The sequence below is a fragment of the Paenibacillus sp. J31P13 genome, assembly GCF_056269295.1.
In genome coordinates, this window is the sequence record NZ_JBWDNR010000008.1 from 115343 (window position 1) to 173013 (window position 57671).

Annotated in this window: 41 protein-coding genes; 38 read left to right on the plus strand and 3 right to left on the minus strand. The window is 43.7% G+C overall.

Annotated elements, in window-relative coordinates; genetic code table 11:
- Positions 1-409: 409 nt before the first annotated feature.
- From AC0YOD_RS22785 to AC0YOD_RS22855, 15 genes are all read left to right on the plus strand, one after another.
- Entirely contained in the window at positions 410-1390 is a 981-nt protein-coding gene (locus AC0YOD_RS22785) for an ABC transporter permease (RefSeq protein ID WP_475801623.1), read from the plus strand.
- A gap of 127 nt (positions 1391-1517) precedes the next feature.
- Positions 1518-2324, plus strand: coding sequence for a carbohydrate ABC transporter permease (locus tag AC0YOD_RS22790; RefSeq protein WP_475801624.1), 807 nt, complete (start codon positions 1518-1520; stop codon positions 2322-2324).
- Positions 2325-2411: 87 nt separating this feature from the next.
- Positions 2412-4016 (plus strand): extracellular solute-binding protein, encoded by a 1605-nt coding sequence (locus AC0YOD_RS22795; protein WP_475801625.1) that lies wholly within the window; start codon positions 2412-2414, stop codon positions 4014-4016.
- 47 nt (positions 4017-4063) lie between these two features.
- The gene (locus AC0YOD_RS22800; RefSeq protein WP_475801626.1) at positions 4064-6406 is read left to right on the plus strand and encodes a helix-turn-helix domain-containing protein; all 2343 of its coding nucleotides are present in this window, start codon (positions 4064-4066) and stop codon (positions 6404-6406) included.
- Between the two features lie 39 nt (positions 6407-6445).
- On the plus strand, positions 6446-7513 hold the full coding sequence (locus tag AC0YOD_RS22805; RefSeq protein WP_475801627.1) for a TolB family protein: 1068 nt from the start codon (positions 6446-6448) through the stop codon (positions 7511-7513).
- Between the two features lies 1 nt (position 7514).
- The gene (locus AC0YOD_RS22810; RefSeq protein WP_475801628.1) at positions 7515-8546 is read left to right on the plus strand and encodes a glycoside hydrolase family 88/105 protein; all 1032 of its coding nucleotides are present in this window, start codon (positions 7515-7517) and stop codon (positions 8544-8546) included.
- Between the two features lie 51 nt (positions 8547-8597).
- Positions 8598-10310 carry a hypothetical protein gene (locus AC0YOD_RS22815; protein ID WP_475801629.1) on the plus strand — a complete coding sequence of 571 codons (1713 nt, stop codon included), beginning with the start codon at positions 8598-8600 and terminating at the stop codon, positions 10308-10310.
- A 99-nt stretch (positions 10311-10409) separates the two neighbouring features.
- Positions 10410-11207, plus strand: coding sequence for a polysaccharide deacetylase family protein (locus AC0YOD_RS22820; protein ID WP_475801630.1), 798 nt, complete (start codon positions 10410-10412; stop codon positions 11205-11207).
- Positions 11208-11599: 392 nt separating this feature from the next.
- A complete protein-coding gene (locus AC0YOD_RS22825; RefSeq protein ID WP_475801631.1) occupies positions 11600-15295 on the plus strand; it encodes a collagen binding domain-containing protein in 3696 nt (1231 codons plus the stop codon).
- Between the two features lie 260 nt (positions 15296-15555).
- Positions 15556-17874, plus strand: coding sequence for a helix-turn-helix domain-containing protein (locus AC0YOD_RS22830; protein WP_475801632.1), 2319 nt, complete (start codon positions 15556-15558; stop codon positions 17872-17874).
- 405 nt (positions 17875-18279) lie between these two features.
- Complete coding sequence (locus AC0YOD_RS22835) at positions 18280-19140, plus strand: ABC transporter permease (protein ID WP_475801755.1); 861 nt, start codon at positions 18280-18282, stop codon at positions 19138-19140.
- A gap of 3 nt (positions 19141-19143) precedes the next feature.
- Positions 19144-20040 (plus strand): carbohydrate ABC transporter permease, encoded by an 897-nt coding sequence (locus AC0YOD_RS22840; protein ID WP_475801633.1) that lies wholly within the window; start codon positions 19144-19146, stop codon positions 20038-20040.
- 58 nt (positions 20041-20098) lie between these two features.
- Positions 20099-21718 carry an extracellular solute-binding protein gene (locus tag AC0YOD_RS22845; RefSeq protein WP_475801634.1) on the plus strand — a complete coding sequence of 540 codons (1620 nt, stop codon included), beginning with the start codon at positions 20099-20101 and terminating at the stop codon, positions 21716-21718.
- 110 nt (positions 21719-21828) lie between these two features.
- Positions 21829-26235 (plus strand): hypothetical protein, encoded by a 4407-nt coding sequence (locus AC0YOD_RS22850; protein WP_475801635.1) that lies wholly within the window; start codon positions 21829-21831, stop codon positions 26233-26235.
- 30 nt (positions 26236-26265) lie between these two features.
- Positions 26266-28005, plus strand: coding sequence for a hypothetical protein (locus AC0YOD_RS22855; protein WP_475801636.1), 1740 nt, complete (start codon positions 26266-26268; stop codon positions 28003-28005).
- Positions 28006-28072: 67 nt separating this feature from the next.
- Here the strand turns inward: AC0YOD_RS22855 and AC0YOD_RS22860 are convergent, their stop codons facing one another.
- On the minus strand, positions 28073-29128 hold the full coding sequence (locus tag AC0YOD_RS22860) for a glycoside hydrolase family 88/105 protein (RefSeq protein WP_475801637.1): 1056 nt from the start codon (positions 29126-29128) through the stop codon (positions 28073-28075).
- Positions 29129-29258: 130 nt separating this feature from the next.
- On the opposite strand from AC0YOD_RS22860, the gene AC0YOD_RS22865 reads away from it, so the two are divergent.
- From AC0YOD_RS22865 to AC0YOD_RS22965, 21 genes are all read left to right on the plus strand, one after another.
- Positions 29259-30179: a helix-turn-helix domain-containing protein gene (locus tag AC0YOD_RS22865; RefSeq protein ID WP_475801638.1), complete on the plus strand. Its 921-nt coding sequence runs from the start codon at positions 29259-29261 to the stop codon at positions 30177-30179.
- Positions 30180-30305: 126 nt separating this feature from the next.
- A complete protein-coding gene (locus tag AC0YOD_RS22870; protein ID WP_475801639.1) occupies positions 30306-30902 on the plus strand; it encodes a TetR/AcrR family transcriptional regulator in 597 nt (198 codons plus the stop codon).
- A 121-nt stretch (positions 30903-31023) separates the two neighbouring features.
- On the plus strand, positions 31024-33066 hold the full coding sequence (locus AC0YOD_RS22875; protein ID WP_475801640.1) for a YhgE/Pip family protein: 2043 nt from the start codon (positions 31024-31026) through the stop codon (positions 33064-33066).
- An 855-nt stretch (positions 33067-33921) separates the two neighbouring features.
- Positions 33922-34221 (plus strand): hypothetical protein, encoded by a 300-nt coding sequence (locus AC0YOD_RS22880; protein WP_475801641.1) that lies wholly within the window; start codon positions 33922-33924, stop codon positions 34219-34221.
- 147 nt (positions 34222-34368) lie between these two features.
- Positions 34369-35124 carry a YveK family protein gene (locus tag AC0YOD_RS22885; protein ID WP_475801642.1) on the plus strand — a complete coding sequence of 252 codons (756 nt, stop codon included), beginning with the start codon at positions 34369-34371 and terminating at the stop codon, positions 35122-35124.
- The gene (locus tag AC0YOD_RS22890) at positions 35105-35797 is read left to right on the plus strand and encodes a CpsD/CapB family tyrosine-protein kinase (RefSeq protein WP_475801643.1); all 693 of its coding nucleotides are present in this window, start codon (positions 35105-35107) and stop codon (positions 35795-35797) included. Before AC0YOD_RS22885 ends, AC0YOD_RS22890 begins: the two co-directional genes overlap by 20 nt.
- 209 nt (positions 35798-36006) lie before the next feature.
- Entirely contained in the window at positions 36007-36915 is a 909-nt protein-coding gene (galU, locus tag AC0YOD_RS22895) for a UTP--glucose-1-phosphate uridylyltransferase GalU (RefSeq protein WP_475801644.1), read from the plus strand.
- Positions 36912-37595 carry a sugar transferase gene (locus AC0YOD_RS22900; protein WP_475801645.1) on the plus strand — a complete coding sequence of 228 codons (684 nt, stop codon included), beginning with the start codon at positions 36912-36914 and terminating at the stop codon, positions 37593-37595. The genes galU and AC0YOD_RS22900 overlap by 4 nt, the downstream gene beginning before the upstream one ends.
- A gap of 35 nt (positions 37596-37630) precedes the next feature.
- Entirely contained in the window at positions 37631-38746 is a 1116-nt protein-coding gene (locus AC0YOD_RS22905; protein WP_475801646.1) for a glycosyltransferase family 4 protein, read from the plus strand.
- Positions 38747-38767: 21 nt separating this feature from the next.
- Positions 38768-40153 carry a hypothetical protein gene (locus tag AC0YOD_RS22910; protein WP_475801647.1) on the plus strand — a complete coding sequence of 462 codons (1386 nt, stop codon included), beginning with the start codon at positions 38768-38770 and terminating at the stop codon, positions 40151-40153.
- A complete protein-coding gene (locus AC0YOD_RS22915) occupies positions 40150-41319 on the plus strand; it encodes a glycosyltransferase family 4 protein (RefSeq protein WP_475801648.1) in 1170 nt (389 codons plus the stop codon). Before AC0YOD_RS22910 ends, AC0YOD_RS22915 begins: the two co-directional genes overlap by 4 nt.
- Positions 41320-42441, plus strand: coding sequence for a glycosyltransferase (locus AC0YOD_RS22920; RefSeq protein WP_475801649.1), 1122 nt, complete (start codon positions 41320-41322; stop codon positions 42439-42441). It abuts the gene before it with no gap.
- Positions 42442-42445: 4 nt separating this feature from the next.
- Positions 42446-43018 carry an LbetaH domain-containing protein gene (locus AC0YOD_RS22925; protein ID WP_475801650.1) on the plus strand — a complete coding sequence of 191 codons (573 nt, stop codon included), beginning with the start codon at positions 42446-42448 and terminating at the stop codon, positions 43016-43018.
- 64 nt (positions 43019-43082) lie between these two features.
- Positions 43083-44114 carry a glycosyltransferase family 4 protein gene (locus AC0YOD_RS22930; RefSeq protein WP_475801651.1) on the plus strand — a complete coding sequence of 344 codons (1032 nt, stop codon included), beginning with the start codon at positions 43083-43085 and terminating at the stop codon, positions 44112-44114.
- A gap of 3 nt (positions 44115-44117) precedes the next feature.
- Positions 44118-45017, plus strand: a complete 900-nt coding sequence (locus AC0YOD_RS22935; protein WP_475801652.1) for a glycosyltransferase — start codon at positions 44118-44120, stop codon at positions 45015-45017.
- A gap of 8 nt (positions 45018-45025) precedes the next feature.
- A complete protein-coding gene (locus AC0YOD_RS22940) occupies positions 45026-46378 on the plus strand; it encodes an oligosaccharide flippase family protein (RefSeq protein WP_475801653.1) in 1353 nt (450 codons plus the stop codon).
- Position 46379: 1 nt separating this feature from the next.
- Positions 46380-47327 carry a polysaccharide pyruvyl transferase family protein gene (locus tag AC0YOD_RS22945; protein WP_475801654.1) on the plus strand — a complete coding sequence of 316 codons (948 nt, stop codon included), beginning with the start codon at positions 46380-46382 and terminating at the stop codon, positions 47325-47327.
- Positions 47328-47403: 76 nt separating this feature from the next.
- The gene (locus tag AC0YOD_RS22950) at positions 47404-48774 is read left to right on the plus strand and encodes a sugar phosphate nucleotidyltransferase (protein WP_475801655.1); all 1371 of its coding nucleotides are present in this window, start codon (positions 47404-47406) and stop codon (positions 48772-48774) included.
- 30 nt (positions 48775-48804) lie between these two features.
- Positions 48805-50145 carry a UDP-glucose dehydrogenase family protein gene (locus AC0YOD_RS22955; RefSeq protein WP_475801656.1) on the plus strand — a complete coding sequence of 447 codons (1341 nt, stop codon included), beginning with the start codon at positions 48805-48807 and terminating at the stop codon, positions 50143-50145.
- Positions 50146-50174: 29 nt separating this feature from the next.
- A complete protein-coding gene (locus AC0YOD_RS22960) occupies positions 50175-53420 on the plus strand; it encodes a hypothetical protein (RefSeq protein ID WP_475801657.1) in 3246 nt (1081 codons plus the stop codon).
- Between the two features lie 77 nt (positions 53421-53497).
- Positions 53498-54349 (plus strand): hypothetical protein, encoded by an 852-nt coding sequence (locus tag AC0YOD_RS22965; protein ID WP_475801658.1) that lies wholly within the window; start codon positions 53498-53500, stop codon positions 54347-54349.
- A gap of 2 nt (positions 54350-54351) precedes the next feature.
- On the opposite strand, the gene AC0YOD_RS22970 is transcribed toward AC0YOD_RS22965, so the two are convergent.
- On the minus strand, positions 54352-54711 hold the full coding sequence (locus tag AC0YOD_RS22970) for a helix-turn-helix domain-containing protein (RefSeq protein ID WP_475801659.1): 360 nt from the start codon (positions 54709-54711) through the stop codon (positions 54352-54354).
- A 133-nt stretch (positions 54712-54844) separates the two neighbouring features.
- Entirely contained in the window at positions 54845-56020 is a 1176-nt protein-coding gene (locus AC0YOD_RS22975) for a hypothetical protein (protein WP_475801660.1), read from the minus strand.
- 185 nt (positions 56021-56205) lie between these two features.
- Between AC0YOD_RS22975 and AC0YOD_RS22980 the strand changes: the two genes are divergently transcribed.
- Complete coding sequence (locus AC0YOD_RS22980; protein ID WP_475801661.1) at positions 56206-57132, plus strand: VanW family protein; 927 nt, start codon at positions 56206-56208, stop codon at positions 57130-57132.
- A 218-nt stretch (positions 57133-57350) separates the two neighbouring features.
- Entirely contained in the window at positions 57351-57638 is a 288-nt protein-coding gene (locus AC0YOD_RS22985) for a HesB/YadR/YfhF family protein (protein ID WP_475801662.1), read from the plus strand.
- Positions 57639-57671 lie beyond the last annotated feature (33 nt).

Consider the following 57671-nt stretch of genomic DNA (forward strand, 5'->3'; position numbering starts at 1 on the left):
TATCCCCAAAGGGACAAAGCAGCATTCTCTATGGTTTAATAAAGTTGATATATAGAGTAATATCCATCAATCTACGCTGAAACATCTGGCCTGATTATGCTTAATAATATGGGGACTGAACGTTACAACATCCCAAACTTTTGTAAGCGCTTTCTGTTTCGGGCTACATTTTGTTTCTAAGCTTCGACTTAACAGGCAAAAAACACTAAAGCCCAAGTACTTATGCTGGAATGAACTGATCCCAAATCGAAAAAGGATAGTATCACAAGAATGGAAGGGTGCTATTTCAGAGTGAAGGAATAGTAGCACAAAAAGTGGAGATTTCGGCAAACGTACCGTACATGTTACTTTAGGTTGGTAAGGCGATACTGAAAAACATTATAACAAATGAGAAGAAAGGGGGATTACATTGAAGCAACATTCGCAATCGGCGGCTCATACTCCAATGCCTGAGTTGCCGAAGACAGGAGCAGGCTCGAGATGGTTAACGTCCATGCGAAAGGAATTAACCCGCAATCGATTTCTTTATTTGCTTCTATTGCCTGTAATCATTTATTTATTGCTCTTTAAATACGCACCTATGGCTGGAGAAATAATTGCCTTCAAAAATTATCGATTGTCCGATGGGATTTGGGGGAGCTCGTGGGTAGGATTTCAACAGTTTGAGAAGCTGTTTGCGAGCCGTGAATTTTATATCGTTTTAAAAAATACACTGCTGCTCAATCTGTATCATTTGCTCTTTGCCTTTCCTGCCCCGATCCTGCTGGCGATCCTGCTTAATGAAGTAAGGGTGGAGTGGTACAAACGAACACTGCAAAACTTGCTGTATATTCCTCATTTTATTTCGTGGATTGTCCTTGGCAGCATCATCATTGCACTATTATCGCCATCGACAGGAATTGTGAATTATTTACTTCAGGCGTTTGGGATCGAGCCGATTTATTTTATGGCTGATAAAGTCTGGTGGCCAGTGACCTTTATTGTGTCTGGTATTTGGAAGGAAGCAGGGTTTGGGACGATTCTCTATTTAGCGGCAATGGCCTCGATTGATCCAACACTATATGAAGCCGCTAAAATAGACGGAGCCAATAAAATTAGGCAGATCTGGCATGTTACGCTGCCAGGCATCCGCAGTACAATCGCGATTCTTCTGATCTTGCAAGTAGGTAAAATGATGGATGTCGGTTTCGAACAGGTATATGCACTTCGAAATCCAGCTGTAACCAGTGTGGCCGAAGTAATCAGCACCTTCGTTTATACCCGGGGAATTGTGAACTTGCAGTACAGTTACACTACCGCCTTAGGCTTGTTCCAATCACTCATCGCTCTCATCCTTATTGTTTCGGTGAATCGAATTATTAAAGCGCTGGGAGAACGAGGATTATGGTAAGAAATGAAAGGAATGAAAGGAATGAAAGGAATGAAAGGAATGATGCGCTCTGAAGCTTGGACAACAAACCGTTACTTCGATCCTTTTTCGCTGGCTTAATTACATCATTCTTGCGCTGTTCGCTTACATGGCATTATTTCCGTTTATTAACGTCATTGCTGTATCGTTCAGCAGCAGCAGGGCAATCAATGCAGCCGAAATCTTCATGTGGCCGATAGAATTCAATGTGGAAGCCTATTTAAAGCTGCTGAAAGACGGACAATTAATAGTTGCCATGAAGAACACCGTTATTATTACGGTAATTGGAACGGCTTTGAATATGTTTTTTACGATAATTGCCGCATATCCGCTATCTAAAGCGAGATTGAAGGGCAGAAATGTTATACTGATGGCCATTTTATTTACGATGCTGTTCAGCGGCGGACTGATTCCAAATTTTCTTCTTATCAATAGCATGGGTCTGACCAATACGTATTGGTCACTTTGGCTGCCAGCACTTATAAGCGCTTACAATATGTTTGTTATGAAATCGTTTTTGGAAGGGCTGCCGGATGAACTGGAAGAATCCGCTGCGATTGACGGTGCTGGTGATTTCACAATTTTATGGCGAATTATATTGCCGCTCTCTAAACCGGTCATTGCCGCATTGACCTTGTTCTATGCAGTGGGCTGGTGGAACTCCTATATGAATGTCCTGATCTATATTCGCAGCACAGACAAAGTGTCCTTGATGGTGAAATTGTATCAGATGATCGATTTGGTAAGTCCCGAATTGCTGCGCGGAAGCGGGGAAGGTGTCTCGCAAGTTTCAATTACGCCGGAAGGTATTCGGGCTGCGGCTGTCGTGTTTGCGATTGTGCCGATTTTATGTGTGTATCCATTCTTGCAAAAGCATTTTATTAAAGGCGTGCTGCTTGGTTCTATAAAAGGTTAGCTGTCCGAACCGTGCAATGAGCTGAATATCAAGAGCGCCTTAAATGTGCGTTTTGATATAAAAAAACAATCCCATAGGAGGTCAAGTATGAAACAAAATAGAATACAAAAAGGAAAAATGTTGTTTATGCTGGTTATGATCATGGCTCTCTTGGCAACGGCGTGTTCCAACAGCGGGGGAAATACGAAGACAACAAACCAAAGCACTGCCAAGCCTACCGGCGAATCATCAACCGGAGAAAAGGACCCCTATGAGGGATTAGCCAAGAAAGTCAGCATATCCACGTTTGATAGAGGCCAAGTATCCAGTGATGAGGGCACTTATGAGGAAAACCGCTGGGTGAAATGGATTCGCGAGCAGTCGGGTATTGATGTAACGGTCGTTCCTGTACCGCGCAACCAAGCGCAGGATACGCTTAACGTATTGATTGCATCCAAACAAGCGCCGGATCTGCTATGGGAGTATGATCGGACATATATTGGCAAGCTGGTCACCCAGGGGGTTATTCAACCGATCGGGGATTATATTGAGAAATACAGCACGACTTATAAAAAATATTTAGAAGAGAATCCAGACTTGCTTCCTTATATAACTTTTGATGGCGAAGTCTATGCGGCTGTGACGAAACGTGCGATTACAGGCATCGTGAATCATGGCATGTGGATTAGACAGGATTGGCTGGATGAACTAAAGCTTGAAAGGCCTACGACAGTGGAGGAGCTTGTTGTCGTGGCTAAAGCGATGAAGGAGCGTTATCCAGACAGTACGCCGATTGTTGGTCATACGACATTCGATATTTACTCTGCACTTTATGCGGCAATGAACAATCAATGGTATGTGGAAGACGGAAAGATGGTATATGGTGCGACTCTTGATCGTTTCGGCGAAACGATTGCATTGGAGAAGCAGCTGTATGATTTGGGGCTTGTCGATCGCGAATACTTAACGGACAGCAATAATCAGCGTGCAACCCAGTTGTGGACAACAGGTAAAGCCGGCATCTATATGGGGCAATGGGGAACCGGCACTATGGATATTTTAATGAAGGACCTACTGATCAATGTGCCGGATGCCAAACCTGAGCCTCTGGAAGCGGTTGCTACTTCGCATGGCAAATTTGGCACGTACCAGGAGGCCTCGCCGCTCTTTTATATCGCTTTTAATAAGGATATGAAAAATCCAAAGGCCGCAATGGAATACTTGGATTGGATTTTGGAGAAGGGCTGGTTCACACTAGTGAATGGTGAGGAAGGCGTACATTATGAAATGGTAGACGGCGTTGCAAAGCGTCTTGATCCAGATAAATTTACGAAAGAAGTCATTTACGCAGGAGAATACGCTGTATTGCGTGATGAGAGTGGCTTCAAAGCGGAGAACCTGCTTGTTCAAGCTGCCAGTGATGAGGTTTCACAGCGCATTGTCAAGTTGGATATGAAATCTTTGGATATTGTACTGAAAAATGAGTTCCGACGCGATATTCCTTATCAGCCAAGTTTTGATGAAATCAATGAAATTCGTTCAACGCTTGATACCTTTATTCGGGAAACACGTGCTAATGCTGTAACGCAAGGAGCGAAATATACAGGACAGTGGGCACTGGACGAAATTCGCAAAGAATGGAAACGTCTGGGCGGTGAAAAAGCAGAAGAAATTGCCCAGCAGTGGTATGAAGATAATAAAGCCAACTTTTAGATTCTAAAGCGTTTGCCCTCGAAGACTAAAACGAAGGAGGAACAGATATGAAGCTCGGACAAAATCGGCGGTTATTTAAGGCGGTTGCAATACTATCGATGCTGCTGTTCTTCCTCGTTTTTTCATCCGCCTTTTTAACCTATTCCGTATTCAACCGCCAATTGGAGCGGCAGTTGACCAGTACGAACATGGAGCTCCTAGGACAGCTTGATCACAAGCTTGAACTGTCACTCAAGCATATTGATAAATCAGCTATTCAACTGCTAAAAGCTTATGATGTTGGACGGTTTTTCAATGATGAGCTCAGCCAGCAGGAAAGTCACAATAATGCTTTTCGAGTATCTACTCTGATTACGAATGCGATTAATAGTATTGATTATATTTTTTCGATTGATCTTTATTCATACGGCATGCAGCGGCTGGTTTCAGGAAATGTATTAACTGAACAGGATTATAAGCTGGATTTCTCATGGATTCCAGAATTTCAGCAGTATGATGGATACTTCAATTGGATGTCGACTCGCAAGGTACAGCTTAATCACTCACAGTATCCCATATATCGGAATGTGGTAACGCTGGTTCGTTCCTACCCGCTTATTCATTCTCCAGGTACACGCGAAGGTGCGATTGCAGTAAATATTAAAGAGGATTTGCTTTATGGCTTGATTCGAAATACGGCAGCGGTAGATAAAGGACAGACTTTCATTATAGATAGTGAAGGAGTCGTGGTGCTGCATTCGGACCAGAACAAGCTGGGCAAGGATATTAGTGAATTTCCGTATATTCATCATATTTTGAATGGAATGGAAGCGAGCGGACATTTCTCAGAGCAGGTTGATCAGACGGAATCCTCTGTTTTTTACGTGAAATCGGATTATACCGGCTGGAATATTGTACGGGTTGTGCCTGAGGCACAGTTTCTAAAGCCGCTTTATGCTATTCGAAATGGCTTGCTTATCCTTGCAATTGTGTTGTTTATGGTAGCGACAGCATCGGCGGCAATGGTAGGCCGTTGGATCTTCAAGCCAGTCAACCGTTTTATTCAGGCCATGACTCGTCATTTAACTGCTCATCCGAAGGAAGCGACAGCACGGAAGTATACAGATGAATTCCAATATTTTGAATCGACGGTACAACATATTTTACAAGATCGAGAAGAGCTGCATAAGCAGGTGATAGAAAGCAAGCCGCTCATCAAATGGCAGCTGCTGACTGAATTGCTATCTGAGAAACGCAAAAACTTTGCAGTGCTGCAGCCTTATATGGATATGCTCGGCATTAGTTTGTATCGAGACCATTTTGTCGTTATGAGCATTGAATTTGACAACAAGCATGAAATTTCCTCACCGCGGGATTTGCAGTTGTATGCGTATGCGCTCTGCAATGTTGCGGAGGAATTGATGAATGCAGAGAGCCGTGGGATCGCGGTGGAACTGAGTAGCGGCAAGTGCGCGGTCATTATGAGTTTTGGCGATAGCGATGACCCGGAGCGCCATATGATGCGGGCAGTGGCAGTCGCTGATTTAATGAAGGATTTCGTACAGGAGTACTTTAACCGTACGATTACAATTGGTATTGGAGATGTTTTCGAAACGGTTAACGATATTCATCGTTCCTACAAGCAATCACTAGAGGCACTGCGCTATAAGCTCGTGATGGGAAGTAATTCGATCATTACTAAAGAAGATGTATTCAGCGATCAATCACCGCAATTTTACCGATTATTCGCAATGACAGAAGGTATTGTTGCTTCGGTTAAGGTTGCTGATGCGGATAAGATGAAGCTGCAAGTGCACAGATGGTTTGAATCCTTCACCGAGCATGTTGTGCCGCCGGAAATGATTATGCAGCTGATTGTGCAATGCCTAATGAAGGCGGCAACCGCAGCTGTAGAAATTGGCGTTGACCCGGAAAGGATTTTGCCGGAGCAGTACATGGTTGAGATGCTGAATCAGTATGAGCAGCTGCACCATCTAGAGGCATTTACGATACAATCACTGGCGAGCTTCATCGAGCAAATTAAGGAAAAACGTAATAACAGAGATCGAAATGATGTCATTGATAAAGTGATGCTGTACATTCAAATGTATTATATGCGCAGCGATTTATCGCTCAATTTGCTCGCGAGCGAGTTTCATTTGAGCGTATCTCATCTCAGCAAGCTGTTCAAAGAACAGAAGGAATGCAATTTTATTGATTATTTGATGGAGACGCGCATGAACAAAGCCAAACAGCTGCTCAAGGATTCTGAAGAGTTGATTCGTGATATTGCGGAGAGCGTGGGCTATACAAATGTGAATAGCTTTGTGAGGATATTCAAGAAAATTACTGGGCTTACGCCTACGGAATTTAGAGAGCGGGTACGGAGGGAATTGGACGAGGAAGTCTAAAAGTCATTTCAATAATAGTGAAGAGAGGAAGATCGCAGCATGTTATTACGCCAGTTGAAGGACTCATTAACGAATATCAATATTCTGGCTGTTGGAAATCCCGGTGCGGATACCGGCCAGAACTATTTTACAGCACAAACCTGGATGGCGGACAGCCGTCATATTATTGTTTGTACGGATATCGATGAGGAGAGAAAAGGACGCTATGTTCGTTTTGATACGGAGACAGGTGAGAATGATACGCTGCTGGAAGAATTGAGCTGGGCCTGCGGAATCATATCGGCCAATGACCTTTTCTATTATTACATTGATTCAACCATTTACGAATATAACCTGCATACGAATGCTTGTCGTACCGTTTGCAGTTTGGAGGTCGGAACTGAGGTTTGTGGTCCGCTCTCTATCACTAATGATGGGAAAAAGCTGGGTATTTATTGGAAGCGTAGCGAGGAATGGATAATTGGGACGGTTGAAGTTGACAGTGGATTTGTTAAAGAGGTGGCAGCACCGGGCTTTCAAGAGCCATATCCGATAGCGAACCATTCGATGATTAATCCTGAATATGAACAGCTTGTTTTTTTTGCCCATGAAGGCAAAACGGAGCACATCGGGGATCGCATCTATGTCGCGGACTCATCAACGCAAGAGATACGCAATGTGTTCCGTCAGCAGCGGCTGGATACAGGGGAGCATGTGGAGTACGTAGGGCATGAGATGTGGGCGGCAGATGGAGAGTATCTATATTTCGTCAAGTATCCGCAAAGCCCTCTTAAACCTACAGGCGTGTATCGGGTTGGTAAATGGGGAGAGGAGTGGGAGTTTATTAATGGCGACTACCCGTATTGGCATGTATCACTCAGTCCTGACGGTCGCTGGGCAGTTGCAGATACGATTGAAGAGGAAGAAGTAAGCAAAATCGTCTTAGTCCATTTGGAATCCCGAACAACCCAATTGTTATGCGAGCTGCCTTTATGGAGAGATCATCCCGGACATCCTCATCCGATGTTCAGTCCCGATAGCAGTCGGGTGTCGTTTACTTTTGCAGATGAGCATCAGCATTTATGGATTGGTGTAATCGACATTGATCAAATTTTGAAGGAGGATTGATATGCCACAACAGATTGCAAATACAATGTTCAGAATCTACCGTTATATGATAGACAATCATCAGAGTAAATGGGGCATGGATATCAATCATTGGGACTGGGTTCCTGGTGTAGGTGTTATTTCCATTTTGGATTACGGAGAGAAGACAGGGCAAGAAGAGGTCATTCATTACGTACAATCATGGGTTGAGCAGAATAAGCATAAGTCCGATAATCAAAAAGTGATTAATGCAATGGCGCCTTTTGCTATATTTCCATCCTTGTATCGTCGCACGGGGCAGGAATGGCTATTGGTCAAATCACAGGAAATTGCACACTGGATGCTAAACGAAGCACCGCGCACTCGCGAGCGGGCTTTTGAGCACACCGTTACTGAAGCAATTGAATTTCATGAACAGGTTTGGGCGGATACCGTATATATGGCAGTTCTTTTTCTTGCTCGTCTGGCAAAGTTGACCGGTAACAAGCGGATGGCTGAAGAGGCGCTGGAGCAAGTGATCCTTCATTTGCAACTGCTTCAAGATACAAATACAGGATTGTTATATCACGGCTGGAACTGTGAGGCAGGCAATCATTTATCAGCGGTTCATTGGGCACGAGCCAATGCTTGGATCGTAATGAGCGTTCCTGAAATAATGACAGAGATTAGTGGACTAATAGCAATTCCTAGTGAACTGCTTGAGCGCTATCGCAGCCTTGCTGCGGCTCTTCGTTCTTGTCAGGCTTCAGATGGGCTTTGGCATACCGTACTTGATCGCGTTGATACGTACAAAGAAACGTCAGCAAGTGCTGGAATCGCATGTGGTTTCATAAGAGGGGTTAATGCTGGCATACTCGATGCATCATACTTGGAGTCGGCTGAGCGAACCCTTCCGAGTGTGTTGTCCTTGATTAATTTGTTTGGCGAAGTGGCGGGGGTATCTGGCGGAACGCCTATAATGCTATCAGTTGATGCTTATAACCACATTCCGATTTATCCTACACTATACGGGCAAGGATTGACTCTGCAACTGTTGACAGAAATTCAGATGTGAACGGAATTGAAAAAACTGCTGAACGTAAATTGAATAGATACGAGGGATGATATGAACATAGGGGACTCTTCAAATAATCCATTTAATAACAGACAAAAGCTTATTAAACTGATCGATTCCCGAGACTCTCAGTACAATCCAGAAAATCACATGCTGAGATCGCCGTTTAGCAGTCCTGGGTATCATACAACCATCAAACAAGCTGATTTTATTCATTCAACACGGAGTTCTCTCTTATATGCGCTTGGTCTGCTAGATACGGAGGAAGAACGCTATGAGCAGCGCGCTTTCGATATTATTGAGCAGGTTATTTCGCTGCAAGATACGGATCGCAGCAGCAGTACGTTCGGTATCTGGTCCTGGTTCTATGAGGAGCCATTGGAGCAGATGTCGCCTCCCGATTGGAACTGGGCTGATTTTTGCGGAAAACTGCTAACGCTGATCATTTCAAGGCACTCCGCCCGATTGCCAGAGATGCTGAGACAGTCGGTGCAACAAGCAATCTACAATGCCTGTGACGCGATTATTATAAGGAATATAGGACCGCATTACACCAATATTGCAATTATGGGCTCGTTCGTTACACTCATTGCAGGTGAACTATTCGAACGGCAGGATTATGTGAAATACGGATATGAACGGTTGGAAAAGCTGCACAACTATACATTACCTCGTCAGGCTTTCCAAGAATATAATAGTCCTACTTACACTTATGTTGCAATATTGGAACTGTCCGCTCTTGTAACGGAAACGAGAAATGCTAATGCGAAGCAGCTCGGAAACGACTTGCTGAATATTGCTTGGAAAAGCGTAGCAGATCATTTCCATATGGCTACAAGGCAGTGGTCGGGTCCGCACAGTCGGTGTTACAAGACTTTGCTTACACCGCAGAGTAAAGCTTTTCTACAATTAGCAACAGGAGGAAAGCTAGTCTTCTATCAGGAGGATGAATTACCCTATGATGAAGATTGGTATAAGTGTGGTATTGCCTGTCCAGAGCAATATTTGGATCGTTTCCTTGACCGGGATCAGCGTACGATTAGGGAATGTTTCGGGATCAGCGGCAACGGTACGGAGAAGTGGGCAACCACATATCTGACGCCGACTTACTCGCTCGGCAGCTTCAACAAAGAGATCATGTGGAACCAGACACGAACTTTACTGGCGTATGTGGATAATGGAGGTCAGGCTACCTATTTGCATCTTCGTGCGTTGCATGATGGATATGATTACTGTTCGGCCATCTTTCACGGAGAGCAGCGGTCAAACCATGTATTATTTGGCGTTAATTTTGCAGTCAATGGCGGTGATACTCATCCGAATTTGGATATGATTGATGGGTCCATCCAGGCTTCTGACTTTCGATTGCGTCTAGAGATTGGCGGAGCGTTGAATAACGTCAGTACATTTGTGGAGAAGGAATCTGTTCAACTTAGAATCGGGGCGACGCTCGTGTCGCTGCGTACCTGGTTTGCTGCATTTGTTGATCAGAGTGAAGGGGCTGAATCTAGAGATTGGAGCTGGGAAGTGAATAAGGTAAATGATGTGCTGGGCATTGACCTTATCCTTCATGCGGGTGAAAGGAAGACCATTCATTTTCAAAACTTAAATAAGGCTGCATTTCTCTTTTCACTTTGCATAGGAGAAGGACTTGAGAGCTTCGTACCGCTGATCGAACAAACAGAGGAGCTGGTATTAGTGAGCGGAAGCTGGAATAACGAGGAAATGTGTCTTTCTTTACCGCTAAGACCAGGTATATTATAAGTATTCGGTATCTATGAGCCCGTCGAATTACCGATGGGCTTTTCTGGTTCCTGTAGACAACCCAGCTGAGGACAACAAAAATAGAGAGGAAGAAATATCATGAGAATCCAGTATACGTTATTTCCTGAAGGACGAACAAAGGCGATGACCTTCAGCTACGATGATGGGTGTACTCAAGACCGTCTACTCGTAGGGAAAATGAATCAGTATGGCTTTAAGGGAACCTTTCATCTGAATTCTGGCTTTCTTGATCGAAAAGGATATATTACAGCAAAAGAGGTTCGATCCCTTTATCAGGATCATGAAGTGTCTGTGCATACGGTCAATCACCCTTTTCTAGAACTATCTCCTACTGACCAAGTGACATATGAAATCTTGGAAGACAGGCGGGTATTGGAAGCTCTGGTCCATTATCCTATACATGGAATGAGCTATCCATATGGGACTTATGATGATAGAGTCGTAGCCATGCTGCCGATGCTTGGTATTGAATATGCAAGAACCGTGAACAGTCATGGTAAGTTCGATATGCCATCAGACCCTCTTCGTTGGAATCCAACCTGCCATCATAAACAATTATTAGAGTTCGCTAAAGACTTCCTAGCTTATGAGGATAGACATGACAGGATGTCTTTACTCTACGTTTGGGGCCATAGCTATGAGTTTGACAACGATGATAACTGGTCTATTATTGATCAGGCAGGAGACCTTTTAAAAGAAAACGATACAATCTGGCATGCTACGAATGCAGAAATTATAGCCTATAGGAAAGCTTTGGAGGAGCTGAGATTTTCTTTTGATAGACGTATTGTTCATAATCCGTCTGCAATGGATGTTTGGATAAGCGTTGAAGGTAAACCTGTTAGGATCTATGCTGGTCAATTACTTCACTTATAAATTGAAGGAATGTGGAGATAGAATTTGAGTGAGTTTTATATGAAACAAGCCAAGGGTCTGAACAGACCGCTTGGCTTTATTTGTTTTTATCATATTTTGTCGCATACTATCAAGAAAATGAGGAAAGTGCGACTCTTTACGACAATTTCTCTTATTATCCACAAAACTTTCCAAAATTTAGACGATTTTCTATTGACGTCATAAACTATTATTGTTAAATTTTGATATAGTGTGGCAACTAGGATTATTGAAAGATAAATATTTGCTTGCGAGAGAGAATAGCATTCATTTAAACCAAATCCGTTACTGCACTACATAGCGAAATAGAAATATTTCCTATAGTGATCTAGAATATGAGGTTTTTTAAGAGATTAAGGAGGCGTTGAAAAACGATGTTGAAAAGAAAAACGAGTGCTTTACTGATTGCGCTTTTGGTATTCATGCAAGTGATTCCAGGAGGCGGCTTTTTCAATCAAGTAAATGCTACGGGCATTACACAAAATATCATTGATAGTGTAACGATGTCCGTTTACGACAGTGCAGGACAGACGGTGACGAATAGCGTCTATGAGCAAGGCTCCAAAGTACAAGTAGATTACACATGGTCGCTGCCTAATGGTCACGGCTATGAAAAAGGTGATACATACACGTTTAAATTGCCGAAGGAGTTTCAGCTTTTCAATAATATAAGCGGAAACCTCGTTACGGATAATGGAGATGTAGGTACTTTCAGTGTTGATAGTTCAACACATGAAGTTATCATGGTCTTCAATGAAGATATAGAAAATGATGAAGTAAGAGGGATTCTTACTTTTAAAACGCAATTTGATAAGTCAGTCATTACTGGAAGTACAACTCAAATTATAAAAATACCAATTAGCTCAGGTGAACAGGTATTTACGCTCAACTTTAAACCTAATGTTAGTTCGACGATTGGGAAGTCTGGCGTACCGCAAGGCTATAATGCTAAGAGCATCGATTGGACTGTAGATGTGAATAAGGCTCTGGATTCAGTTCAGAATGCAGTAGTCATTGATCCGATTCCTGCTGGTCTTGATGTTCCTGTAACTGTTTCTGTCTATCAGCTAAATGTAAACCTGGATGGAACCGTGAATAAAGGTTCATTGGTTGATCCAACCAAGTATACGGTTAATACGACTGGCAATATTCTTAATGTCAGCTTCGTAGACAATCCGATTGAAACGGCCTATCGTATTCAATACTCGACACCGATTTTAGATGGAGATAAGTCACCGTTTAAAAACACAGCTACGTTTAAAGGAAGCAATAAAACGCCAGTTGATGCAAGTTCAACAGTTGCAGTGACGTATGGTACTGCTTTAAATAAGATTACGACGGATTATAAATCTGCTGCGCAAACGATAGACTGGGAAATCCAGTACAACTTTAATGAAAAAACAATTAATCAAGCAGATGCTATTTTGACTGATTTATTCGATGATAGCCAGCTATTGGTACAAGGTCTGACTAATGGTATTCATGTTTACCCGGTGACATTCGATAGCTCTGGCGCTCAAACGGTAGGTACGGAATTGCCAAGCACGGAGTATTCCGTGGTGGCTGCATCCGCTGCGAATAAAACAGGCTTCAAGCTTCAATTTAATAATACGGTTACATCTGCCTACAAAATCAAGTATCAAACGAAGGCAATTGATCGTGTTCTGAGCAATACAACGATAGAGAACAAAGTAACTACAGGCAGCGGAACCAGCGTTAAGTCTGATACAGAAACTAAAAATATTAATCAAGTCGTTATTACAAAAGGCAGAGGTGCAGTAGACTATAAGGCTAAAACAGTCTCATGGACCATTAAATTAAATGAAGACAGCTATGTAATGAACGACGTTGTTGTTACAGATTTGTTCCCTAATAAAGGACTTGAATTTATCCCAACTTCATTGGTAGTAAAACAAGGCAGCACAACATTGAGCAGTCCTGTGGATTTCACGCTGGATAGTGCTACTGCCGCAACTTCAGGATTTAAACTAACATTTGTAAAAGCCTTAACCGGCCCAGTTACAATCAGTTATACGACTAAGTACAATAATGATTGGATCAGCCCTGTTGGCAGCACAACGAATTTCATCAATAATGCGACAGTAGACTGGAAAGACGATTCTGTTCCTTCTGTTCCTCATACCAAAACAGAAACAGCTACGTTTGTACCTAGAGACGAAGCGAAAAATAACGGTTTTAAGTATGGCGAGTATAACGCTGTTTCTAAGGAACTGACTTGGACGGTTGGCGTTAATTACAACAGTAAAGCTATTGCAGCCGCAAAGGTTGAGGATGAGCTGGCAGCACCTCAAAAGCTGGTTCCCAATTCACTTGTTGTATACACGATGACGATTCCGGTAAACGGTGACCGTCCGCTGCCAACGGCAGGCACGGTAGTACCTTCCACTCAATACAGCTACACAATTGGCACTGATAATAAGCTGGTTGTGACGTTCCAGCAGCCTATTTCAACACCGTATTACATTGTGTTTAAAACAACGCTTGAAGATAAATTGATTAATTCTACTTCTATCAGCAACACTGCAAAATTGTTTGATGGAGCAACAGCAGTATCCAAAGATCTCACAGCCTCAGTCAATATTCCTAATGGCGGTGAGTATGTTAACAAGAACGGTACGCAAAATGGAGATAAAATTGATTGGATAATAAATATCAATCGTGGTCAATCGACGGTAGCGGATGCTAAAATCATCGATACGCCAACACCTAATCAGTTATTGATACCGAACTCATTCCATTTATGGGCGACAACTGTTTCAACGAATGGCAGCCTAGCCAAAGCTGCTGAACTCACTAAAGGGACTGATTTCGATCTTGAAATCAAGACAGATAATAATGGTGAGCAAACGTTCGAGTTAAGCTTTAAGAATGAAATTACGAGTGCCTACATCCTAGAATATCAATCATTAATTGTTGCGAATGACAAAGATAAAGTCTCTAATAAAGTTGCATTTAGCGGCAATAATGTTGCTTCAGTAAGCAAAGATACGACTAAAGAGATTGTGGTAGGCGTATCATCCGGTTCAGGAACAGGAAGCGGTGTAAGAGGCTCTTTAACGATTAAAAAAATCGATTCCGCTGACAGTAATGTAACGCTTAGCGGAGCAACATTTGAACTGTACCGAGTATCAGGATCAAGCAAAACATTGATCAACACGTTAACAACAGATGTTAATGGTGCGATTGAATTCAAGAAGCTATTGGCTGGAAGCTACGTTGTAAAAGAGATAGCAGCCCCAGCTGGATACGTATTAGATTCCAGAGAACGTTCTGCTACAATCAACTCAACTACTGGATTTCATCTAGATGTTAAGAACGTTAAGGTAGTCGTTCCTACTCCGACACCAACGACGCCGGTGGCAACACCGTCGCCAACACCAACGACGCCAGTGGCAACACCGTCGCCAACACCAACAACGCCGGTAGCAACACCATCGCCAACACCAACAACACCGGTAGCAACACCGTCGCCAACACCGACAACGCCGGCAGCAACACCGTCGCCAACACCGACAACGCCGGCAGCAACGCCATCACCAATGCCGACGGCACCAGTGGCAACACCGTCGCCGACGACACCGGTGGCAACACCAGCACCAACGGCATCGCCTGCACCGGTGGCAACACCTGCACCGACGCCAATCGCAACACCTGCTCCAACACCGAAGGTTGATGAGAAGACGACGCTCCAGGACAAGCCAACAACAGGTAATGTAGAGGTGCCAACTGGCGGGACTCCATCCATTACGGATAAGCCAAACCATGGTAAGGTAACGATAAATCCTGATGGCAAGTGGACGTATACACCGAAACCAGGTTATGTCGGCAAAGATACATTCACCGTTGTTGTGAAAGACAAGGATGGCAATGAAACAGAGATCTTTATTGAAATTGACGTTGAGGAAATTCCGCTTGGAACGACTCAAGGTACACCAGTAACAACACTTCCAAAAACAGGCGAAGCGAGCTACCTGTATATTTATGTAGCTGGTTTCGGACTCATTCTTCTAGGCATTAGCCTTCGGAAGCGAATGATAAGAAGGAAATAATAAGCTTTTCTAATTTTAAAAAGGTTAGTCTATTGATTAGAGTTATCTATTCAAGAGGACTAACCTTTTTTTGTGCGAAGATGGACAGTCTCTATACTTTTGGTGTATTATTTGGAAAAAATAGCTAGTGTGAAAAGAGTGTGAATAGCGACGATGAGAGATCATATGCTTTCTGTTCTGATCTGCAACTAGAAGCATAGCATCCTAATAGGAAGCTTATAAGGACTTAATTCAAGATCTCAATTCGGAGGTATAAGCTTATGAAGTCAAGAATATCGACTAAAGTCATGTTTATTTATGGAGCCGTTTTCTTAGTTATTATTACGCTGACCTTTGGCTTATCTTATACAGGAACGATAGGCAAGCTGGAGAATGATCTGAATAATACGAATCTTGCTTTATTGAAGCAAGTTGATCAAAAAATTGAGGTAGCTTTTCGTCAAACGGAGAAGGATCTGCTTACCCTAATGGACGAGCTGGAATTTGTTTATTTTATGCATGACAGTTATTTGGATGATGCACAGCGATACAGTAACTTTTATGTACTAAACAACAAATTGAAAAATTTTATTAACACGAATCCCCAGTTCTCATCTATTTTTGTGTACTCCTCTGTAAGCGGTGCCATTTTGACGGATAAAACTTATATGAAGGATGCATCCTTAGATGATAATTGGTTGAATGAATATTTGGATATGTCCGGTTACTTCAAGTGGCTAACGACTCATCAAGTCTGGGACGGGAATGTGAATAAGGATGTCATTACTTTAGTTCGATCTTTTCCGACGATCAGCAAGCCAGGATATCGCAAGGGAATGGTTGCTGTCAACATCAATGAAAAAGCGTTGTACGATATGATAAAGGCCGTATATGAGGATAGCAAAGCCGGTCATATGTTTATTATTGATAGTGAAGGAAATGTAGTAACTCATGATGACAAGACTCAAATTTATCGTAATTTAAAGGAACTTCCACATATCAAGAGCGCGCTCTCTAAGAAGGGGAGCGGATCTTTTTCTAGTGAGCTTAATGGTGTCCGTCAATCGATATTTTACCGGGATTCTGCCTATACGGGTTGGAAGCTGATCAGTATCCTGCCTGAATCACAAATTTATGAGCCGCTCAAGGTTACACGCAATTTACTGATTACTTTTGCTGCCGGTATGATTCTGCTCGCTTTGATTGTACTTTTTTATGTGAACCGTTGGACCTTCAAGCCGCTTGACCGCTTAGTTGGGAAAATGTCTTCAGGTACCTACAAGCTAGGCCAGGAACAGGAACGTACAGATGCGGGGCTTAGCTATCTGGAGAAGGTATTTGATCAATTAGTTCTAGATCGCGATCATCTTCAGCAGCATGTGAGGGATTCCAAGCCTGTACTGAAGTGGAGAATCATGATGGATATGCTTATCGGCTATCGAACGGAATATCAGGCTGTACGTCATCATCTTGAATTTGTTGGTGTTCATTTATTTCCAGAGCGGTATCTGGTATGTACGGCGGAGATTAGCAAAGAGGGTATAGATTTAAGAGATAAGGACGAGACCCTTTATACCTATGCTTTCTGTAATGTAGCGGAGGAACTGATTAATCTAGAAAACGCTGGAATGGCAATTGATTTAGGAGAGGGACGTGCCGCAGTTATCTTCAGCTTTGCAGAAGGGGATGCGGAGCAGAACCACTTGCGTGCGCTTGCGATTCTGGAGTTAATACTCGATGTAATGAAGAAGCAATTTGATTTGATCGTAACTATAGGAGTTGGTCGTGGGTATAGGGAGATGAAGGATATTCCCAAATCCTATGACGAGTCACAGAAGGCGCTTCATTATAAAATGGTATTCGGTCAGCATTCGGTAATCTCTATCGAAGACCTTCAGCCGCTGGACAGTAAAGAGTATTACCGATTAATTCGTATGGCGGATCGGATGACGGACGCGCTGAAGGCGACGGATACAGTGAAGATAAAAGAGTATGTAAAGGAAACGTTCCGCGAGGCGGTTGAACGAAATCTCCCCCCAGATCTAATCCGTCAGCTGTCCTTTGATCTCATCATGAAATCCGTTCAGTCTGTTGGCTCCATAGGGATTGATTTAAAGGATTCGATGAGTCAGCTCGACAGTATTTATGAGCTTATTAACCGAAGTGGAAACGTAAAGGAAATGGAGAGGATTGTATTCGCCTTTCTAGAGGGGATAGCGGATAAAATCAATGATAAGAGAAACCAAAGGGGCAGTAATGTCACCATTGAAAGAATGTTGATTTTTATAGGAGAGAACTTTCATGAGAATGATCTCTCTTTGGATAGGCTTGCACAAGAATTTCATTTGAGTCCGACCTATATCAGCAAGCAGTTTAAGGAATACACCGAAAGTAATTTTATAGACTATTTGATCGGAATTAGAATCCAAGCTTCTCAAAAATGGCTGATGAACAAAGAGATGAAAGTGAATGAGATTGCTGAGGCAGTTGGATATGTAAATACTCGCAGCTTCCTTCGAACATTTAAGAAGTATACAGGGATGACTCCGCTGGAATACCGGGAATGGGCTGCAAGCTCACAGAATGAGAATATTAATTAATGGTACCACCTATTTAGACGAAGAGACATGTAAAGGAATCCTCTCTAGAGGCTGCTCCTGCGCATGTCTCTTTTATTTGGAAGCAAAGCCGCAAAACGGCGTCACTACAAGGTTTTTTAGTTGTAACAACAAGAAAATGCACCCTGTATAAGAATAGTGACTATGCCAATTGCAAGAATAGTCATGGTGTTCAGAACGTGTCTATATCCAATTAAGCGTGCTCAAGTTACGATCGAATTGCCCAAACAAACTTGGGCTTTCAACAACGAAAGGGTGAAGCAAATGAAGGATAGACGACCCGAATTTGAAACGGTGCATGCCCGATCAAATTCATTAAGGACGAGAACGAACCATCGGGGTCCGACGTTCCGAACTCGATTTAGACGGGATCGGCATTTGTATCTGATGCTTGTTCCTGTAATTGGATTTTATCTCTTATTCAAATACGCTCCGATGGTTGGCGAGATCATAGCGTTTAAGGACTATAGGCTAGGAGATGGGATTTTCGGCAGCGAGTGGGTCGGAATCAAGCATTTTCAAAGTCTGTTCGCAAGTATCGATTTCTGGAGAGTTCTTCGAAATACATTAGTGTTGAATGTATACAGCCTTGTCTTCGGATTCCCTGTACCCATTATGCTGGCACTGCTGCTTAATGAGGTTCGCAAGGAATGGTACAAAAGAACCGTACAAAATTTACTCTATTTGCCGCACTTTATTTCTTGGGTAGTACTAGGCGGAATCTTCATCGCTCTCCTTTCACCAAGCACGGGTATCGTTAATGGGATACTGGAGCATGTATTCGGTGTCGAACCGATTTACTTTATGGCTAGTTCAAAATGGTGGCCTGTTGCCTATACATTATCAGGGATATGGCGAGAAGCAGGATGGGGAACGATACTCTATTTAGCGGCAATGGCTTCAATCGATCCTCAGCTATATGAAGCTGCAAAAATCGATGGTGCCAACAAGCTGCGCCAAATATGGCATATTACTCTTCCAGGCATTCGCAGCACTATTGCTATTCTGCTTGTCCTGCGTATGGGAAATATGATGGATGTCGGGTTAGAACAAACATTAATTTTGCAAAATCAGTCCGTACTGGATGTGGCCGACGTTATCAGCACCTACGTGTACAGGGTTGGTTTGCAAAATATGAATTACAGCTATACGACGGCATTAGGCTTGTTCCAATCAGTCGTCGGGCTGATTCTGGTGGTTGGTGTAAATAGGATTACTCGCGCTTTCGGGGAAAGGGGACTATGGTAACCGATGATAAAGACTAAAGGTAGTATGTCTATCTGGTCTCGCTTAGGGACGACTGCTAATTATTTGATACTTGGCTTCCTTTCTCTCCTTGCTTTGTACCCTTTCTGGTATGTTATTATGTCCTCCTTTAGCAGCAGCAGGGCGATAACGGCAGGGGAGGTATCCTTATGGCCGGTCGAATTCAATATAGAGGCGTATCTTCGACTATTTGATGATGGTCAGCTCATTGTAGCCATGTGGAATACGATTGAGGTAACCCTAGTAGGTACATTTCTGAACATTGTATTAACGACATTAGCAGCCTATCCTCTTTCTAGAAAAAGATTGATGGGGCGAAATCCGATGCTGATTTTTATCATATTTACGATGCTGCTCACCGCAGGAGTCATTCCCAATTTCATACTCATTAAATCATTAGGGTTGATGAATTCCTATTGGTCATTGTGGCTTCCGGCATTGATCAGTACCTACAATATGTTCGTTATGAAAACCTTCATGGAAGGCTTGCCCGAGGAAATCGAGGAGTCGGCGGCTATTGATGGTGCCGGGGATTGGAGAATTTTGATCCAAATTATTTTGCCGTTATGCAAGCCAATTATGGCTGCGCTTTCCTTGTTTTACGCAGTAGGCTGGTGGAACTCCTATTTCAACGTACTGTTATACATTACGAAGAGTACTCATCAAACGTTGACGCTTAAGCTCTATCAAATGATCCTCCAAGTTAATCAAAGCCTACTTAATAATGGGGGCGGAAGTGAAGGTGTTGAGCAAGTCATGCTCACACCGGAAGGGATTAAAGCAGCAGCAATCGTCATTGCGGTTACTCCTATTTTAGTCGTCTATCCCTTCCTTCAGAAACATTTTGTCAAAGGAGTACTAATCGGATCTGTAAAAGGATGATATCATCGGACTATATGTCCTTGATATAGTGTAACTATTCAATAGGGGGATGATGGAATTGAATATTTCGAAGTATGTTTGGAAGAGGGCGTCTCTAGCAGTAAGCATTTCACTTGTGATACTTTTGCTGGCAGCATGCAGCGGTAAGGCTGCGACGACGGATCCTACCGCAGCACCTGAAAAAAGCGCAGAGGCCTCGGAAACACCAGCGGCTACAGCGGGACCTAAGAAAGCAATTAGTATTTCAGCCTTTGACCGAGGCAGTGTGCCAACGGAAGAAGGAAGCTACGAGGATAACCGCTGGACAAAATGGATTAATGAAAATTCTCCAGCTACTGTGAATTGGATTCCAGTTGATCGCGGTCAAGCACAACAAAAGATAAGCACGTTGATCGCATCTGGAAGCGCACCTGATCTTATTTGGGAATACGACCGAAACTATATTGCTCAATTGGCCAATCAGGGTGCTATTCAGCCTATTGGAGACTACATTGAAAAATACAGTACAACGCTAAAGAAATATATAGAGGAAAATCCTGATTTGAAGTCAGCTATGACTATCAATGGAGAAATTTATGCAGTTACAAGCAAACGAAGTGTAGAGTCCATTGCCAATAATGGTATGTGGATTCGGCAGGACTGGCTTGATAAGCTGCAGTTAAAGGCTCCGACGACTGTAGAAGAATTGATAGAAGTGGCAAAGAAGTTCAAGGATGAAGACCCAGACGGCAACGGAAAAGACGATACTGTACCTATTGTCTTTAACGGAAATGCAGTTCAAATTATGCGAGCTTTCTTTTTTACCAATGAAAATCAATGGTATTTGGAGGATGGACAGTTGAAGTTTGCCAGAACGCTGGATCGCTTCACTGATTCTCTTGCCTATCAGAAGTCATTATTCGACCAAGGACTAATCGATAAAGAATATATTACAGACAGCAACTTCCAGCGCGCACGTCAGCTATGGACGACAGGCAAGGCAGGGATTTATTTCGGAAACTGGAATATGGACAATGAAATTCGGGATTTAAAGACGAATGTTCCAGAAGCAAAGCTGTCTCCGCTAGAATCTGTGGCGAGTAAATATGGTAAGAATGGTCTATATCAAGAATTGCCGTCCAATGTTTTGGTCGCTTTCAATAGTGATATGGATGAAGATAAAATCGAAACGGCGGTTAAATTCCTCGACTGGATGCTGGAATCAGGCTGGATGAGCATGAAATTTGGTGAAGAGAATGTTCACTACAAGCTTGCGGAAGGAAATGTTCCGCAAAGACTCGATGCGGATAAATACCGTCAGGAAGTGGCTTACGCTAATGAATATGCTATTTTGAGCCAATGGAACACGAAAGCAGAATGGATTCCGATCATGGCTGCACAGGATGAGCTCTCCCAAGAAATTGCTGTTGCTAAATCGCTCGCACTAGAGGTTGCACTAAAAAATGAATATCGCAGAGATATCGCATTTAGCCCAGATTTGCCGGAGGTAAGTCAATTGATTGCTACCTTTGCTCCAATAGCGACACAAATTGAAGTCAAAGTCGTAACAGGAGGCAAAGCATTAACTCCTGAAGCGGGCATGGAGCAAGTTCGGAAGGAATGGAAACGCTTGGGCGGCGAGAATGTAGAGAAGCTAGCACAGGAATGGTATGAAAAAAATAAAGAGTTTTTGAAATAAGCTGTATCAAACCATGATGATCATCAGCGGAGGACCTATTCTAAAGGCAAGCTTTAGTAGAATAGGTCCTCTTGCTAATAGAATTCCTATTATAAAGGAGTGATATTTACGTGATCAGATTAAGAGGAGCATTTGCATTAGTAATGGTTTGTACCCTCATTTCTTTTTTCATGACGCCGGTCTTTCCGGGTATGCCCCAATCGAAGGTCTATGCCAGTGTGAATACACCTGAGCTGACCATTGGTGATTTTGAAAACGCTGACGAATCTTGGGACTTCTTAATTGGAAGTGGTGGGTCACTGGGAAATGGCGAATTCAGCTTAGATGCAACAAACGCTCAGACAGGGAGCTCCTCAGGAAAATTGCAGCTTAATTTCAGCAGCAATTCCACGTATGCAAACAGTTATGTTTCTTTGGAGAAATACGTATTCAAGCGCATTCTCCCAGCAGATGCTTTGGAGCTCAGCTTCTGGGTGAAAACAGCGGATATGGGGAAATTCGATTTGATTCTAGTGGATAATACGAATCAGAATCATCAACAGACGATTGTGCTAGACCCCGCTTCCGAATGGCAGAAGGTTACGGTGAGCTCGTTCACTTCGGGGATTAATTATACCAAATGGGGCGGAAGCAATGATGGGGTTTGGCATGGCCCTTTAAAGAAAATGCACTTTAAGCTGACTAAAGCTTCGATGAAATCAGGTAAGACCATCGGCTCTATATGGCTTGATGATATTCGGGTTAAGGTTAGTGCTCCGGATCTTGCTATTGCCCAGCTTCAAGTCGGAAATGTTTTTGCAGGGAGTCAATCAGGAAGCTTCGACGTACTGACAACGGGTGACTCGATTAAGTGGAGTACGGTTAATGCATGGGGAGAGCCGGAATTGTCGGGAAGCGCTTCGGTCACAGGAGGCAAGCTGCGACTTCAAGTACCTGTACCTGATGATGGCTATCATCGATTAAAAATTGAAGCGTATCTTGCCGGAACAATGATCAAAACATTGGAAACGGCATTTGCCACACTACCTGAATTTGATTTATCGGCAGTGACGGATTCTCCATTCGGTGTTCAGACTCATTATGGAATTAGCTGGAACAAAGAAATGATTCCGCTTATCAAATATGCCGGCAGCAAAAATGTGCGCGACTCCTTCTATTGGTCAGAAGTAGAGCTTACAAAAGGGCAATACTCATTTAACTCGAAGTTCACTCTTCCTATGCAATCGTTTAAAGAGTTCAGCATCAATCCATTTCTTAGCTTTGCATTTAGCAATAAATATTATGACGGAGGTCAAACACCATATACGGAAGAAGCTCATGCTGCTTATGCAAAATATGTGAAGGCTATGATAAATAAATTCGGCAGTCAACTAGAAGCAGGTGAAATGTGGAATGAGTTCAATCTTCCTTACTTCGGCGGCAATGGACCTGCTGCTTCTAGGGCGGATGTTTATTTCAATCTGCTAAAGGAAGGGTATGAAGCTTCCAAAGCTATTAATCCCGATTTCAATGTTGTTGGAGGAAGCACAGTAGGCATTCCAATAGATTGGCTTGAACAATTATTTGAGCTAGGCGGTCTGGATTATATGGATACGCTCTCTGTTCATCCGTACAGATACCCGGAAACACCGGAAGGGCTGCTTGAAGAGATCGACCAGCTTAATCAGCTTATACGCGATCATAATGACGGAGAGACTATCCCTATTTGGTTTACCGAGATTGGTTGGCCAACGCATTTGAATCCAACAGGTGTAGATGAGAATACACAGGCAGCCTATTTGATTCGCAGCTATGTGCTCAGTATGGCGGCGGGTGTTGAGAAAATATTTTGGTACAACTTTATGGATACGGGAACCGATAAGCTCGCAAATGAGCATAACTTCGGGATCATACGCAATACGGGGGATACTTTGGGGTCCTATACACCCAAACCAGCTTACGTTGCGCTAGCTACACTTACGAGACAGTTAACAGGAGCTAATCTTGTTAGTCAAGAAGCAGCAGATGGCATTTATCACTATACGTTCGATAAGAATAATGAAAAAACAAATGTGCTATGGTCGCTGGATAAGAAGGATGTAGCCTTGCATACGCAGGCTCCCCTTACCGTGATCAATATGATGGGAAAGAAGACCATATATACGCCGCTGCAAGGGAAAGTGTATTTGACTTTAACCGGCGAGCCTTTATTCCTAGCAGGAGACATCGATAGTGTTGAACAAAGCCAATCCTATTCTTTGCAAAGCGAGCCTGCTTTTACGAATGATCCTATATCGCTTAAGCTTCGGGTTAATGACCTTGGAGATGAGGATGAGCTTACAGCAAAGATTAGTCTCCAAGGTGTTTCGCAGGAAATCCATATTAATACGTCCGGCGATTATACGATAAGCTTTCCCGGAGTGGATGGGGTTGGTACACGAAAAGCGACAGCTGAACTATTTGCAGATGGTGCTGCTATAGCCGGTTTGTCCGAAACCGTTGTGATACAACAGGCTGAAAAGGTATCGTCTAAGCATGTGATAAGAAATGGCGCAGATGTTATGGAAGTAATGATTGAGAATGAAAGACCAGTGGATCGCCGCTTAACAAAAATAGACTGGAGTATCGGAGCATCTTCAGGCTCTACAGCATTTGATGCGATAATACCAGCGAATACCGTGTACACGGCTGATCTATCCCTATCTGGCATGCCAGAGGGGTCACTTCTTCCCTATGCATTTAAGATCTATATGGAGGATGGTGCTTTACTAAAAAGCGAGGGAACCGTCAAGCTTGTTTCCGCCTCTGCAAGGGTTCCGCTCCCTTTCCGAACACTGGAGCATGGAGAGGATTTAGGGGACTTAGTGGGTATCGATCTTTTGACTGACGTGAATTCTAGAATTTCCTCGCACAAGGGTCAGGAGGATTTCAGCGGCAAGCTCTGGTCAGCATATGATGACAGTCATCTATACTTATACGCTAGAGTGCATGATGATATATTCTCTCAGCCAAAGCAAGGTGATGCTATTTGGGAAGGGGACAGCATTCAATTTGCTATATCTGCAGGCATGCCCGGTGAGAATCTTCAGTGGTATGAATATGGAATGGCATTAACCGGAGGCGGCCCCGAGCTATACAGATGGATGGCACCACAGGGATATATGACTGGCCCGATATTAAATCCTGATCTGCAGGTAACAAGAGATGAGACTGCGAAGGATACGATTTATGAATTAGCTTTGCCATGGAGCGAATTATCACCGATCATTCCGACTGATGGATTACTTAGCATGTCGATCGTTATCAATGAGAATGACGGAAATGGCCGAAGAGGGTATGTAGAGTGGGGCAGCGGCATTGGATCAAGCAAGCAATCCTCATTGTTCAAACCGATGCAGTTGGAGAATGCTGATCGCACTAAGCCAGTGATATTAATATCTGGTGTGCAGGATGGTGAGAGCTATACCGATCAAGTCACCCCTATTGTAACGGTGGAGGATTCGGAAAGTGGACTAAAGCAGAGCAGTGTACAGATTAACGGAATGGCATGGTCTGAAAATACCCCAATTAAGCAGAGCGGTATGAATACACTAATCGCAACAGCGGAGGACTACGCAGGAAATGTGACAACAAAGATTGTCCGATTCATGATTTATTCGGGGACTGTGCTTCAAACAGCTGATGTGGAAGCGCCGATTAATAGTGAAGCCGTACTAACGGCAAAGCTTATGGATCGCGATGGAAATCCGATTGCTTCACAGAAGATAGGCTTCCAAGTGAACGGAGTGCTTGCTGGAGAAGCAGTAACGGATTCCTTTGGAACTGCTGCTCTTATCCATTCTATAGACAGCGAGTCTGAGATTGGAGAATTAGAGTGGCATGCGCTTTATAAGCAGAATGATGATCTTTTTTTTAGAGGAAGTGAAGCTAGCAGTGTGTTAACGCTATTCGAGCCGGCTTCAGGCGTTCCAGGAAAACCAGTTCTATCTCATAATAACGATCATACTACAGGTCTTAAAGACGGCGATTATTTGATCACGATGAATATGTGGTGGGGAGTGAATGGAAGATTATTCAAGCTCTATGAGAATGGCGAATTGATCGAGTTAAAAAACATGGTCAGCATCTCTCCTAATGCTCAAACGTCCGTTGTTGAAGTTTCGGGGAAACCAAATGGGACCTATGTATACACCTGCGAACTGACTAATGATAAAGGAACGACCAAATGTGATCCAATGACTATCGTAGTGACTGATGCTAATCCTGGGGTGCCGATACTCTCTCATAATAATTGGGATAAGGACGGGACTTATGAGGTAACGATGAGCATGTGGTGGGGAACGAATGCAACAGAATATCGGCTCTATGAAAATGGAATTTTAATCGATACGAAGCCATTGATCGACGGAACTCCGAACGCTCAAACTTTCACTACCTCAATTACAGAGAGAGCTCCAGGCGAGTACAAATATCGAGCAGAGCTGGTGAATGCTTTGGGTATAACAGAGAGTGGAATTATGATCGTAACCGTAATGTGATTTTGAGAAAAGAAAGTGAGGACTCCAGGCATGAGTATAAATATTACGCCAAAGCCAGCGAATCATAAAGAGCTCTTATTGAAAAAAATCATTTCTCAGGAAAATGATTTTGATTCAGAGATTAACATGCTGCTAAGACCCTTTCACACACCGGGATACCATACAACGTTAACCGCTGAAGACCATCCGTTTGTTCATCCGACGCATCAATCCTTGCTGTATGCTTTAGCTTTGTTAAATACAGAAGAGTCCAAGTATGTGGAGAGAGCTTGCGCAATTATTGAGCGCCTCCTTACTTTGCAAGACTGTGACCCGAAGCATGATACCTATGGGATTTGGCCTTGGTTTTATGAGGAGCCGCTCCATCAGATGGCTCCGCCTGACTGGAACTGGGCCGATTTCTGCGGTAAAGAGCTTGTGCTTGCAGCCCTTCTTCATGGTCATCGCATGTCCGGTGAGCTGGGGGATCGGATGCGACAAGGGATAAGCTATGCCTGCGATGCCATTATTATGCGAAATGTCGGACCTCATTATACGAATATTTCGATTATGGGGGCATTTGTAACATTGATCGCCGGAGAGCTGTATGGTCGGCAGGATTATATGGATTACGCGTTACAAAGATTAGAGAATCTGAAATGCTACACGGAAGACCTTGGGACCTTTCAGGAATTTAACAGTCCTCATTATTCTGTCATTGCCATTGTGGAGTTGTCCAAAATTTCGAGCTATTCGCGCAGCCACAGAGCAAGGGAAATTGCCGATGGACTGCTCGACATGGTTTGGCGGATGGTGGCGGAGCATTATCATCCCTTTTCTGGGCAGTGGGCTGGTCCACACAGCCGCAGCTATAGTACATTGCTCAATGACAAAATTAAATCCTTTCTACAAGTAGCTACCGATAATAAGCTGGTATTTTTCTCTAATGATGAGCTTCAATATGACGCCGAATGGTTCGGAAGCGGAAGTCGATGCCCGGATAGCTGCTTGGAACTGTTCATAGAAGGAGATACAAGGTTCCTTAAGCAGCCCTATTATCGAAATGAAGTTACTGGATTTGTAAAGTGGGCGGAGACGCATATGACATCGCAGTATGCAATCGGGATATTCAAAGATGAAATCATGTGGAATCAAACAAGAGGATTAGTAGCCTATTTCGAAAATAACGGGGGGGCAACCTATTTGCAGATGCGCTGCCTGCATGATGGTTATGACTATTGCTCGGCAGTACTCCGTGCTGAAGCAGAAGAGGGACATCTTCTGCTTGGCGTTCGTTTTCTCACGAACGGGGGAGATACTCACCCAGGCTTGGATCGCATCGAAGGCCAAATTATGGCATCGGATTTACGGCTGCGCATGGAAATCGGAGGTTGTCTGGAGGGTGTGAGCATTAAAGAGGAGGGAACGAAAGCAGAAGCGGATATTAACGGATTGCCATTACGATTTGACAGCTTATACGCTGCTTTCGGAGAGAAACCTTATGCCGATAGCGATGTACAGAGAAAGTGGGAAGTCACCAAACAAGGTGAAATCTACTGCTTAGACTTGGTTATCTATGCAGGCGAGCGTAAAGCAATTGACTTCCATTCATTAAACAAAGCCGTATTTCTATGTTCAATTGCTGTAGGTGAAGCAGCTGAGAAGCTGCCGCAAATCATGGTCGTAGAAGATGGAGACAATGTGACGGCAAGCGTTACGGACAATGATGTAAATCATTCTTCGCGTAATATAACGATTCCATTAAAGCCGAATGCTAAGCATCCCGTATAAGAATCAAAGAGAATAATAAAAGAAGAGCTTCGGCAGACATGCGTGCTGAAGCTCTTCAAACGATCGTTCATTGTTGGTTTGCATGTAGTTCAGCGAGCAGCATCAGGACAAGACCTTGTCCATAAAGCGTAGGATGGCAGGGAATCTCGTTGTAGGCTTCAATGGAAGGCATGATCGGCGTGCCGCCAGAAACGCCTGTTACTTCTCCGCTAGGCAGCACTTTGGGTATAATTGCGTTCAAAGCCCGATAAGCGGAATCCTGATAAGAATGGTCTAATAGACCATGACGAACTGCCATAAGTATGCCGCATGCAATACCGGCGCTGCCCGAGGTTTCCGTATAGTAATCTGCTCGATCCATGACGGTAGCCCAGAGCCCGTCAGCTTGCTGGAAGCGTATTAGTCCAACCATCATCGCGCGATACCGTTCTAAGACTTGCTTTGATACGATTACCATTCCTGCAAGCTCCTGCAGAATCATTGGTGTTCCTATTGCGATCCACGCATTTGCACGAGTCCAACGTGCAGCAGACAAATGATCTTGTGCAATGGAATTCCATCCATGGAACAATACGCCGCTTTCTTTGTCTTCAAGTAAGCGTAAATGGATTTCCAACTGTTTAACGGCTTCTGTTGCATAGGACATATTGCCGGTCTGGCGGGCAAGGCGTGCTAAGAACAGCACAGCCATAAAGATGGTATCGGCCCACACCTGCTCCGGAAAGCTCACATTTTCTGTGACCGTATGCTCAAAGGCGCCTTCTCTTGTACGGGGGGCTTCATTAAGCATCCATTGACCAATGTGCTCGGCTTTCTCGAGAAAGATGGGGTCCAATGTATGCTTATAGAGCGCCAGAAAGATGGCAAACGGTGCCATGGAATTGATAACCTTAACTTTTTCCGACTCATGCATATTTTTGTAAGCCCATTTGATTAGACCATCCAGTACCTCCCTTTTCTCGGTACGTTCAAAGTAGGAAAGGATAGAAATGACACCAACGCCTGGAACCCAGTCCCAATGATTAATGTCCATTCCCCAATTTTTTGAATGATCCAGCAGCATATAGCGATAGACCTGATCAGCTGTTTGATTTATTAAGTCATAAGAAAGCGTATTTGACATGGGTATCAATCCTCCGCAGCTATGTGATTACAATCAATATACTATGTGGATGGGAAAGAAGCTTGGGATATCGTCTCATTGATTTGTAATATTGTGTTTACTATAGGGGAGGCCGAAAGGGGAGGAAATGATGGAATTAAAAGAGCTTGCCGACATGTACATTGAGCAGGAGGAGGCAACCTTTCCAGAGTTTGTAGTAGATGAATGGACGAATTCAACATTATTGGACTATCCAGTCTATTGCGCATATCGTACAACGAGTCTATTCCAACCTTCATTTCACTCGCATAGCGGTTATGAATTTTATTTGTGCATACAGGGAAAGGGTAAGTTTATTGCCAGTGATCGGATTCATGGTATCGAAGCGGGTACGTTCACGGTAGTCAAGCCTAGGGCGTTGCATCTGCCAAGACCAACTACAGATGTACCCTTTCATCGCTATATTCTGGCGATTCAAAGAAGCTATCTAGAAAGTCTGTTTGCAGAAGATAAGGAATGCTCTTCCTTAATCGGGCAATGGCTTCCAGATCCGAATAGAGATTCGGCACATTTTATATTAAATGCAGGACAGCTGTTGCGCTTGCAAGAGATAATGGGGCGATTAGAAAGGGAATTGCAGGCCAAACAGCGTTTCTTTCCTTTGATCGTTAAGGGCCTGCTCATGCAGCTATTTGCTCAACTAGGTCGTTATCAAAATGAATCAAGGGTGGAACAGAAGGAAAACCATGAACAGAGACGGCTAGTCGAGAGAATTCTCAGCTATATCATGGACCATTACAAGGAACAACTCCGTATGGATGATTTATGCGGTCAGTTCTATATGTCACGCTCTTATTTGTTTCGAATATTTAAGGAGCACACAGGGACGTCGTTGAATGAGTTTCTGATCACATATCGAATTAATAAGGCGAAGGATTTCTTACAGGAAACGGAGCTGCCTATTACAGAAATAGCTGCGAGCGCCGGGTTTCAAGATGTTTCTCATTTTTGTAATACCTTTAAGCGTTTAGCCGGAATGACCCCTAGCCGGTTTCGATCACTGCACAACTAATAGATGAAGAAAAAAACTAAATATGTTTTCTTGCCAAAATAAATACATCATGCTAAACTGAATCCATGAGCGAATGACCAGATTGTATTTTTGGTCAGTCAGTAGCAGTCTAGCAAGGAGGGGATAATGCTGGAAACGGAACGCAAACCGTTCGACCGGAAAAAACAAATTGTAGAAGCAGCAGCTAAGTCATTTGCAATGTTCGGATACAAAGCAACAACGATGGAGCTTATTTCCAAGCTTGCGGGTGTCGGGAAAGGAACAATCTATACTTTCTTCGCCACGAAGGAAGATCTCTTCAATGAAATCATTCGAAATTTAACGATTGAGATGAAAGAAGTAGCACTAGCTGCCATTGATCGAGATAAACCTTTTTTTGATAATTTGAATCATGTGCTGCATGGTGTCTTGCATTTCAGAGAACAGCATGAATTGTTCATGAAGCTGAATCAGGAGCTCCGTGACATTCGAACGCCAATGGTTCAGGAAGGCTTGATCCAGATTGAGCGTGCAGTTGTTAGTTTTATTGAGCAAGAAGTAAGACATGGCATTGATCAAGGCGAAGTGAAGAGCGATGATCCGGAATTAACAGCTTATCTCATTATGCGGACTTATCTTGCTTTGGCTGTGGAATGGAATAGAGTTCGAGAGCCGCTTACGAAGGAACAGATAAGCAGATATTTCACAGGGTTGTTTAAATTCGGTTTGAGAGAGCTTCCTTAAGGAAGCAAAAGCATGAAATAAGGCTTGCCTAACTATCACCGTAATCGTCCCAATAGCGAAGACGGTTTTTTTTAGGAGTAAAATGACCAAATGACCAAAACGTTCAACTGTATTAACCTATATGCTGTTAGAAAAAGAAGGAGTGGATCATACCTTGAAAGGTATTCGTCAATTTGGCAGAGAGCTATCTGCTATCGTTCGCAACAAAAAAGTATTAATTCCTGTTATTGCAATTTTATTGGTGCCTGTCCTTTATAGCGGACTATTCTTAAACGCTTTTTGGGATCCGTATGATAAAATGGAAGATTTGCCGGTTGCAGTTGTTAACTCAGATGCAGGGGCGGACTTCAATGGAAAAACGATCGCTGTCGGCGATGAATTTATTGATAAGCTGAAGGACAATAAAGTATTCAAATGGGATTTTGTAGACAAAGCAACAGCCGAAGAGGGCTTGAAAAGCAATACCTACTACATGGCTATTGAAATTCCAGAGAATTTCTCTCAGCAAACAACAACGTTGACTTCAGATCAACCTTCACCAGCTATTATTCAGTTTCTGCCGAATGAGAGCTTGAACTTTCTAGCCTCTCAAATTGGCGGCACAGCTGTAGATACGATGAAGGCACAATTGAATAAAGAAGTAACAAAAGAATATGCACGTACGGTATTCGATCAAGTAACGGAAATGTCAGAAGGATTAGCATCCGCAAGCAATGGTGCAACTGAAATTGCTGATGGTACGGTTACGGCAAAGGACGGCGCACAGAAAATAGCTGATAATCTCAAAAAGCTTACTGAAGGCTCCGTTACGATTCAAGATGGCGTGAAGAAGCTTGTTACAGGAAGTACAGATTTAGAAAAAGGTGCTGGCCAACTGAACACGGGCCTTGTATCCCTAACAGATGGTATGAAGCAGCTTGGAACAGCTAATGGTCAATTATCTGATGGTGCAGTAGCAGCAGATAAAGGCGCTAAACAATTGAACGCTGGACTTGAACAGTCCAAGGCTGGTGCGGGTCAAGTAGAAGCAGGATCTGCTCAACTGACAAAAGCGCTTGAACAATATGCGGCAGCAGTTCCTGCTCTAGCTGAAGATCCTAATTTTCAAAAAATTATTGAATCAAGCAAAACGCTTGCGGCTGGCGCTTCTTCAGTAGCGAAAGCTCAAGATCAGCTATCCGCAGGAGCAAGCTCCTTGAGCGGTGGATTAGATAAACTCGTTGCAGGACTAGATACTTTCGGAACGAAGCTAAATGATGCATCTGCAGGAGGCAAAAAGCTAGTAGCTGGGTCTGCGGCATTAAAAGACGGTTCACAAAAACTGCATAGCGGCCTAGGCAGCTTGTCTGATGGCCTTAGCACAGTTGTTAGTGGTACTGGTCAGCTTAGCACGGGTGCGGTACAGCTTACTGACGGTTTAGTGAAATTAACAGATGGAACAGGAGAACTATCCAGCAAGCTAGGCGAAGCAGCCGATGCTACTGCTTCCATTAAAGTGGATGAAGGAATGTTTGACATGTTCGCCAATCCAATTAATTCAGAGACAGTAGTATCGGAAAGCGTTCCAAACTACGGTACTGGATTTGCACCATACTTTATTTCTCTAGGACTTTTTGTTGGCGCATTGCTCCTTACAATAGTGTTTGCTGTTAAAGAGCCGGCTATCCAACCGCCAAATGGCTGGAGCTGGTTCATCAGTAAAATGCTCGTTATGCTTGTTGTTGGTTTATTGCAATCCCTTATCGTTGACGCGATTCTGTTGTTTGGACTCGGTCTTGAAGTTCAGAATGTAGGTTTGTTCTGTCTCTTCACTTTCATTTCAAGCATCTGCTTCATGAGCTTGATTCAGTTCCTAGTAACGGTATTCGGACAACCGGGCCGTTTCATTGCAATCGTAGTTCTGATCTTCCAATTAACAACATCAGCAGGAACGTTCCCTCTGGAACTTATTCCGAACTGGATGCAAGGAATCAATACATGGCTGCCGATGACTTATACGGTATCCGGCTTCAAAGCAGTTGTTTCTAGCGGTGATTTCAGCGCCCTATGGAATAACGTTGGTATTCTAATGATCTACTTCGTAATCTTTAGCGCATTAACATTAACTTACTTCATCACTGCTCATCGTAAGGAAAAGAATGATGGAGCAGTTTCAATCGCTTAGATTTTTATAAAAGATAAGGCAGTCTTGCCCCTTAATAGAGGGTCGGGGCTGCCTTTTCTACTGTTTATATGAAAGAATGACTAGTCAAATTGTAATGGCAATCGCTCGTGATTATACGATATTTGTATGATTCTGAAGCTGTATCTCAAACGAGCTGGATGGTAAAAAAATCCCGATCTGATAACTATGAATGAGAAATAGGGAAGCAAGCTATCAGATTTAGCAGCTTGATAAGGCTGATTATTGCAGCAGGCATAGCTATTTAAATGAAAAGAAATAGTAAATTTTAGCCTTTAAAAATAATAAAGCGCTTACATTGATGAAAAAATTCTAATGATAGGGGCTGGCGAAAAATGTCGAATAGAGTTTTTTGACCTATTTTTTTGGGATTCTAGTCAATAGTCCCCCCTTTGTTCTTGAAAATAAAATAATAATTCATGAAATAAAACATTGCATGTTAGATAAATAAGTATAAATCCGTTATTTTATAAGGTGTTATGACGTTTTTTATATAGGTATAAGTGAGTATAGCGATATAAATATAATACCCGACAGCAAGCGCTTTCAAACGTCAAAATATACTAATATTTCATTCAAAATTGTTTATTATTAGTGTTATTTCGGCTTACATTAGAATTTTGTTAGAAATAAAATGAGCAGGATTGTCTAATGGGCACTGCGTCTTTATTCCCTCAAGAATTAACGATAGATGTGTCATACTAAAGAACAAAAGGAAAGGCATACGATATGTCTTCTGCCTAATGGGGAATTTCAAACCCTCTTATCAAAAAATATACGAACATTTCATGAGTTAGCGGAAATGAACGAATGATTCTAGAATAGGAGGATTTCAACATGATGAATATAAACGATGAGCAAAAGCAAGTTAAGCTCAAGCAGTTTTTGAAAAAGTTAGCTGAGGATGGATCACTTAAACAACAAGTCGAGCTAGAGAAACCAAGAATGCTCTCTGATCTACTCCAATTCGCTGACTACCTGCCTCAGAATGAAAATATTGATATGGCGAAGCTGCTGTCGCTGCTGTTAAGAAAGCTTGATTTTGAATTTGACGCGGATTCCATGGTAGAACATGTGATCAATGGCGGAACGGTTGATGGTTTGATGAGTATTGGGAAAACAAGCATACATAATTAGGATGACATGCTGCTTGTTCAACTATTGCTGCAATAAACCATGTCTAAATGGTCGCGTAATGAATAATAAAATAAAAAGTTTATTCGAATAGAGGGATTATATTGATCCTACCGATCAGAATACTTAACCAGTAACGGAGGAAACAATTTGGAATTGAAACAATATTGGATCATCGTCAAAAGAAGATTATTAATGATTTCACTCATTATAACGGTAAGCTGCCTTGCTATCGGCATTTATTCCAACTACTTCATTGAACCGCAATATGAAGCTTCCGCTAAACTCATCGTCAACCAGTACAAGGAGAGCAGCTCTCTAATCTCAAGTATTGATGTTGGCTCTATCAATTCCACGATTGGCCTAATCAAAACCTATAAAGAAATTCTTAGAACACCGCGGATGATGAAGAAAGTCGTGAAGGAGTACCCGCAGCTGGGCGTAACGTTCGGTGAACTGATCGGCAAGGTAAGTGTCAGCTCAGTCAATGAAACGCAGGTTATGTCCATCTCCGTACGGGATGATTCTTATGAGAAAGCAGCGAATATTGCGAATGCTGTTGCTATTGTTTTTCAAAAGTCGGTTCCTGATCTGATGAAGGTAGATAATGTTTCCGTACTGGACCAAGCTGATCCGAAGGAAAATCATAGCCCGATCGCACCTAATCCAAAGATGAATATCGCCGTGGCATTCATGCTTTCCTTGATGATTGGGGTAGGGATCGCATTCCTGCTAGATTATTTGGACGACACAATCAAGACGGAGGAGGATATCTTGGCAACGCTGGATGTACCGGTGCTGACGTCCATTCCGATGTTTGATGAGGCAGATAGCAATAATGTTCGAAATATAGCGCCATATACGAAGGCAGTAGGGGGGAAGAGCAATGTCTCACTTGATACCTAAATGGAACCTGATAACGGAGATTAATCCGAAATCGCCGATCTCCGAAGGTTATCGGATGCTGCGGACTAACATTGAGTTCTCGACAATCAACCAGAAACTGCAGGTCATCATGGTTACCTCATCCAAGCCTAGCGAGGGTAAGAGCACCACATGCGCTAACATGGCTGTCGCTTTCGCTCAAGCAAACAAGAAGGTGCTGCTGATCGATGCGGATCTTCGGAAGCCATCACAGCATCATATTTTTGGCAAGTCTAACCGTTATGGTTTGACGACAGCTTTGTTCAACCTGGAGGAGCTTCCAAAGGTCATTCAGAATTCCAACACGGCAAACCTATCCATTATACATGCTGGACCAACGCCACCCAATCCGTCAGAGCTTCTCTCATCCGATCAGATGGCTGCTCTGCTTGAGACAGTAAGGTTCATGTACGATGTCATCATCATCGATACACCGCCGATTCTATCCGTAACGGATGCTCAGATTGTCGCCACTCAAAGTGATGGTGTCGTTCTCGTTGTGAATTCCGGGAAGGTGAAGAAGGAAGTCGTGCTCAAATCAAAGGCGCTGCTTGAGCATGTTAAAGCGAAGCTGATAGGGGTTGTTCTCAACAAGATTAACCGAAACAACTCAGATGCCTACTCTTATTATTACGGAGATCGGAATGAAGCCTAGTTCAAGCGTTTTTTAAATGAAAGAAGAGCTTTAGAGATAGGTAATGTCTCCTGCACCTCTATCACCGGAGGCACTCGGTCATGCTGTGGGTCAGCCGACCTTAGACGTTCATCGTCAAAGGCGTGATGTGAGGTGGGGTTCAATGCCCTGGCTTATTAACATCTCAAAATGATAGGAACAAACAAACTAAAAGGATAGGGTGAAATCAAATGAAAAAAGTGACAAAAGCCATTATCCCCGCCGCAGGACTCGGAACCCGGTTTTTACCGGCAACGAAAGCAATGCCAAAAGAGATGCTTCCAATCGTCGACAAGCCGACCATTCAATACATAGTGGAGGAAGCAATCGAATCGGGCGTGGAAGACATCATAGTTGTAACAGGTAAGGGGAAACGTGCAATCGAGGATCATTTTGATATCGCCTTTGAGCTTGAGCATACGTTAGAGGAAAAAGGCAAATTCGACATATTGGAAAAAGTAAGAAAATCATCGAATGTAAATCTTCATTATATACGGCAGAAAGAGCCAAAGGGACTTGGACATGCAGTGTGGTGTGCTCGCAATTTCATCGGTAACGAGCCATTCGCTGTACTGCTCGGCGATGATATCGTAGAGGCTGACGTGCCATGCACAAGACAATTGATTCAGCAATACGAGCGTACAGGTCGATCTGTCATTGGCGTACAGATGGTAGGCGTGGATCAAACCCATCGTTACGGAATCGTAGATCCAGGCGAGAGAGTGGATAATCTGTACGAGGTTAATCGTTTCGTAGAGAAGCCGCCTCAAGGTCAAGCACCCTCTAATCTAGCGATCATGGGCCGTTATGTTCTAACACCTGAAATATTCGATTTCTTAGGTCAGCATGAGCTTGGAGCTGGCGGAGAGATTCAGCTTACGGATGCTATTCAGAAATTAAATCAATCACAAGGCGTTTATGCTTTTGATTTCCAAGGTACCCGTTATGATGTAGGCGAGAAGCTGGGCTTTATTATGACGACGCTTGATTTTGCGCTTCGCAACAATGAGCTTAGACATCCGCTTATGACAGGAATTGAGGAATTAATGGAGCGGGAGCTGGCCAAACAACTATTGTTAAAGGCGGGTGAGAGAATATGACGCCACCAGAGTATGGGGATGAAGCAGTTCTGAACTATTCTCGCAGCTTGAATCAACAACAAGACAGCAGCATTAGTGTTTACTCCGTACTCAAACGTACGATTGATATTTTTGGTTCAATAGCGGGATTAATAGTGCTCAGCCCGCTGCTTGCATGTATTGCCGTTTTGATTAAATTGGAAGACCCAAAAGGCTCTGTCTTCTTCTACCAGACGAGAATCGGCAAGAATGAGAAACCCTTTCGGATGTTCAAGCTTCGGTCGATGCTGACGGGAGCAGAAGATAAACTGAAGGACTTGCTTGATAAAAACGAAATCAGTGGTGCGATGTTCAAAATGAAGGATGATCCGCGCGTGACGAAGGTCGGCAAGTTCATTCGCAAAACGAGCATCGACGAGCTTCCGCAATTACTTAATGTGCTTAGAGGCGAAATGTCATTAGTTGGTCCAAGACCCCCTCTAGCAAGAGAAGTTGACGAATATACCGAGCATGACAAGAAACGCCTATCGGTAACGCCGGGCTGCACAGGGCTATGGCAAGTTAGCGGTAGAAATAATCTCTGCTTTAAACAAATGGTGGAGCTGGACATTGCATACATCGAGAAGAGATGTATCTGGTTTGATATCAAAATTATGTTTCGTACGGTAAGAGCTGTAGTAGGCTCCAAGGATGCTTTTTAACGAAGGCATATGGCTGTACTGAAGGAGCGGTGAGGATGGCAAGAGTCCTTCATATATCGGAATTTACTAAGGGCGGCATTGAAACCCACCTGAATGAATTGTTGAAATATCAAGCGGAGAACCATGATATCTATCTCATGGCCTCTCAACAAAACTCTAGCAAGGATACACTTCAGATCAGCCCGGAACGGCTCTACTTGTATCCTTACAAGAGGAAGCCGAAGTATTTCTTCCAGGCTATGAGAGCGATTAGGCAGATGCTTAACGAAGTGAATCCGGATATCGTCCATGTTCACGGAACGTTCGCAGGAGTATTCCTGCGGACGTTGCTTTTTGCAAGAAGAAAGAGGCCTGTCGTGATCTACTGCGCTCATGGATGGGCGTTTCTAATGGATACGCAATCGTGGAAAAAAAGAGTTTTTGCTCTTGTGGAAAAGGTGCTGGCGCATCGAACTGATTTCATTATTCATATATCGGAGCATGAGTATCAAATGGCACTGAATTATGGATTACCTGCCAAGAAATCGGTAGTCGTCTACAATGGCGTATCTGACGCTCCTTCGACCAATAGAGAGCCTTTTATCGTAAATGAAAAGAAGATCAATCTGCTCTATGTCGGCCGCTTTGATCGGCAAAAAGGATTTGATCTGCTGCTGGAGCTGTTTAACAAGCATAAGTTTACGAATGTCGTTCTTTATTTGGTAGGCGATACCGTTTTGGAAGAGATTCAATACGAGTTTCCAGCAAATGCCGTGAAGATCGGCTGGGTGAATAATTCGGAAATCGATCGTTATATGGCTGCGTGTGATGCTGTAATTGTTCCGTCACGCTGGGAGGGCTTCGGTATAGTAGCCATCGAGGCGCTGCGGAATAAGAAGCCGGTCATTGCGAGCAATCGAGGCGCGCTTCCAGAAATCATTGCGCATGGCGTCAACGGTTATATTTTTGACTTTGACAACAAGGATGAGCTTGCTGACATTATTCATTCGCTCGACAAGAGCACGCTGGAAGCTATGGGGCGTACGGGAGAGAGCATTTTTTATGATCAATTCCACGCTGAGAAGATGAATGAAAAAGTGGATCGATTATATGAAAATGCGTTGAAAACGCCAGGTGACCGTTATTCTGCAACAGTCAACAAATATGTCTAGATTCACGAGGATGGAGAGAAGATGATCAGGGGCTTACCAACCAACCTTACGACTACTGAAAAATTAGCTAAGCTGCAAAATAAGGGACAATATTTTCTCGCCTTTTATCTCATCATTCTATTAATGCTGACGTCCTATCAAGACTTTCCATTAGTGAGGATGATCGGTGAAATCGGCAGAACACCAATTATTGTACTGCTCCCGCTCTTTGTGTTTTGCGAGATTACGATGCTAGCCAAATACAAGCGGGTCATGTACGGGTCAAAGCTTCAAACCTATTTATTTGCTTTCATAGTTTATTTGAGCTTCATCAGCATCGTTTATATTCTCGTTCAATTTCTGCAAGGTAACTACAGCTATGGCTCGGAGAGCCTGCTTGGAAAAGCGGTTAAGCTATTGATTTATTTTGTCTTAATTCTGCTTTACATCAGGCATATGCAGCTCGTTTTCTCCAAAATAAAGAGCTTCAAATTGCTATACGGCTGTTTCTTTACAGTGGTAACACTGCTTGCCGGCATTATGATAGTGGAGCTTATAACCATGCCGAATGCATTAACGTTTCTGCATTCAGGCAGCAATCCTTATTGGAGAGTACGAATGCTTACTTCAGAGAGTAGTACGACAGGCTCGATAGTCGTCGTCTATTCCGCCATTCTGATTTACTTGACGCAGTATTTGAGCGGTTATGCGAAGCGTCTTTCAATCCTATATACAGCAAGCTTTTTTCTGTTTTATTTGTTCGTTACAGGCTCGAAAGGCTTCTTAATTATTAGCATGCTGACGCTCGTCGTGACGATGATTAAATTTCTGGATTTTAGGAAGAAGAAAAACTTCATATTGCTCATTGCGGTAACCTTTGCGATGTATATGTTTATTGTTTATTTCTCAGGCGGGCTGATTAGTTCGTTCAATAATGATATGCAAAACTATACATCATCCTATACGCGATTGGGAACGATCATCATTTCATTGCTAACTGTTTTCCACCATCCTCTCGGCGTCGGAACTGGCGCGTACTTGATTTATTTTAACGAGTATATCGATGGCTCAGTCAGCATGATGTCGCATTTCTACTACAACGTATTTGGCATAAGCGAGATCAATGCGAGTGAACTGATGCAATATCAAGGCTCGGATAAAAACTTGGGTGTTAAATCAGGCTTTTTCCAGTGGGTGATGTTCGGCGGGATCTTCTCTGTGGTGTTCTTCTACCTAATGGCCAAAAATTTAATCGTGAAGGCAAAATCAAACTCGATTCTATTTCTAGCATTAGTGTTCATCCTATTTACACTGCTCTTAGTAACACTTGAGATTAAATATGAAGTATGGCTGCTGTTCGCCTTTATCAGTCTCTTCTTGGGCAAAAATGATTTCAATCCATCCAAAATGTCGAGGGTAGCCAAATGAAAATACTAGTTGTATGCAGTGATTTTCCTTTTCCAGCCGATCATGGCGGAAGGGTAGATACATGGGGAAGAATTAAGGTTTTGGCAGAGCTAGGCTGGAGTGTCCATCTTGTCGTATGCGGTAAAGGAAAGCCTTCCATGGAAGACATGAAAGCCGCGTATGCCTATGTGGACGATATTAAGCTCTGTGATCGAAGAAGCAGTCTGACGGATTTGCTTCACAGCACGCCGATGCAGGTTCAGTCGAGAAGCGGGCTTCAGGATGTGGAATTGGAAGGCGGCTATGATTACGTGCTGCTGGAAGGCGATTATGTGTATCCGATCCTGAATAATCCGAAAATTAGACAAGATACCGTCATATTGCGCGTTCATAACGATGAAGCGGTCTACTTTAAGGCGCTGGCGAGAAGCACCAAAAAAATCATTCATAAGATGTATTACCACATGGAAAGCCGTAAGTTTTCTGTCTTGCAGAAGAAAATGCTGGAGAAGGTTGATAAGTATTTATTCATATCCAGCAAGGAGTTTGAAAGCTTCCGTAAGCTTAATCCTTCAGCGAAAAGCTTGTTTCTACCGCCGCCTGTTACCAATGAGAAGTTTACAGCGGGATCTTTTAAGAGCAAGGCTGTTGTATTCATCGGATCCCTGTTCATGCCGAATAATCGGGAAGCGATTCAGTGGTATTTGGAGCATATTCACCCTTCCATGCTGAAGGAGCCGGATTACCAATTCATCGTGGCAGGTAACAGTAGGAAGCAGAGTCTCAGCTGGCTTGAGTCGTATGATTTGACGCGTGTAATCGTGCATGATACGCCGAAGAGTCTCGACGATATTTACAAGGCTGGTTATTTATTCGTCAACCCGATGCAGAATGGGGCTGGAGTAAAGCTGAAGACGATCGAAGCGATTCAGAATGGACTACCCGTCATATCAACCTCTATTGGCTATGAAGGTACTGGGCTGGTAGATAATGAGCACATTATGATTGCGGATCGTCCGGAAGATTTTTATAAGAAAATCAAGCAGCTGCTCGATAATCCAGAAAAAGCGCAATCGCTGCTGGAATCGTCACAAAGCTTCTTGCGGGAGCATTACAACCACAAAAAAGTGTTGCATGGATTTATTGATTCGTTAAATGGCAGTTATAACGTGAAGCAGGTGCTGTAAATGAGAAGAGGAAAGGTCAACGTCATGTTTATCACGCATGCGGATAAAAAAGGGGGCGCTGAGCAAAGTCTTATCCATTTAATTAACTACTTGGATACGTCGAAGTATCGGATTTTCCTATTAAGTCCGGGAAATGCGGAATATTTGCATGAGATTAGAACGGAGTATCAACACTTTCCGCTCCGTCTCAACAGCATCAAGAAGAAACTCGGTATCGGTTATATCCAGACGATTCTTGCGATCAGATCATTTGTGAAGAAAAACAACATTCATATTATTCATGCGAATGGATGGAGAGCGCCGTGGTATGCGGCTCCACTTAAGTTTTTAACTTCATGCAAGCTGGTCTGGCATCATAGGGATCATACGCATTTGCGGATGTTCAATCAGGTACTGCCTAGATTTTTCGATCAAGTCATTTGTATTTCGCATTTTGTTGCTGACTCCATTCAGGCGAACAACAAAACGATTATTTACAACGGCGTAGACCCGGAGCTGTCATTGACGATGAAGAGCCGGACATTTATGCAGGACGATACACTCGTCATTGGCACATTCGGAAGAATCGTGGAATGGAAAAGATATCATCTCATGATTGAGGCGGTTAAGAGACTGGCGGATCATCAAAAATACAATTGGAAGCTGTTAATTGTAGGGGACACCTCGGTTGATGGTTCGGACAGCTACTTCAATGACATGATAGCGAAGGTTATTGAATACGGGCTAGAAAACAACGTCATCTTCTACGGCTACAGCAATAAACCGCTTGATGTCATGAAGGAATGTGATCTTACGATTAATTTCTCGCGAAACGAACCGTTTGGCCGAGTCATCATCGAGTCCATGCTCGTTCAAACGCCTGTTATTGTGTCAGATTCCGGCGGGGCGCCTGAAATCATTCACCATACCAAAGGCGGCTTTATTGTGAAGGACGGAGATGTTGAAGAGCTTTATGAGACTATTCGCCTTGTTTACGAGGGAGCTGTCGATCATCAGGAGCTTTCCAATCAAGGCTATAAGAGTGTGATGAGCGACTTTAACATGGGTACAATTGCCCGCAAGGTGGAGGATACGTACCGTTTATTGCTCGCCAAAAAAATGAAGTCGGAAACGGCGGGATGATCACATGAGTATTTCCAACCATCAATTAAGCTTTGGCAAGCTGCTCGCTGTGCTGAAGGGTGCAGCAGTCCTTCCTTTGAAGACGAGCTCTGTTGGCAGACTTGGACGAATAACAGGAAAGCTGTCAGTGAAGAACAAGGGCGAATTTTCGGTGGGACGGAATGTATCCTTTCACGCGAAGCCCCTCCCATCTTCTATTTCAGTCAATAAGGGAGCCAAGCTGGTTGTCGGTGATAATGTATTTTTTAATTACGGGTTAGATATAGGCTGTACGAAATCCATCCGAATCGGCAGCAATACGATTATTGGACCTATGGTCAACATGATCGATACGAATTTTCACCCTGTAGACATAGAAGACAAGTCACAGAGTAAAGAAATCGTTATTTCGGAAAATGTCTGGATCGGAAGAGGGGCTGTTATTCTTCCGGGTGTAACGATTGGAAAGAATAGCGTAGTGGCATCCGGAAGCATCGTCACACGAGATATTCCGGCTAACGTCTTGGCTGGCGGCACCCCTGCCAAGGTCATCCGAGACATTCAAGTGCCAAGTGATTGGATTCGCAGATACAACTAAAGAAAATCCCGGAATATAGGGGTACTGATTAAAATGATCCGGGCAAGGGTAGGGAGAGCAAGCGATGAGAGTATGGATGTGGCCGAAATCGAGCGAACTCAATTTTTATAATGATTTATTATCAGATTCGCTGAACGGCGCGGGTATGGACATTGTCGATTTGAAGCATGGCAAGCTGCTGCTAGGGGTCGGACGAACGAAGCCAGGAGATATCGTTCACATACACTGGATGCATCATGCTTATCAAAATCGTAATTTGCTGCTGTTCATTGTGAAATCATTCCTATTTATCATGACCATGATTTTTTTGAAGCTTAGAGGGGTTCAGCTGGTATGGACCATACATAATTTGTATCCGCATCAAGTGAAATACCGCCGGCTGGAGCGCATGATGCGCACCTTGATATGCAAATTTTGCAGCAAGCTGATTGTCGCATCGGAATCCATTAAGCGAAAGGTAATAGCGGAATTCAATGTGCCGGCAAACAAACTGTTTGTAGTAAAGCATGGTCATTATTTGGGCGTTTATAAGCCGAACGGAATAGATTTCAGAAAGCGGTACAACATTGGCGAGGATGCAAATGTCTATTTATTTCTAGGAGCAATCAAAGCCTATAAGGGTGTTGAGGATTTAATCGAGGCTTTTAACGCGGTAAAGACCAAAAACGACTTTCTTATCATAGCGGGAAAAGCGGATAGGGAGATGGAGAGATATCTAAAGGGTGTAGAGGATATCGAAAACATCATCATGGAGCTGCGGTTCATCCCAAATGAAGAGGTAGCTGATCTTATTAGCGCAGTGGATGTCATGGTCATGCCTTATAAGGAAATTACGACTTCGGGCTCAGCCATACTTGGACTGTCATTTAAGAAGCTGATCATCATGCCGGACAATGATTTCATTGATGAATACTTCATGGAGGATATGGTTGTTCGCTATGATCCCAATCATTACAACGATTTGGAAAATGCAATGAAAGCTGCGTTGAATGTGAAAAGGCAGCAATTAACGCCTCCTTATGAAGAAGTGCTGAAGGAATTGGAATGGAGCGCGATCGCGCAGCGAATAAAAAAAGTTTATCAAGGGTGGGGATAAAAGATGAAGGTAACAGTAGCCATCTGCACCCATAACCGGGCAAAGGATACGGGAGAGGCAATCGAGAGCGTCCTTGCTCAAAGCTTTGATGGAAATGAGATCGAGGTTGTCGTCATTGATAACTGCTCTACGGACAATACCGCGGAGGTCGTAACTGGGCTTAGTGCGCTGCATGGACCAAGAATTCGTTATATTTTCGAGAAAAAGCTAGGCCTTTCGGTTGCTCGAAATCGGGCGATTAGAGAGGCGAACGGTGAATATATTTTGTTTCTGGATGATGATGCGATTGCTTCAAGGGACTGGGTAAAGCACATCGTGAGCGTATTCGAAAGCGATGCTTCCATCGGCTGCGTCGGCGGCAGGATCGATCCAATCTGGGAGGTAGAGGAGCCAAAATGGATTCCTGAGGAGCATCGTTCGGTGTTCACGATTCTGGATTATGCCAGCACGGTGAAGGAAATGCCTGCTCCATCCATTCCTTACGGCGCTAATGTCGCATTCAAGCTTAGTGTTTTCTCTGACATGAAGCCATTTCGCGAGGATCTGGGCCGGGTCGGCAACAATCTGCTATCCAGTGAGGAGAGTGAGCTGATTGCTCGTCTCCGCCAGCATTACAAGGTGTATTATACGCCGTTTGGGTCTGTAGAGCACAAAGTAGCAAAAGAAAGAACAACGAAGAAGTGGTTCTTGAAGCGGATTTTTTGGCAAGGGGTAAGCGATGCAGTGAAGCGGGGAGATCGAAGCGCATTCGCTGTCGTTAAGCATAGTATTCGATTGCTGCAGGCTTTAGCCTCATCTCTTCTTTCCATCTTTTATTTCAAAAATTTCAGCAGGCAGATCGTGAAAATTTGTTACCGCAACGGTTCGTTAGTCGGCATCCTGCGATATAACGGCAGGAGTTGACGAGAGAGATGTCACAGCTTGCTATTCATAAAGTATGGAAGGGCAACGGGCTGCTCCAAACGATTTTAAGAACAAGTGCTACAAACCTATTCGTCATGGTTATTGTAACGCTGACCTCCATCGTCACAGCTCGAATGTTTGGCGTAGTGGGCAAAGGGGAATTCTCGGCTATTCTGTTTTGGCCGACGCTGCTTGCGGGAGTCGTAGGATTCGGACTGCCAACCTCTTTGATTTATAACATGAAGCAGGATAAAGGCAACGGAGCAGATTTCGTAAGAGCGGGTTTTCTGTTCCAAATTCCAGTCAGCATAGTGGTTGGAGTCATCGCATGGATTTACTTGCCTGCATGGCTGGGCAATTATCCAGATTCGGTCATTGGAATCGCACGTTGGTATACGGTACTGATGCTGCCGATTTTGCTGGCGATTAATCTGATTGCGGCTCTAGCTCAGAGCACAGGAAGATTTAATGTTTACAACGGGCTTCGATTATTCGTGCCGTTATGCAATCTTGCAGGACTAATCGTGCTTTGGGCAATGGGTAATTTAAGTATTCATTATGCTTCATTGATTTTCCTCATCACTAGCATATTTGTCATCGCATGGTCGATTTACAGCATGAGAGATGCTCTTCAAATCGATTGGCTGCGGGGACTAGGAAATCGAATGGCGGCAAAAGCATTGTTCGGTTACGGCAGCAAAGTGTTCGGTGTGGAGCTGCTGGGTACGATGTATACCCAATTCGATAAAATTATCATTCTCTCCATGCTGACCGCGAGGGACCTTGGATTATACACCGTTGTATATGCGCTTTCCCGCATATTCAATGTCGTTCAGACAGCGATAACGAGTGTTATTTTTCCAAAGGTAACGGGCATGGATAAACAAAAAATTATCGCAACGGTTGGACGGGCTTTTCGATTGTCTATGCTTCTGATGACGATCGTTGTCATTCCCAGCATGTTTATTGGTCGGTTTTTAATGGGCATCTTGTTCGGTGCACCGTTCCTAGAGGCAAGCACAGCTTTTTATCTGCTTTCCTTTGAATGTATTCTCGGAGGCGGCTCATGGATTCTAGCTTCCTCGTTTAATGCAATGGGACGACCAGGACTTGTCCTTATTCGACAGCTCATAGCGCTCGCTGCAACGATTGGGTTGTTTTTCGTATTTACACCGCTATATGGGCTAAATGGAATTGCGCTTGCCTTATTAATCGGTGCATTTATACGGATGGCCGTGACGATGGCATCCATGCGCATTATTTTCAAAGTGAGTCTGCGAGGCATGTTGTTTGATAAAAATGATTTTACTTTTCTAATAGAGCGTTTAAAAGACAAGCTACAACGTAAAGGAGCGCGCTGACATGCCAATGGAATTGAGTACTCACCCTATGGATGTATTGAAAGACCAACTGCGTCAAATTTTGAATGTGATACCGCAAGGCTCAAGCATTTATTATATCGACTATCCCGTTCATAGCAACGGCGGGGACCTGCTGATTATGAAGGGCACGGAGGCATTTTTTAAAGACTATAACATTCGGGTTCAAGCGCGTTACAGTGTGCTCGACTTTCCTGACTCACTATTGATTCCGAGGGATGCAATCATCGTGCTGCATGGGGGCGGGAATTTCGGAGATCTCTATCCAGCTCATCAGAAGCTGCGTGAAAAGATTATTGCGGGTTATCCCCATAATCGTATCGTTATTCTTCCTCAAACGATCTTCTATGACAAGGAATCGGAATTTGAACGCACAGCGCAAATATTCAATAAGCATAAGGACGTCCATCTCTTTGTTCGAGATACACTGTCCTACCATATGGCGGCGCAGAAGTTTACAACCTGCAACCTCTACTTATCACCTGATATGGCGCATCAGCTTTGGCCGATTTTGTCCAAGAGCAGCCCGGGGAAGGAGCTTCTCTGCTTCTTCCGTACAGATATCGAGAAAACGAGAGAGCAGGAGCAGCTTGAGAGAACGGGGCGAGGCGATTATCTGGACTGGACCTCCCTTTACAACCGAGTGGAGAAAAAGTCGATCAATATGATCGTTCGAATGATGACCAAAGGTAGCGGGCCGCTGCCGATGCATCTGATTTGGAATAAATATACCGATTATCTCGTGGACAAAGCAGTCAAGCGCTTTAGCAGCTATCAAAATGTACAAACCTCAAGGCTGCATGGACATATTTTGTCCTGCTTGATGGACAAGCCTAATACGCTGCTGGATAACTCTTACGGAAAAAATTCCAATTACTATAACACATGGACCAGCGGCATTGAGTCGGCAAAGCTAGTAGTAAAAAGTTAAGCGCTTTGAAGTGAGCTTTTGTTGCGAAGAAAATACAAGGTAGCATCGCTTCACAAAACTTTCAGGAGGTATCACCATGAAAATAGTTCTTCTTTCAGGCGGATCGGGTAAGCGGTTATGGCCGTTATCGAATGAGTCGCGGTCCAAGCAGTTTTTGAAGGTGTTAAAAAATGCAGACGGCGAACGGGAATCCATGGTTCAGCGTGTATGGGGTCAAATATCGAGCGCTGGATTGGGCGGACATGCTTACATTGCAACCAGCAAGCCACAGGTTGAAATGATTCACAGTCAGCTTGGCAGCGAGATAGAAGTCATCGTTGAACCAGAAAGAAGAGATACTTTTCCCGCTATCGCGCTTGCGGCAACCTACCTCTATTCGGTTCAAGGCGTCAGCTTGAACGAGACGGTTGTGGTGATGCCGGTTGATCCGTATGTGGACGAATCCTTTTTTCACAAAACGAAGGAGCTTGAAGGTGTGCTGAATGAGTCTGGTGCAGATCTTGCCTTGATGGGTGTAAAGCCGACCTATCCTTCCGAGAAATACGGTTATATCGTTCCCTCTGCTCATGGAGAAGGAGAATCCTCTTATGTAAATGTGCACAGCTTTAGAGAAAAACCACGCGAGGCAGAAGCCGTAGCGATGATTGAGCAAGCTGCTTTGTGGAACTGCGGCGTGTTTGCATTCAAGCTTGATTTTCTCATTAATATATTGATTGCGAATGAATTCCCGATTCAGTACGACGAGATGCTGAAGCAATACGGCAGACTGCCAAAGAATAGCTTTGACTATGAAATTGTAGAGAAATCCAATCATATCGTTGCCCTCTCCTATGAGGGAGATTGGAAGGACCTTGGAACGTGGAACACATTGACGGAGGAAATTGAAACGTCATTAATCGGCAAAGGCATCATTACGGAGGACTCCATTAATACGCATGTCATCAATGAGCTTGATATTCCCATTACGCTTTTGAATTTATCGAATGTCATTGTAGCGGCAAGTCCTGACGGGATTCTCGTTTCTGACAAAGCATCAAGTCCGATGATCAAAGAGGTAATGAAGCATTCAGATCAACGTCCTATGTATGAGGAACGGCGCTGGGGACGTTACCGCGTGCTTGATTATTTGAAGTATCCGGATGGTAAAGAAGTGCTGACCAAAAGAATTTGTATCTCAGCAGGCCAGAATTTGAGCTACCAGTATCATCTGCTTAGAGACGAAGTATGGACAGTTGTAAGCGGCAGCGGAGAGATGGTGCTTAACGGCAAACAATTTGCTGTAAATGCAGGCGATGTGCTCGTTATTTCGAAGGACAGCAGACATAGTCTTCGTGCAGATACAGAGATGGACATCATTGAGGTGCAGACCGGATCAGAGCTTATTGAAGAGGATATTGTAAGGCTTGCTTTTAAATGGGATGAGATTCTTGAATTCTGTTCAGTATAAATGAGCGAACCTAAGAGAGGAGTGGTAAGAATGAACATTACAGTTATCGGAACGGGCTATGTCGGTCTCGTATCAGGTGTCTGCTATGCGGAGCTTGGCAATCGGGTCATTTGCGTGGATAAGGATGCTGATAAAATTGCGACCCTGAATGCCGGCGGCATTCCTATCTATGAACCAGGCTTGAAGGAACTGGCTGCGGCGAATCGCTTAGCAGGAAAGCTTTCGTTCACGACTGATTTATCCAGTGCGGTTCAACAATCCGACATGATTATACTGGCAGTCGGAACACCTCCGCTTCCAAATGGAGAAGCTAATCTAGCATACATTAATGGCGCGGCTATTGAAGTTGCAGAAGCGATGAACGGATACAAAATCATTGCTGTAAAAAGCACAGTTCCCGTTGGAACGAATGAGCGGATTGGAAACTTAATACGTGAATATACGAATGAGAGATTCGACAGCATCTCATTGCCGGAGTTTTTGAGAGAGGGCTCTGCAATTGAGGATACGCTTCATCCAGACCGAATTGTGATAGGAGCAGAGAACCAAAGCGCAGCAGAAATGATGCGTCAGCTGCATGAGCCGCTAACCCATCAAATCATTGTGACAGATATTCGCAGCGCAGAAATGATTAAATATGCGTCCAATGCGTTTCTAGCAACCAAAATATCATTTATCAATGAGATTGCTAATATTTGCGAGAAAGTCGGCGCGGATGTAACACAGGTAGCGGAAGGAATGGGCTATGACAAACGAATCGGCCCGTCATTTCTCAAAGCAGGGATCGGCTATGGAGGTTCCTGCTTTCCTAAGGATACCAGTGCTCTTATTCAAATTGCCGGGCATGTTGATTATGAATTCAAGCTGCTGCGTTCCGTAGTGGAAGTGAATCAGGATCAACGCTGGAACGTTATTCGCAAATTAGAGACGATTTTTAACGGACAACTAAGAGGGAAAACCGTTGCAATATGGGGATTGGCGTTTAAGCCGAATACCGATGATGTGCGAGATTCACCTGCAGTGGAAATTATTCGCCACCTCGTCGATAACGGCGTGAAGGTGAAGGCCTATGATCCTATTGCGATGGAAAACTTTCAAAGCTTCTATAAAATTGCTGGGGTAGAGTGGTGCCAGCACGCTTTGGAAACAGCTAAGGATGCCGATGCGCTTTGCCTGCTGACAGAATGGGATGAATTTACAACTGTCGACCTCGGATTGCTGCAAACGATAATGAAGCGTCCGATTCTTATAGATGGTAGAAATGTATTTAAAGAGGAACATTTACTAGGTACTGATTTTATCTATTATTCTGTAGGTCGACCAAGCTTAACCCAAGGTGTAAGAGAGAAGATGCCTGTTCTATTATTTTAATCCAAAACTATTAAGATGAGGTGAACGAAATGACGTTTAGAAGAAAAGCAACGATTACCGCCCTAGCGGCTTCTATGCTGGCTACTTCATTTGCGGGATTTCCGTTAAGCGAGAAGGGGCTGGCGGAGAAGCTCGGGTTAGTCAGTGTGGCAAATGCAGCTTCGGCAGAGCTGCCTTCAAGTGCCTTTTTGGATAGATTGAATCAGTTGCATGCTGCGCTTGCTGCCGGTGATCCTGTCGACGTACAGGAGGTTAGAAATTTACGTGATGAAATCGCGAGTCTTGATGAGACAAAGAATGCAAAGCTGCTTGATCCAATATGGAATAAAATTAGTCCAAAGCTTCCAGAATCGGTTGATCAAGAAGCGCTTAAGGCTAGCTTGTTCCGAATTATTAAGGCAGTTGGTTCCATTCAATATGATCCTGGCGCTTCAAATTTGGAAGCCATACGAACGAACCCTGAGTATCGTGCAACGCTGAAGACGATTGCAGCACTAGGCGGTGATGCCAACATTACCATTGATGATTTTCTAGTGTTTCTGTTTGGTGACGGGGGCAGCCGCAAGGGCGTAGAAGGAACCATTCGTGATCAGCTTGCAGGAATGTCTTCCATGCAGCTCATGCTGCTGCTCGGAAATAAGGGTGGCATTGTTACTGTTTTGCTTCAATCGATGGAGCAGCTGCTAGGCAAAACGGAAGATTACAAGTTTAGCTCTATCCTTAGCAAATTAGACATAACCCCTCAGGATGTTAGGGCAACCGTTCTTAACTTCCAGAATAAGCTTCAAAAGGATGAACCGGCAATCAGTGCGATGACGGTAGCCTATTTCCGCTCAGCGTCTCAGGAGTCCGTGAAGATTAGTGAGGATGGACTTCAGCATAAATATACACTCAAGGTATTTGGTGTTGAAGTGCCGGCTGCTGTGCTGACTTGGAGCAAATCCTCTGGCAGTTCGGAAATAACAGTTGCGGCTAATGGTACCGTTACGATTCCAGCGGGCACAGGGAAAGCTTCAGCGGTTATTCAAGCGAAGCTGATGAATCCATATGGCGGATCAGCAAAGGTTGTTTTTGAAAAGGAAATTACGTTCGATAGAGGAGAAGAAGAGGGTAACGGCTCATTCCCATCTGAACAATTTCTTGCACGCATGAACAAGCTGTATGCCGCGCTAGCTGCAGGCGATTCAGCTGATTTGCAGGACGTCAGAAACTTTAGGGATGAGATAGCAGGCCTAGATGCAGGAGTTGGTCAGGCACTGCTTGCGCCGGTTTGGAGCAAAATTGCTCAAAAGCTGCCCGCGACTGCAGATCAAGCGAAGCTGAAGAAGAGCTTGTTCGATTTGATTCAAGCAATTGGTTCCGTTACGTACGACCCTACTGCATCTGGTCTTGAAGCGATTCGTACGAATCCAGAATATCGCGCTACTCTGAAAGAAATTGCAGCCGCCGGCGGCGGTCAAAATCTAGTGATGGATGACTTCCTCGTATTTTTGTTCGGAGACGGGAAATCGCTTAAAGGTGTAGAAGGTACCGTAAGAGAGAAGCTTGCTAGCTTGTCATCGACGGAATTGCTTCGTTTGCTTGGGAACAGTAAAGGAATAACAGAGGTTCTATTTGGTGCTATGCAGCAGTTGCTAGGGGAAACGGAAGACTACAAGTTGAGCTCGATTTTGAACGGACTTGGCGTTGCTCCGCAAGATGTGCTGCTGACAGCAGCTAATTTCCAACAGAAGCTGCAAAAGGATGAGCCTGCTATAAATGCGTTGACAGTTGCTTACATGCGTTCTGAGTCTACGGAAGAGGTAGTCGTAAGCAAGGATGGCCGCGAGCATGATTATAAACTGAAGATTCTCGGTATCGAAGTTCCAGCACTTGCACTGAAGTGGAGCAAAGTATCAGGCAGCAAGGATATAACAGTACTTGCAAACGGTAAGGTTACGCTAGCTAAGAAAGTGCCAAGCGCATCCGCTGTTATTGAAGCTAGACTTTTAAACCCTTACGGCGGAGAGGCTAAAGTCATATTCAAGAAAGAAGTGAAGCTGGAAGCGGTAAAATCAGAAGGGGCTGTCTTCCCTGAGGAGCCGTTCTTTGCGAGAATGACTAAGCTGTATGCTGCGCTAGAGGCAGGCGGTGCTTCCAAGGTTAAGGATGTACTCAACCTGAAGAAGGAAATCGCAGGGCTTGATCCCGTGAAGGATCAAGGCTTGATTGATCCAATCTGGAATAAGGTATCTCCAAATCTTCCGGACACGATTGATAAAGCGCAGTTGAAGACAGGGTTATTTGCAATCGTAAAGGCAGTTGGTTACTTCCAATACATGCCTACAGCGGCAGATCTGGAAGGGCTGCGAAATAATGCAGAAGCTCAGGCTATACTTAGTCTGCTAGCGGAAGCTGGTGGCGTTGATGCGCTTACGATTGATGATTTTCTCATCCTTATGTTTGGCGACGGTGCCGAGCTAAAAGGAATTAGTGGAACAGTAAGCGATAAAATAGCCGGAATGAAATCAACAGAACTGGCTAAGCTGCTTCGTGATAAAGACAATATGGAAGAGCTCAATCAAGAAGCGATGAACACCGTTTTGTCTAAAACGGACGAGTATGCATTAAGTGATGCGCTGAATAATCTTGGTGTGAAATCGGCGGATGTGCAATCCACTATTAAAAAGATCAAATCGAAGCTGAAAAAAGATGATGCAGCAATTACGGCATTGAATGTGGCATATGTTCGTTCTGAAGCGGTACCGACTGTGAAAGTTTCAGAGAAGGGCAGCCAACATGATTATGGCTTAACGCTTCTAGGTGTTGAAATTCCTTCATCCAGCTTGAAATGGGAGAGAGTATCCGGAAGCAAGGATATTTCTGTGACGTCCCAAGGAAAGGTGACCTTAGCGAAAAAAGCTGACAAAGGAACGGCGGTCATCCAAGCTACGCTAAGTCATGCCTTCGGCGATGGCGGACAGGTTATTTTCAAGCAAGAGGTGACACTCAGCAAGGATACCGGTGGAATCGATGATCCTACAGTTGCTTTAAATCAAATATTGAAGGAATTAGACGTCAAAATTGCGGAAATAGCGAAGAAGCTGGACGCAGCAAAAAATAATAAGCAAAAAGTAGATTTAATTATGGATTCCGTAATCCTTGGCAATGAAGCGGTTACTGCAATCAATAAAGTGAATACAACTACTATTATTAAATTAAAAGCAATAACTGAAGCAAAGCTCAAGGTTAATAAAATGATTTTGCTCATTATCAAAGATTTAATGAGCTTCTAAGCACGAGCCAGCCTTTCTTCTCTTCAGAGAATGAAGGCTGGCCTATTTCTTGAACAGAAGGTGGTGTCCCGCTAATAATGGAACATAAACATAAACGAAAGAAAAGAAGGCATCGCTTACAGAAACCGGATGCTATTAATATTATATTGGCTTCGTTAGCAGTGGTATTGGTGGCCGCATGGGGCGGCTTGCATTGGAAGGATTCATCCAAGACTGAAACGGTACATGCGAGCAGCGGTGAGATCGTATATCTGGATCTCGATGCTCCAAAACCGGTTACCCCAGGCCAGAAGAACGGGGCAGCGGAAACCGATAAATTACCGCCTAAAGGCGATGGGACAGTTATTCCTGATCCGAATGCTTCTCAATCAGAAGAAGAACCAGCTCTCAGTGGAGATGGAGACAGTGATGCAACTGTCCTGCCTAAGCCTGCTCAGACTGTTGATGGGACAAAGGATAAAGATAAGAATACGAGCAACACAGGAGGAAGTAAGCCGACGAGCCCTGCAAAACCAGATCCTGCTCCAAGCAAGAAGCCGGATGTTGAAGCTCCAGCAGGGAATGAAGGACCAAGCACACCAGCTACACCTCCTCCTGTTAGTGAAACCCAGCAATATGAGCAAGAAATTATAGGCATTCAAGCTGCTTGCACACAGGAAATGAACGAGGTTTTGGTAAGTGCTCAAGAAAGTATGAAGGAGCTGGATGGAAATGATCCCTATGCGATTTTGGCATTGCATGATCAATGGGCGAAGGCATTAGGGGATTCAGGAACCTCATGTGATGTTAAATTCCAAGGGGTTATTCAAAACGCGGAAAAAGCCTCTGTCTCGTCAAAGGTTATTGAGGGATGGAAAGAATCTTACAGCACGTTGATGAATGAGCTTAAGAGCGAGTTTGAAACCAAATTGAATCAATATATTATGTAGTGTTACTCCCCATCCTTTGGCAAGGTGCGGTCACGAAGAACACGTTCAAGCAAATTGCGGATCAAATCGAGGTCGTCCTTTTCCAAAGGAACCCCATCCCAATGAAGCTGCTCGTAATTTAAATATTCTTTGGCATTATGATTGAGTTCCGCAGGTGGTTCTGGATAATCGGTCAGTCCTAGAAGATAATCAGCCGATGTACGAAGCTTTCGTGCTATCGTTTGTATGGATTCCAGTGTTGGCTGCCGATATCCAGACTCATATCCTGCGTAGGTGCTCTTTGCAACACCTAAGTAATCAGCTACTTCCTGCATCGTTAATTTCCTCTTCTTTCGGAGCTGCTTTAACCGCTTCTCGAACATTGCAAAACCCCCTCCCATATCCAATATCTATTGTATTTCGCAACCAGCGAACGATATCTACTCTCTCTAGTAAATGCAAACATAATTATAGCATGTCTACCAGTTGGTTGCACAAGGTTGGGGTGTCTTGCCATCAATCTTGGACATCTGCAAATCGCCAAGGCGAGTTTTTCGATGCTCGGGTGAAGCTGAATAGATAATGACTGCTGCGAGGAGAATGGTTTTGCTTCTCAAGCATAATAGGTAAACGAACCTCAGCAGTTAAGCTTTCATTAAATGGATCTAATTGAAGGGAATCATCAGAACCCTTGGATTTAGGCGGTTTCTGTTCACGAATGGAGCGGATTGATTCTAGCTCCTTCACAAAATAGTCGAGTTTTTCTTGGGACAATCCCGTCGATAGCTGTTCAAGCAATTCCTTGTCCCCATGATCCATCACTTCAATAAAGGTTCTAGCTAGTATTCGCGGTGGGGCAGAATCGAAATAGCTTGTTAAATTGCCAGCTGCTTTGTTAACCATTAGCTGATGGGCAATATCGGGCTGATCGGATTTATGCGTGCTGCTTAAATTGAAATGGATGCAAAAGTGTCCTGAAAAAGCATTCTCCGGTATACCATCTCCGCCATGCGGCATACCATTCATAGATGCTGCCATGTAATCATGACCTGCATGAATGAGAACCGCCTTCCGCTTCCAGCTCCAGTGATCATTATAAATTTGTTTCATAATTGCTGTGTCCTTCTTCGTCATTGGCTGTACATCCGCATGATCGCTTCCGGCACGTCTTTGTACTTGAAAAGTAAGGCCGCTCTCGATATCGGTCACGCTAAATATACTTTTATTCGGAATAATGTGCTTTGCCTCATCCCAAGGAATCATTTTTCCATAATGCTGAGAACGAGCAATTGCCGCTAATTTCAGAAGCTTATCTGCCCCTTGCTTCGGTAATTTGATTCGTTCTAACTTGGCTGTATCCCATAGATCGCCTGTTTGCTCTAGACGGAAATGCACTGTGCCATTCGTGTGATGCAGGCTGATAGCAATATCGGGGTAAAATACTCCGGCAGCTCCAGTCTCACGGGATGCATTCTTCAAAGCTGCCGTTATGACATTGCTTTCAAAATCCAGTTCACTAACATAAGCGGCATGTTGGCTTGAACGAACGGTAATCGTGAATGCGGCTGCCTCTGGTTTTACCGATTTTTTGAGAGCATGTACATGCTCTTGCTGAGCTAAGAGGAGTATGTAAAATAGCATCGCCGTCCATATAGCGGTTAAATGCTTTAATTTAATTCTGTTCTTTTTCATTGCATTTCCTCCATCATCATTTTAATTAAAAACATCGTATGATCAGAACGGATGAACAATTGCGTTCTTCCTATTTTCAGCTAACCAATCAAAAAATATGTGAATCGTAAATGTGCATGCGTAGAAGAAATTAAACTCATACTATTCGGGGTAAGAAAGACTGAAGGAGATGAGTGATCATTGCGATGCATATTATTTTAGCCGTTTTATTTCTATTTACGGGGGTGGAGTTGCCCGGAAATCTTATGGTTGAGCTGCAAGGCGAACATATCGCAAATGTCGATAGATCGCATTACACACAGCCGCTGCCTGGTGTACCTATTGTAATCGAAAGCAGATTAAATAAATTAATGGATGAGATCGAGATGCGTGTTCGCCGCGAGCCAGTTAATGCTGTTCTGGATGGGAACGGTAGAATACAATCGGAGAAAACAGGAAGCAAGCTTGATCGGGAAGCTTTTAAGCTGCAATTCCATCATTTTATTTATGAGGGAGCCCCAGCAAAGATCGAAGTACCCTTATTGCCCGTGTACCCGAAGGTGGACAGCGAGCTGCTGTCGACGATAAAAGTAAAGAAGATCGGTCAATATTCTACATATTACAATTCAAATAATAAAAATCGGTCTTATAACATCGGACTCTCTGCGAAAGCAATTAACAATCATGTCGTGTTCCCTGGCGAGTCCTTCTCCTTCAATGGAGTAGTAGGTAAACGTACGAAGGAGAAGGGATATCTTCGTGCACCTGTAATCGTTAGAGGAGAGGTATCTGAGGATATTGGAGGAGGAATCTGTCAGACCTCATCCACCTTGTTCAATGCTGTTGATCGTGCAGGCTTACAGATCGTAAAGCGTTACTCCCATAGCAAAAATGTACCTTATGTACCTTCAGGACGTGATGCTACAGTGAGCTGGTATGGACCTGATTTTGTATTCCAGAATAAGTACAATCAGCCGATTCTCATACGTGCCTTTGCGAACGCCGGGACAATGAGTATCGCTATTTACTCGTCTGATGATATTGATGTTAAGACTAGGGAAGTACCTAATGCATCTAGAAAGCTGCCGGAAGAAATCAAAACAGAGATGGATGCGAGCGGCATTAAACCTTAGCAGTGTAATCAATTAAGAGGCAAGACAGACCATACAGAATTGAGTATATAGCCGCATAAATAGCCATGCTCCGTATTTATTGAATCGGGGGATGGCTATTTATGATTATTGAGCTTCTTCTACCGCGTTATTTGATCAAAGGTTGACAGCAATGAGCGAATTGGTGATGATGGAGTAGTACACGAGTTTCCATAACGTTATGAAGGAGCTGGCAGGCGATGAAATTAGTGGTGGAGAAGACGGCAGCACGCTGGTACAAATCGGAAATGGAATTGACGGATGGAGACTATGTGCGCATTTATGTCCGCCTTGGCGGCTGTGGAAGTGTTCATCCAGGTCTGTCACTTGGTGTCATTAAGGAATCCCCAAGGAGTATTGGCATAAGTGAAGTGGTCGATGGCATAACTTATTTTATTGAAGCGGATAATTTATGGTATCTAGAAAATAAATCACTGCGTATCTCGTTTGATGAGAAATACGAGGAGATTGAAATGACCGTGGCGTAAGTGATGCACAAATTAACTGCATAAGCGGAACGC

Coding starts and splice junctions, on each gene's coding strand:
- AC0YOD_RS22880 (WP_475801641.1), top strand. CDS start 33,922: ATGATGAATATAAACGATGAGCAAAAGCAAGTTAAGCTCAAGCAGTTT.
- AC0YOD_RS22820 (WP_475801630.1), top strand. CDS start 10,410: ATGAGAATCCAGTATACGTTATTTCCTGAAGGACGAACAAAGGCGATG.
- AC0YOD_RS22870 (WP_475801639.1), top strand. CDS start 30,306: ATGCTGGAAACGGAACGCAAACCGTTCGACCGGAAAAAACAAATTGTA.
- AC0YOD_RS22930 (WP_475801651.1), top strand. CDS start 43,083: ATGAGAGTATGGATGTGGCCGAAATCGAGCGAACTCAATTTTTATAAT.
- AC0YOD_RS22940 (WP_475801653.1), top strand. CDS start 45,026: ATGTCACAGCTTGCTATTCATAAAGTATGGAAGGGCAACGGGCTGCTC.
- AC0YOD_RS22855 (WP_475801636.1), top strand. CDS start 26,266: ATGAGTATAAATATTACGCCAAAGCCAGCGAATCATAAAGAGCTCTTA.
- AC0YOD_RS22965 (WP_475801658.1), top strand. CDS start 53,498: ATGGAACATAAACATAAACGAAAGAAAAGAAGGCATCGCTTACAGAAA.
- AC0YOD_RS22945 (WP_475801654.1), top strand. CDS start 46,380: ATGCCAATGGAATTGAGTACTCACCCTATGGATGTATTGAAAGACCAA.
- AC0YOD_RS22915 (WP_475801648.1), top strand. CDS start 40,150: ATGAAAATACTAGTTGTATGCAGTGATTTTCCTTTTCCAGCCGATCAT.
- AC0YOD_RS22950 (WP_475801655.1), top strand. CDS start 47,404: ATGAAAATAGTTCTTCTTTCAGGCGGATCGGGTAAGCGGTTATGGCCG.
- AC0YOD_RS22875 (WP_475801640.1), top strand. CDS start 31,024: ATGCTGTTAGAAAAAGAAGGAGTGGATCATACCTTGAAAGGTATTCGT.
- AC0YOD_RS22955 (WP_475801656.1), top strand. CDS start 48,805: ATGAACATTACAGTTATCGGAACGGGCTATGTCGGTCTCGTATCAGGT.
- AC0YOD_RS22835 (WP_475801755.1), top strand. CDS start 18,280: ATGCTTGTTCCTGTAATTGGATTTTATCTCTTATTCAAATACGCTCCG.
- AC0YOD_RS22795 (WP_475801625.1), top strand. CDS start 2,412: ATGAAACAAAATAGAATACAAAAAGGAAAAATGTTGTTTATGCTGGTT.
- AC0YOD_RS22825 (WP_475801631.1), top strand. CDS start 11,600: ATGTTGAAAAGAAAAACGAGTGCTTTACTGATTGCGCTTTTGGTATTC.
- AC0YOD_RS22975 (WP_475801660.1), bottom strand. CDS start 56,020: ATGAAAAAGAACAGAATTAAATTAAAGCATTTAACCGCTATATGGACG.
- AC0YOD_RS22920 (WP_475801649.1), top strand. CDS start 41,320: ATGAGAAGAGGAAAGGTCAACGTCATGTTTATCACGCATGCGGATAAA.
- AC0YOD_RS22890 (WP_475801643.1), top strand. CDS start 35,105: ATGTCTCACTTGATACCTAAATGGAACCTGATAACGGAGATTAATCCG.
- AC0YOD_RS22960 (WP_475801657.1), top strand. CDS start 50,175: ATGACGTTTAGAAGAAAAGCAACGATTACCGCCCTAGCGGCTTCTATG.
- AC0YOD_RS22970 (WP_475801659.1), bottom strand. CDS start 54,711: ATGTTCGAGAAGCGGTTAAAGCAGCTCCGAAAGAAGAGGAAATTAACG.
- AC0YOD_RS22935 (WP_475801652.1), top strand. CDS start 44,118: ATGAAGGTAACAGTAGCCATCTGCACCCATAACCGGGCAAAGGATACG.
- AC0YOD_RS22925 (WP_475801650.1), top strand. CDS start 42,446: ATGAGTATTTCCAACCATCAATTAAGCTTTGGCAAGCTGCTCGCTGTG.
- AC0YOD_RS22840 (WP_475801633.1), top strand. CDS start 19,144: ATGATAAAGACTAAAGGTAGTATGTCTATCTGGTCTCGCTTAGGGACG.
- AC0YOD_RS22810 (WP_475801628.1), top strand. CDS start 7,515: ATGCCACAACAGATTGCAAATACAATGTTCAGAATCTACCGTTATATG.
- AC0YOD_RS22865 (WP_475801638.1), top strand. CDS start 29,259: ATGGAATTAAAAGAGCTTGCCGACATGTACATTGAGCAGGAGGAGGCA.
- AC0YOD_RS22980 (WP_475801661.1), top strand. CDS start 56,206: ATGCATATTATTTTAGCCGTTTTATTTCTATTTACGGGGGTGGAGTTG.
- AC0YOD_RS22905 (WP_475801646.1), top strand. CDS start 37,631: ATGGCAAGAGTCCTTCATATATCGGAATTTACTAAGGGCGGCATTGAA.
- AC0YOD_RS22815 (WP_475801629.1), top strand. CDS start 8,598: ATGAACATAGGGGACTCTTCAAATAATCCATTTAATAACAGACAAAAG.
- AC0YOD_RS22805 (WP_475801627.1), top strand. CDS start 6,446: ATGTTATTACGCCAGTTGAAGGACTCATTAACGAATATCAATATTCTG.
- AC0YOD_RS22830 (WP_475801632.1), top strand. CDS start 15,556: ATGAAGTCAAGAATATCGACTAAAGTCATGTTTATTTATGGAGCCGTT.
- AC0YOD_RS22985 (WP_475801662.1), top strand. CDS start 57,351: ATGAAATTAGTGGTGGAGAAGACGGCAGCACGCTGGTACAAATCGGAA.
- AC0YOD_RS22860 (WP_475801637.1), bottom strand. CDS start 29,128: ATGTCAAATACGCTTTCTTATGACTTAATAAATCAAACAGCTGATCAG.
- AC0YOD_RS22800 (WP_475801626.1), top strand. CDS start 4,064: ATGAAGCTCGGACAAAATCGGCGGTTATTTAAGGCGGTTGCAATACTA.
- galU (WP_475801644.1), top strand. CDS start 36,007: ATGAAAAAAGTGACAAAAGCCATTATCCCCGCCGCAGGACTCGGAACC.
- AC0YOD_RS22910 (WP_475801647.1), top strand. CDS start 38,768: ATGATCAGGGGCTTACCAACCAACCTTACGACTACTGAAAAATTAGCT.
- AC0YOD_RS22790 (WP_475801624.1), top strand. CDS start 1,518: ATGGCATTATTTCCGTTTATTAACGTCATTGCTGTATCGTTCAGCAGC.
- AC0YOD_RS22900 (WP_475801645.1), top strand. CDS start 36,912: ATGACGCCACCAGAGTATGGGGATGAAGCAGTTCTGAACTATTCTCGC.